51 protein-coding genes and 2 pseudogenes (1 of these 53 running past the window's edge) are annotated in these 57,671 nt (G+C 72.0%); 37 read left to right on the top strand and 16 right to left on the bottom strand.

All coding sequences use genetic code 11. The features are described 5' to 3' along the window. Window positions 1-2,205: the 3' portion of an MMPL family transporter gene (locus tag KBX34_RS01425; RefSeq protein ID WP_210922819.1), read on the top strand. The gene continues 15 nt to the left of window position 1, outside the view; the window shows 2,205 of its 2,220 coding nt (coding positions 16-2,220); its start codon lies off the left edge, out of view; it ends in the stop codon at window positions 2,203-2,205. Between the two features lie 269 nt (window positions 2,206-2,474). On the opposite strand, the gene KBX34_RS01420 is transcribed toward KBX34_RS01425, so the two are convergent. After that, window positions 2,475-3,317, bottom strand: coding sequence for an endo alpha-1,4 polygalactosaminidase (locus tag KBX34_RS01420; RefSeq protein ID WP_210922818.1), 843 nt, complete (start codon window positions 3,315-3,317; stop codon window positions 2,475-2,477). 117 nt (window positions 3,318-3,434) lie between these two features. After that, the gene (locus KBX34_RS01415) at window positions 3,435-4,583 is read right to left on the bottom strand and encodes a CAP domain-containing protein (RefSeq protein ID WP_307871301.1); all 1,149 of its coding nucleotides are present in this window, start codon (window positions 4,581-4,583) and stop codon (window positions 3,435-3,437) included. 373 nt (window positions 4,584-4,956) lie between these two features. Between KBX34_RS01415 and KBX34_RS01410 the strand changes: the two genes are divergently transcribed. The 3 genes from KBX34_RS01410 (at window position 4,957) to KBX34_RS01400 (ending at window position 9,744) form a co-directional block, all read left to right on the top strand. After that, window positions 4,957-5,151 (top strand): hypothetical protein, encoded by a 195-nt coding sequence (locus KBX34_RS01410; protein ID WP_007456482.1) that lies wholly within the window; start codon window positions 4,957-4,959, stop codon window positions 5,149-5,151. A gap of 358 nt (window positions 5,152-5,509) precedes the next feature. After that, complete coding sequence (gene smc / locus KBX34_RS01405) at window positions 5,510-9,124, top strand: chromosome segregation protein SMC (RefSeq protein ID WP_210922817.1); 3,615 nt, start codon at window positions 5,510-5,512, stop codon at window positions 9,122-9,124. Continuing rightward, a complete protein-coding gene (locus tag KBX34_RS01400; RefSeq protein ID WP_210792149.1) occupies window positions 9,124-9,744 on the top strand; it encodes an HAD-IA family hydrolase in 621 nt (206 codons plus the stop codon). Before smc ends, KBX34_RS01400 begins: the two co-directional genes overlap by 1 nt. Window positions 9,745-9,757: 13 nt before the next feature. Here KBX34_RS01400 and KBX34_RS01395 read toward each other — a convergent pair whose 3' ends face one another. Beyond that, window positions 9,758-10,708 (bottom strand): SMP-30/gluconolactonase/LRE family protein, encoded by a 951-nt coding sequence (locus KBX34_RS01395; RefSeq protein WP_247671328.1) that lies wholly within the window; start codon window positions 10,706-10,708, stop codon window positions 9,758-9,760. 77 nt (window positions 10,709-10,785) lie between these two features. On the opposite strand from KBX34_RS01395, the gene KBX34_RS01390 reads away from it, so the two are divergent. Beyond that, a complete protein-coding gene (locus tag KBX34_RS01390) occupies window positions 10,786-11,757 on the top strand; it encodes a helix-turn-helix transcriptional regulator (RefSeq protein ID WP_099851173.1) in 972 nt (323 codons plus the stop codon). Between the two features lie 13 nt (window positions 11,758-11,770). Here KBX34_RS01390 and KBX34_RS01385 read toward each other — a convergent pair whose 3' ends face one another. From KBX34_RS01385 to KBX34_RS01365, 5 genes are all read right to left on the bottom strand, one after another. Next, window positions 11,771-12,301 (bottom strand): DinB family protein, encoded by a 531-nt coding sequence (locus KBX34_RS01385; RefSeq protein WP_210922816.1) that lies wholly within the window; start codon window positions 12,299-12,301, stop codon window positions 11,771-11,773. A 42-nt stretch (window positions 12,302-12,343) separates the two neighbouring features. Then, window positions 12,344-12,838 (bottom strand): universal stress protein, encoded by a 495-nt coding sequence (locus tag KBX34_RS01380; protein WP_247667231.1) that lies wholly within the window; start codon window positions 12,836-12,838, stop codon window positions 12,344-12,346. 11 nt (window positions 12,839-12,849) lie between these two features. Next, window positions 12,850-14,469: an MDR family MFS transporter gene (locus KBX34_RS01375; protein WP_210922814.1), complete on the bottom strand. Its 1,620-nt coding sequence runs from the start codon at window positions 14,467-14,469 to the stop codon at window positions 12,850-12,852. Between the two features lie 144 nt (window positions 14,470-14,613). Continuing rightward, window positions 14,614-15,054, bottom strand: a complete 441-nt coding sequence (locus KBX34_RS01370) for a MarR family winged helix-turn-helix transcriptional regulator (protein ID WP_231927243.1) — start codon at window positions 15,052-15,054, stop codon at window positions 14,614-14,616. Window positions 15,055-15,063: 9 nt separating this feature from the next. Next, window positions 15,064-16,791, bottom strand: coding sequence for an alkaline phosphatase D family protein (locus KBX34_RS01365; RefSeq protein WP_210922811.1), 1,728 nt, complete (start codon window positions 16,789-16,791; stop codon window positions 15,064-15,066). A 182-nt stretch (window positions 16,792-16,973) separates the two neighbouring features. On the opposite strand from KBX34_RS01365, the gene ftsY reads away from it, so the two are divergent. From ftsY to KBX34_RS01320, 9 genes are all read left to right on the top strand, one after another. Next, window positions 16,974-18,161: a signal recognition particle-docking protein FtsY gene (gene ftsY / locus KBX34_RS01360; RefSeq protein WP_088946610.1), complete on the top strand. Its 1,188-nt coding sequence runs from the start codon at window positions 16,974-16,976 to the stop codon at window positions 18,159-18,161. Window positions 18,162-18,167: 6 nt separating this feature from the next. Further along, window positions 18,168-19,031, top strand: a complete 864-nt coding sequence (locus tag KBX34_RS01355) for an aminoglycoside phosphotransferase family protein (RefSeq protein WP_172861967.1) — start codon at window positions 18,168-18,170, stop codon at window positions 19,029-19,031. 276 nt (window positions 19,032-19,307) lie between these two features. Continuing rightward, the gene (locus KBX34_RS01350; protein WP_088946612.1) at window positions 19,308-20,717 is read left to right on the top strand and encodes an ammonium transporter; all 1,410 of its coding nucleotides are present in this window, start codon (window positions 19,308-19,310) and stop codon (window positions 20,715-20,717) included. Window positions 20,718-20,742: 25 nt separating this feature from the next. After that, window positions 20,743-21,081, top strand: coding sequence for a P-II family nitrogen regulator (locus KBX34_RS01345; RefSeq protein WP_172862163.1), 339 nt, complete (start codon window positions 20,743-20,745; stop codon window positions 21,079-21,081). Window positions 21,082-21,097: 16 nt separating this feature from the next. Next, window positions 21,098-23,374 carry a [protein-PII] uridylyltransferase gene (locus tag KBX34_RS01340; protein WP_210922809.1) on the top strand — a complete coding sequence of 759 codons (2,277 nt, stop codon included), beginning with the start codon at window positions 21,098-21,100 and terminating at the stop codon, window positions 23,372-23,374. Between the two features lie 389 nt (window positions 23,375-23,763). Continuing rightward, complete coding sequence (locus KBX34_RS01335) at window positions 23,764-24,927, top strand: sensor histidine kinase (protein WP_247671327.1); 1,164 nt, start codon at window positions 23,764-23,766, stop codon at window positions 24,925-24,927. After that, window positions 24,924-25,580 carry a response regulator transcription factor gene (locus KBX34_RS01330; protein ID WP_088946614.1) on the top strand — a complete coding sequence of 219 codons (657 nt, stop codon included), beginning with the start codon at window positions 24,924-24,926 and terminating at the stop codon, window positions 25,578-25,580. The genes KBX34_RS01335 and KBX34_RS01330 overlap by 4 nt, the downstream gene beginning before the upstream one ends. A 114-nt stretch (window positions 25,581-25,694) precedes the next feature. Then, window positions 25,695-27,257, top strand: a complete 1,563-nt coding sequence (gene ffh / locus KBX34_RS01325) for a signal recognition particle protein (RefSeq protein WP_088946615.1) — start codon at window positions 25,695-25,697, stop codon at window positions 27,255-27,257. A 65-nt stretch (window positions 27,258-27,322) separates the two neighbouring features. Then, a complete protein-coding gene (locus KBX34_RS01320) occupies window positions 27,323-28,402 on the top strand; it encodes an amidohydrolase family protein (RefSeq protein WP_210792155.1) in 1,080 nt (359 codons plus the stop codon). A gap of 161 nt (window positions 28,403-28,563) precedes the next feature. Here KBX34_RS01320 and KBX34_RS01315 read toward each other — a convergent pair whose 3' ends face one another. Next, on the bottom strand, window positions 28,564-29,166 hold the full coding sequence (locus tag KBX34_RS01315; RefSeq protein ID WP_210792156.1) for a TetR/AcrR family transcriptional regulator: 603 nt from the start codon (window positions 29,164-29,166) through the stop codon (window positions 28,564-28,566). A 241-nt stretch (window positions 29,167-29,407) separates the two neighbouring features. On the opposite strand from KBX34_RS01315, the gene proS reads away from it, so the two are divergent. From proS to KBX34_RS01255, 12 genes are all read left to right on the top strand, one after another. Beyond that, complete coding sequence (gene proS, locus KBX34_RS01310) at window positions 29,408-30,814, top strand: proline--tRNA ligase (protein WP_141908218.1); 1,407 nt, start codon at window positions 29,408-29,410, stop codon at window positions 30,812-30,814. 83 nt (window positions 30,815-30,897) lie between these two features. Beyond that, on the top strand, window positions 30,898-31,545 hold the full coding sequence (locus KBX34_RS01305; protein WP_210792158.1) for a DUF402 domain-containing protein: 648 nt from the start codon (window positions 30,898-30,900) through the stop codon (window positions 31,543-31,545). A 229-nt stretch (window positions 31,546-31,774) separates the two neighbouring features. After that, a complete protein-coding gene (gene rpsP, locus KBX34_RS01300) occupies window positions 31,775-32,305 on the top strand; it encodes a 30S ribosomal protein S16 (RefSeq protein WP_210922805.1) in 531 nt (176 codons plus the stop codon). Beyond that, a complete protein-coding gene (locus KBX34_RS01295) occupies window positions 32,280-32,540 on the top strand; it encodes an RNA-binding protein (protein ID WP_172862164.1) in 261 nt (86 codons plus the stop codon). The genes rpsP and KBX34_RS01295 overlap by 26 nt, the downstream gene beginning before the upstream one ends. Further along, window positions 32,540-33,154 (top strand): ribosome maturation factor RimM, encoded by a 615-nt coding sequence (gene rimM / locus KBX34_RS01290; protein ID WP_210922803.1) that lies wholly within the window; start codon window positions 32,540-32,542, stop codon window positions 33,152-33,154. The genes KBX34_RS01295 and rimM overlap by 1 nt, the downstream gene beginning before the upstream one ends. Window positions 33,155-33,166: 12 nt before the next feature. Next, window positions 33,167-33,940, top strand: a complete 774-nt coding sequence (gene trmD / locus KBX34_RS01285) for a tRNA (guanosine(37)-N1)-methyltransferase TrmD (protein ID WP_099851201.1) — start codon at window positions 33,167-33,169, stop codon at window positions 33,938-33,940. A 142-nt stretch (window positions 33,941-34,082) separates the two neighbouring features. Continuing rightward, window positions 34,083-34,439 (top strand): 50S ribosomal protein L19, encoded by a 357-nt coding sequence (rplS, locus tag KBX34_RS01280; RefSeq protein ID WP_088946622.1) that lies wholly within the window; start codon window positions 34,083-34,085, stop codon window positions 34,437-34,439. A gap of 181 nt (window positions 34,440-34,620) precedes the next feature. After that, the gene (lepB, locus tag KBX34_RS01275) at window positions 34,621-35,490 is read left to right on the top strand and encodes a signal peptidase I (RefSeq protein ID WP_210922801.1); all 870 of its coding nucleotides are present in this window, start codon (window positions 34,621-34,623) and stop codon (window positions 35,488-35,490) included. A 10-nt stretch (window positions 35,491-35,500) separates the two neighbouring features. Beyond that, entirely contained in the window at window positions 35,501-36,136 is a 636-nt protein-coding gene (gene lepB, locus KBX34_RS01270; RefSeq protein WP_088946624.1) for a signal peptidase I, read from the top strand. Between the two features lie 54 nt (window positions 36,137-36,190). After that, on the top strand, window positions 36,191-36,724 hold the full coding sequence (locus KBX34_RS01265; protein WP_307871307.1) for an NUDIX domain-containing protein: 534 nt from the start codon (window positions 36,191-36,193) through the stop codon (window positions 36,722-36,724). After that, on the top strand, window positions 36,718-37,530 hold the full coding sequence (locus KBX34_RS01260; protein WP_088946626.1) for a ribonuclease HII: 813 nt from the start codon (window positions 36,718-36,720) through the stop codon (window positions 37,528-37,530). Before KBX34_RS01265 ends, KBX34_RS01260 begins: the two co-directional genes overlap by 7 nt. Next, the gene (locus KBX34_RS01255) at window positions 37,527-37,850 is read left to right on the top strand and encodes a DUF2469 domain-containing protein (protein WP_007075222.1); all 324 of its coding nucleotides are present in this window, start codon (window positions 37,527-37,529) and stop codon (window positions 37,848-37,850) included. The genes KBX34_RS01260 and KBX34_RS01255 overlap by 4 nt, the downstream gene beginning before the upstream one ends. A gap of 84 nt (window positions 37,851-37,934) precedes the next feature. On the opposite strand, the gene KBX34_RS01250 is transcribed toward KBX34_RS01255, so the two are convergent. Continuing rightward, complete coding sequence (locus tag KBX34_RS01250) at window positions 37,935-39,062, bottom strand: sulfite oxidase (protein WP_210922799.1); 1,128 nt, start codon at window positions 39,060-39,062, stop codon at window positions 37,935-37,937. A gap of 161 nt (window positions 39,063-39,223) precedes the next feature. On the opposite strand from KBX34_RS01250, the gene KBX34_RS01245 reads away from it, so the two are divergent. Beyond that, window positions 39,224-39,676: a DUF4240 domain-containing protein gene (locus tag KBX34_RS01245; protein WP_210922797.1), complete on the top strand. Its 453-nt coding sequence runs from the start codon at window positions 39,224-39,226 to the stop codon at window positions 39,674-39,676. Between the two features lie 114 nt (window positions 39,677-39,790). Next, window positions 39,791-40,381 (top strand): annotated as a pseudogene (locus KBX34_RS01240) (M23 family metallopeptidase); the annotation flags it as partial. 39 nt (window positions 40,382-40,420) lie between these two features. Here the strand turns inward: KBX34_RS01240 and KBX34_RS01235 are convergent. The 5 genes from KBX34_RS01235 to KBX34_RS01215 form a co-directional block, all read right to left on the bottom strand. Continuing rightward, window positions 40,421-41,602 (bottom strand): aminotransferase class V-fold PLP-dependent enzyme, encoded by a 1,182-nt coding sequence (locus KBX34_RS01235; protein ID WP_210922795.1) that lies wholly within the window; start codon window positions 41,600-41,602, stop codon window positions 40,421-40,423. 43 nt (window positions 41,603-41,645) lie between these two features. After that, window positions 41,646-42,749, bottom strand: a complete 1,104-nt coding sequence (locus KBX34_RS01230; protein WP_210792167.1) for a tyrosine recombinase XerC — start codon at window positions 42,747-42,749, stop codon at window positions 41,646-41,648. 295 nt (window positions 42,750-43,044) lie between these two features. Next, on the bottom strand, window positions 43,045-44,259 hold the full coding sequence (gene dprA / locus KBX34_RS01225) for a DNA-processing protein DprA (protein WP_210922792.1): 1,215 nt from the start codon (window positions 44,257-44,259) through the stop codon (window positions 43,045-43,047). Next, a complete protein-coding gene (locus tag KBX34_RS01220) occupies window positions 44,256-45,776 on the bottom strand; it encodes a YifB family Mg chelatase-like AAA ATPase (protein WP_210792169.1) in 1,521 nt (506 codons plus the stop codon). Before KBX34_RS01220 ends, dprA begins: the two co-directional genes overlap by 4 nt. A gap of 32 nt (window positions 45,777-45,808) precedes the next feature. Beyond that, entirely contained in the window at window positions 45,809-46,168 is a 360-nt protein-coding gene (locus KBX34_RS01215) for a YraN family protein (protein ID WP_099851219.1), read from the bottom strand. Between the two features lie 159 nt (window positions 46,169-46,327). Between KBX34_RS01215 and KBX34_RS01210 the strand changes: the two are divergent. The 8 genes and pseudogenes from KBX34_RS01210 (at window position 46,328) to KBX34_RS01175 (ending at window position 55,419) form a co-directional block, all read left to right on the top strand. Continuing rightward, window positions 46,328-47,435, top strand: a pseudogene (locus KBX34_RS01210) (hypothetical protein). Between the two features lie 391 nt (window positions 47,436-47,826). After that, entirely contained in the window at window positions 47,827-48,741 is a 915-nt protein-coding gene (rpsB, locus tag KBX34_RS01205) for a 30S ribosomal protein S2 (protein WP_210922786.1), read from the top strand. A 133-nt stretch (window positions 48,742-48,874) separates the two neighbouring features. Further along, the gene (tsf, locus tag KBX34_RS01200) at window positions 48,875-49,702 is read left to right on the top strand and encodes a translation elongation factor Ts (protein WP_088946656.1); all 828 of its coding nucleotides are present in this window, start codon (window positions 48,875-48,877) and stop codon (window positions 49,700-49,702) included. A 161-nt stretch (window positions 49,703-49,863) separates the two neighbouring features. After that, the gene (gene pyrH, locus KBX34_RS01195; protein ID WP_088946657.1) at window positions 49,864-50,631 is read left to right on the top strand and encodes a UMP kinase; all 768 of its coding nucleotides are present in this window, start codon (window positions 49,864-49,866) and stop codon (window positions 50,629-50,631) included. Between the two features lie 83 nt (window positions 50,632-50,714). Next, window positions 50,715-51,272 (top strand): ribosome recycling factor, encoded by a 558-nt coding sequence (frr, locus tag KBX34_RS01190; protein WP_088946658.1) that lies wholly within the window; start codon window positions 50,715-50,717, stop codon window positions 51,270-51,272. A 392-nt stretch (window positions 51,273-51,664) separates the two neighbouring features. Continuing rightward, entirely contained in the window at window positions 51,665-52,945 is a 1,281-nt protein-coding gene (locus KBX34_RS01185; RefSeq protein ID WP_210922784.1) for a phosphatidate cytidylyltransferase, read from the top strand. Between the two features lie 103 nt (window positions 52,946-53,048). Beyond that, complete coding sequence (gene rlmN, locus KBX34_RS01180; protein ID WP_210922782.1) at window positions 53,049-54,206, top strand: 23S rRNA (adenine(2503)-C(2))-methyltransferase RlmN; 1,158 nt, start codon at window positions 53,049-53,051, stop codon at window positions 54,204-54,206. Window positions 54,207-54,237: 31 nt separating this feature from the next. Further along, a complete protein-coding gene (locus KBX34_RS01175) occupies window positions 54,238-55,419 on the top strand; it encodes a DivIVA domain-containing protein (RefSeq protein WP_210922780.1) in 1,182 nt (393 codons plus the stop codon). Window positions 55,420-55,504: 85 nt separating this feature from the next. Here KBX34_RS01175 and KBX34_RS01170 read toward each other — a convergent pair whose 3' ends face one another. Continuing rightward, complete coding sequence (locus tag KBX34_RS01170) at window positions 55,505-55,726, bottom strand: DUF2631 domain-containing protein (protein ID WP_088946662.1); 222 nt, start codon at window positions 55,724-55,726, stop codon at window positions 55,505-55,507. A gap of 199 nt (window positions 55,727-55,925) precedes the next feature. Between KBX34_RS01170 and KBX34_RS01165 the strand changes: the two genes are divergently transcribed. Then, window positions 55,926-57,506, top strand: a complete 1,581-nt coding sequence (locus KBX34_RS01165; RefSeq protein WP_088946663.1) for a Rieske 2Fe-2S domain-containing protein — start codon at window positions 55,926-55,928, stop codon at window positions 57,504-57,506. Window positions 57,507-57,671: the final 165 nt, after the last annotated feature.

Genomic DNA, 57,671 nt, shown 5'->3' with positions numbered 1-57,671 from the left:
GTGACGGTGCGGCTGGCGCGGTGGAGCGCCGAGCACCCGTGGCGGGCGCTCGCAATGTGGGCGGTGTTCGTGGCGGTGTGCTTCGTCGGCGGCAGCGCCGCCGGTCTCAACGAGGCCACCAGCGGCGACCAGGCGATCGGCGAGACAGGGCGGGCCGGCCTGATCGTGGACGCCGCTGACTTCGACGACCCGGCCGTGGACAACGTCCTCATCACCTCCCGGGGCGGTGCGCTGGACGAGGCGGCGGCCCGGGCGGCGGCCGACGACGCGGCGGCCCGGCTGCGCACTGTCGTCGGGGTCGCCTCGGTGGGCCAGCCGGTCACCGCCCGGGACGGCTCGGCGCTGCTGCTGCCGATCACGATGTCCGGTGACCCGGAGACGGCATCGGAACGGGTGCAGCCGTTGCGCGACGCCACCGCCGGCGTGCAGGCCGATCACCCGCAGTTGCGCGTCGAGCAGGTCGGCGGGCCGTCGATCGGCCAGGCCCTCGACGACACCCTGGGCAAGGACTTCAAGCGTGCCGAGCTGCTCAGCCTGCCGGTCACCCTGGCGATCCTGATCATCGCGTTCGGGGCGCTGATCGCGGCCAGCGTGCCGGTGCTGCTGGCGCTCTCCTCGGTCGCCGCCGCGATGGGTCTGTCCACTCTCGCCTCACACCTGGTGCCGGCCACCGACACCACCGCCCCGGTGATCCTGCTGATCGGCATGGCGGTCGGGGTCGACTACTCGCTGTTCTACATCCGTCGGGAGCGGGAGGAACGTGCCAAGGGCCGATCCGGCCTCGACGCCGTGGAGATCGCCGCGGAGACCTCCGGACACGCGGTGGTGGTCTCCGGCTTCGCGGTGATCATCTCGATGGCCGGGCTGCTGCTCGCCGGCGACGTGGTCTTCTCGTCCCTCGCCGTCGGCTCGATCCTCGTGGTCGCCGTCGCGGTGACCGGCTCGCTGACCGTGCTGCCCGCCCTGCTGGCCAAGCTCGGCCGCTGGGTCGACCGGCCCAGGGTGCCACTGCTCTGGCGGCTGACCGCGCCGCGCACCGGCCGGCACGGCGAGCCCCGCAAGCCCCGGCTCTGGCCCGCGGTGCTCCGGCCCGCGCTACGCGCTCCGGTGGTGACGCTGGTCATCTCGGTCGGATTGCTGCTCGCGCTGGCAGCGCCGGCGCTCGGCATGAAGCTGAAGTTCCCCGGCATGGAGGACCTGCCCCGCACCACGCCGGCCATGCAGGCGTACGACCGGCTCACCGCCGCCTTCCCGAGCACCGGCACCAATCACGTGGTGGCCGTGCGGGCGCCGGCCGAGCAGGCCGACCGGGTTCGCGCCGCCCTCACCGAACTGTCCACCCGTGCCGCCGGTGATCCGTTGTTCGCTCCGGTCGAGGCGGACGGTCCGAAGATCGAGGTGTCGGCCGACCGGCGGGTGTCGGTACTGGACGTGGCCACCCCGTACGCCAGTCGGGACGACCGGTCGGTGCAGTCACTGGAGAAGCTGCGCGCGGACCTGGTCCCGGCGGAGCTGCGGGGCATCCCCGGCATCGAGTACGCGGTCGGCGGCAGCGTGGCCGACAGCGAGGACTACGCCGCTCACGTCCGGCAGAAGTTGCCGCTGGTCATGGGCTTCGTGCTGGTGTTGACCTTCCTGGTCATGGTGTTCACCTTCCGGTCGGTGGTGATCGCGGCGAGTTCGATCGCGCTGAACCTGCTCTCCGCCGGCGCCGCGTACGGGCTGCTGGTGCTGATCTTCCAGGGTGAATGGGCCGAGGGTTTGCTCGGTTTCACCTCGATGGGCGCCATCGTGTCCTGGCTGCCGCTGTTCCTCTTCGTGGTGCTCTTCGGCCTCTCGATGGACTACCACGTCTTCGTGGTCAGTCGGATCCGCGAGGGGATCCGGGCGGGGATGCCCAACCGCGACGCGGTGTCCTACGGGATCACCTCCTCGGCCGGGGTGGTGACCAGCGCCGCGATCGTGATGGTCGGGGTCTTCTCGATCTTCGCCACGCTGAGCACGATCGACATGAAGCAGCTCGGCATCGGCCTCGCGGCGGCGATCCTGCTGGACGCCACGATCATCCGGGGCGTGGTGCTGCCGGCACTGATGACCATGCTGGGCGACGCCAACTGGTGGGCCCCGCGCTTCCTGCGCCCGCGTCCGGCGCCCGCGCCGGCCGACCCGCCGGCCCCCGCCCCGGAGCTGGTGCCGGTGCCCTGACCCCATCCGGAAACGGCCCGCGCCGTCCCCGCCCCACCGCTCGCCGTTCTTGCCCCTTGATCAACTCGGGTTCATTGATGTCGCGGTATCCCAGGCCGCCTGATACCGCGACATCATGAGAGACGAGTCGATCAAGGGGCGGAGGCCAGCGGGGCGGGGAGCGGTGGGGTGTGGCGGGGCTGGGCTGGGTGCAGCCGGGCTGGGTGCAGCCGGGCTGGGTGCAGCCGGGCCACGGCCACGGCCGGGCCACGGCCCGGCCCACAGCCGTGTCAGGGCAGGGGGCAGGCTTCCCGCCAGGCGTCCAACGGACGGTCCTTCCGGATCGACGCGAAGCCGTAGCCGACGGTGGTGACGCAGAACTCGTCGGTCGAGCTGGCGTACTCCACGTGGAAGACCGGTTTGCCGGCATCGACGAACGGCAGCAGCTTGGCGCACTGGCCCAGCCGGACGCACTCCTCGTTGACGACGAAGTCGAAGTCCGGGGCCAGTGCGGCGAGCTGGGGCACGTCGTTGACCAGCCCGGGGGAGAGGCTCAGCGAGCGGGCCAGCTCGGCCAGCCGGCGGTTGAACAGCAGTTGGTCGTCGAAGTCGAGCGGAAAGCCGGTGCGGGACGCGTACCCGTCGGCGTCGGCGAGCGCCACCGCGCCGAAGCCCTTGCCCCGGCAGAGTCGGAAACGGTCGGCCAGCACCGGCTTGAGCGCGTCCCAGCTCCGCACGTCCAGCCACCGGCTGCCGGGCCGACGCCCGGTCGAGCCCTGGACGATGTCCGGGAACCGGCTGGCGTCCGGGTCGGCGGTGCGGACCGACCCGACGTGCACCTGGCAGATCAACCGGCGGTCCCGGGAGCGCAGGTCGGTGGTCTGTTCGGTGGTGGTGACCACCGGGTCGAGCAGGAAGACGTCTGCTTCCACCGTCGGGTCGAGCGGGCCGCTGAGCTGCCACTGCCACTGCCAGGTGCGGGCAGACGCGGCCGGCCAAGCGGTGGGCGCGCCGGGCGGGGTCAGCTTGGCTCGGCACCCGTACGCCGGCACGACCAGGAGGAGCGCGACGCCGGCCGACAGGACGCGGCGCAGTGGGCGTACGGCGACGTGTCGCCGCGGCCGGATCCACATCGGCAGCTCCCGGGTCCCGGACGGCCCGTCGCCGCCCGCACCGGTACGCCGCCCCGCACCCTCGGCCCGACGTACCTCACCGGGTCAAACGAGCGCGGGGGCGCGGACGACGCGCGGTCAGCGCGGCGCGGCGAAGACCTGCGTCCAGTACGGCCCGTTGCTGTTGGCGATGCCGACGCCGATCTCGGTGAACGCGCAGTTCAGGATGTTGGCCCGGTGGCCGGAGCTGTTCATCCAGGCATCCATCACCGCGGCCGGGGTCTTCTGGTTCCAGGCCACGTTCTCGCCGTACGTGCGCCAGGTGTAGCCGACCCGGTTCAGGCGGGTGCCGGCGTTGCTGCCGTCGCTGCCGGTGTGCGACATCTTCCGGTGGTCGGCCTGGTCCTGACTGTGCTTCTGTGCGGCGGTCATCAGCTTGGCGTCGATGCTCAGCGCCTTGCAGCCGGCCTTGGCCCGCTCGGCGTTGACCAGGTTCACCACCTCGCGGGCCTGGGCGCTGACGGTGCCGCTGGAGCCGCTGGACCCGCTGTTCGTGTTCGGCGCGGTGCTGCGCTCGACGCTGCGGCGCGACGCGGCGGTGGTCCGTGATGCCGCCGGGGTCGGCTTGACGACCTTGCTCGGCGAGGGGCTCGGCTGCGCCGGGCTGGGCGTGGCGGATGGGGAGGGTGCGGCCAGGGTGTCGATGGCCGGCTGCTCGGCCGGGGCCTCCGTCGCGAAGGTGTCGTCGACGGCGGTTGGCTGACTGCCCCCGTTGTCACCGCCGGGCAGCGCGAGCGCGCCGACGCCGAAGCTCACCACGAGGGTGGCCGCTGCGGCGGCGCCTCCGATCATCAGTGGCTTGCGCCAGCGGCGGGGGGAGCGGTGCCGGCCCTCGCCGGGCCGGCCGGTAACGCCGACTGTCGTCTCCGGGTCGGCGTCGGTGTGCCAGCCGCCGGTGGTCTCCGCGTCGGTGTCCGGGTGCCAGCCGCCGGTGGGGTCCTCGGCCGGGCGGCTGTTGGCCCAGGCGCCGCTCCCGCCATCGGGGCGGTGGGCCGGCCAGGTGGCGGTGTGGGCGTCGGCCGAGGCGGCGGGTGTCGCCGGGCCCGACTGCCAGTCGGCGGAGGGCTGCTCCGGGTGCCACTCGTCGCCGGTCTGGTTGGAGTCGTCACCGAACAGGTAGGCCGAGCGGGGCTCCGGACGGTCGTGCAGCCAGGCCGGCTCGTCGGTCGGCCGTTCGACGCGCCGGGGTGCGCCGTTCGGGTCCATCGGGTCGGTCCAGCCGTACACGCCTATGCCTCCAGGGGTCGGTTGCGGGCCGGGGTGACGCTACGGCGCGCCCCCGAGCTGCGGCAACGTGGCTAAGGAAGAGTTAAGGGGAAGTCGGACGCGAGGGGGCGGACTTCCGGAAATCCGGGCGTACAGTAAAGGTGTCCGGACAGAGAGTGTCCGTGCCTTGAAGGCAGCCCCCCGACAAGTGGACAGGTCGACGTGGAGATGATCTACGGCCTGCGAGAACTTGACGAAGGAGGGGGTTTCGGCTCAATATATAGGTGTCGCCAGTCGCGCCCGGTCATGCCCAGATACAGCCTGGAATGACAGCCGCGTACTTAATGGGCGCGCGTTGGCCGGCCTTTCCGGCAGCGCATATCAAGGAGTCAGCATGGCGAAGGCCCTCTACGGCCACGTAGGTGCAGCGCCCGACCGGCGTCTGCTCGACGAGGTCACCCGACTGCGTGCCAGGGTGCAGGCACTGGAGTTCGAGATCACGCGTCTGCGTGCCGACAACGATCGGCTCGCGGCGGCTGCGGCGGAGGCGGACGATCTGCTCCGTCTGGCCGAGCCGGCGCTGACCTGATCTCCACCTCGACAAAACTGAATCGCACTATCGCAAAAAGCGCGCCGACACGTTCTGTGCCGGCGCGCAACACTGTCCGGTTCCTTTCGGGCCGACGATTTGTGATCTTGTGGTCGGTCGCACGGGAACCGTCCCGGCCGCATCCGAATAGCGCGCCCACGGATAAGCCGATCATGAACTGCTCTCGCCATTATCGGGGCCGTCGGAACAACAGCGCGGTGGTGCCTCGCGCCCTCGACGCACACGACCCGGGGCGGGTCGCGTGCTCCTCCGTTCCCACCACCGGGTTAGTCTGCGAGTTCACCCAGGTCCCCAGAGCCGGCGACGGTACGGCGGCCACCGGACGAGGATCGAGAAGGTGTATCTCAAGAGCCTGACGGTGAAGGGCTTCAAGTCCTTCGCCTCCGCCACGACGTTGAAGCTGGAGCCCGGGATCACCTGTGTGGTGGGCCCGAACGGCTCCGGCAAGTCCAACGTCGTCGACGCCATCGCCTGGGTCCTCGGCGAGCAGGGCGCCAAGGCCCTGCGCGGCGGCAAGATGGAGGACGTCATCTTCGCCGGCACCGCCGGCCGGGCGCCACTGGGCCGCGCCGAGGTCACCCTCACCATCGACAACACCGACGGCGCGCTGCCGATCGAGTACACCGAGGTCTCCATCACCCGCCGGATGTTCCGCTCCGGCGAGAGCGAGTACGAGATCAACGGCAACACCTGCCGGTTGCTCGACATCCAGGAGCTGCTGTCCGACTCCGGCATCGGCCGGGAGATGCACATCATCGTCGGGCAGGGCCGACTCGACGGCATGCTGCACGCCAAGCCGGAGGACCGGCGGGCGTTCATCGAGGAGGCGGCCGGCGTCCTCAAGCACCGCAAGCGCAAGGAAAAGGCGCTGCGCAAGCTCGACGCGATGCAGACCAACCTCAACCGCCTGACCGACCTCACCGCTGAGCTGCGCCGTCAGCTCAAGCCACTGGGCCGGCAGGCCGAGGTGGCCCGCCGTGCCGCCGCCATCCAGGCCAACCTGCGCGACGCGCGGCTGCGTCTGCTCGCCGACGACCTGGCCACCCTGCGCACCACTCTCGATCGGGAGATCGCCGACGAGACCGCGCTGCGCGAGCGGCGTGAGCAGATCGAGGGCGAGCACGTCGAGGTGCAGGGCCGGCTCGGCGAGTTGGAGGCCGCCCTCGCGGAGGACGCGCCGCTGCTCGCCGCCGCCCAGGACACCTGGTACAAGCTGTCCGCCCTCCAGGAGCGCTTCCGCTCGATCGAGCAGTTGGCCCGGGAACGGCTGCGGCACCTCAGCGCCAGCGGCGACGACGAGCGGCCCGGCCGCGACCCGGACCAGCTGGAGGCCGAGGCGGAGCGCGTCCGCGAGCAGGAGGAGGAGCTGCGCGGGGCACTGACCGACGACCAGATCCGGCTGGCCGAGGCGGTCGAGCACCGCCAGGAGCTGGAACGGCAGCTCGCCGCCGCCGAACGGGAGCTGGTCGCCGCCGCCAAGGCCATCGCCGACCGCCGGGAGGGGATGGCCCGGCTCACCGGGCAGGTCAACTCGGCCCGCGCCCGGACGACCAGCGCCGGCGAGGAGATCGAACGACTCGCCGTCGCGCACGCCGACGCGCTGGGCCGCGCCGAGCAGGCGCAGGCCGACCTGGACGCGGTGGCCGCCCAGTCCACCGAGGCCGACCGGGACAACGCGGACCTGGACGCCCGGCACGCCGAGGCGGTCGCCGTGCAGGAGCGGGCGCAGGCCACCGTGCGCTCGCTGTCCGACGCCGAGCGCGCGGCGGAGAAGGACGCCGCCACCTGGAAGGCCCGGGAGGAGGCGCTGGCGCTCGGGCTGCGCCGCAAGGACGGCGCGGGAGCGCTGCTCGCCCGGGCCGGCGACGTGCCCGGCCTGCTCGGCAGCCTCGCCGGGCTGCTCACCGTCGCGCCCGGCCACGAGGCCGCGCTGGCCGCCGCGCTCGGCGGTCTCGCCGACGCGGTCGCCGTCAGCGGGGTGGACGAGGCCGTCGAGGCGATGCGCCTGCTGAAGATCTCCGACGCCGGCCGGGCCGGCCTGCTCGTCGGCAGCCCGGCGGGGCCCGGCATGACCGGTTCCGCCGACGCGCTGCGCCCGAAGCTGCCCGACGACGCCCGGTGGGCCCCCGACCTGGTGGAGTGCAGCGCCGAGCTGCGTCCGGCCGTGCACCGGGCACTGCGCGACGTGGCGCTCGTCGACGATCTCGCCGCAGCCGCCGACCTGGTCGCCAGCAACCCCGAGCTGCGGGCGGTCACCGCCGACGGTGACGTGGTCGGGGCGTACGCGGCGGCTGGCGGGTCGGCCAAGGCCCCCAGCTACATCGAGGTGCAGGCCGCCGTCGAGGAGGCCCGCGCCAACCGGCTCACCGCCGAGCGCGCCGGTGTGGAGCTGCGCGACCAGCTCGTCGAGGCGCGCGCCGAGGTCGCCGCCGCCAAGGAGACCGTGCAGCACGCCGCCGCCGAGAAGCGTGAGGCGGAGAGCCACCGCAACGCCGCCGCCCGCCGGCTGGCCGAGCTGGGTGCGGCGGCCCGCTCGGCGAAGGCGGAGACCGACCGGCTCGGTGAGTCCCGCTCCCGCGCCGAGGCGGCTCGACAGCGGGACCTCATCGCACTCGCCGAGCTGGAGGAACGGCTGCGGCTGGCCGAGGAGACCCCGGTCGACGCCGAGCCGTCCAGCGAGGAACGGGACCAACTCGCCGCGATGGTGCCGCAGGCCCGGCAGAACGAGATGGAGGTCCGGCTCGCCGTGCGTACCGCCGAGGAGCGGGTCTCCTCGATCGCCGGTCGGGCCGACTCGCTGGCCCGGCAGGCCACCGCGGAGCGGGCCGCCCGGGAGCGCGCCGCAGCCCGGCGGGCCGCGCGCACCAGGGGTGCGGGCATCGCCCGGGCCGTCGCCGGCGGCGCCCGGGAGGCCCTCACCCGGCTCACCACCTCGATCGCGACGGCCGAGGAGCACCGCGACGCCGTCGCCCTGGAACGCGCCGCCCGCGAGGCGGAGCTTCAGGAGGTACGCGGGGCAGCCAAGCGTCTCGGCGCGGAGCTGGAGCGGCTGACCAGCCAGGTGCACCGTGACGAGGTGGCCCGCGCCGAGCAACGACTGCGCATCGAGCAGTTGGAGGCGAAGGCCGCCGAGGACTTCGGGCTGGACGTGGAGACGTTGGTCGCCGAGTACGGCCCCGCGCAGCCTGTTCCGCCGACCCAGGTCGACGTCGCGACGGCCGAACGGGACGGCCTGCCGGTGCCCGAGCCGGTGCGCTACGAGCGGCCGGTGCAGGAGAAGCGCGCCGCCAAGGCGGAACGCGAACTGGCCCTGCTCGGCAAGGTCAACCCGCTCGCGCTGGAGGAGTTCGCCGCGCTGGAGGAGCGCTTCAAGTTCCTCTCCGAGCAGTTGGAAGACCTCAAGGCCACCCGTCGGGACCTGCTCACCGTGGTCAAGGACGTGGACGAGCGGATCCTGGAGGTCTTCGCCAGCGCCTTCGAGGACACCGCTCGGGAGTTCGAGCAGGTGTTCACGGTGCTCTTCCCCGGCGGCGAGGGCCGGCTGATCCTCACCGAGCCGGACGACCTGCTCACCACCGGCGTCGAGGTGGAGGCCCGCCCGCCGGGCAAGAAGATCAAGCGGCTGTCGCTGCTCTCCGGCGGCGAGCGGTCTCTGACCGCGGTGGCCATGCTTGTGGCGATCTTCCGCGCCCGGCCCAGCCCGTTCTACATCATGGACGAGGTGGAGGCGGCCCTCGACGACGTCAACCTGGGCCGGCTGATCCTGTTGCTGGCACAGTTGCGGGAGAAGAGCCAGCTGATCGTCATCACGCACCAGAAGCGGACGATGGAGATCGCGGACGCGCTCTACGGGGTCACCATGCGCAGCGGGGTCACCCAGGTGATCAGCCAACGGCTCAACCGGGCCGACGAGGACGACCAGCGGCACGGCCGCGGCGAGGAGAACGGGTAGTGGCTCGGGAACGCGCGACGGCGCTCCTGCTGGACTTCGACGGCGTACTGCGCCGGTGGGATCCGGCGGTGGCTGCCGGTGTCGAGCGGGAGTACGGCCTGTCCGAGGGGGTGCTCGGCGAGATCGCCATGCAGTGGGGCCGGCTTCAGCCGGTGCTCACCGGCCAGGTCAGCCACGCCGAGTGGGTGAGCAGCGTGGCCGACGCTCTCGCCGAGCCGGCCGGTGGCCCGGACCGGGCCCGGGCAGCGGTGGAGCAGTGGCAGCGCTACCGGGGTGAGGTGGACACCGAGGTGCTCGACTTCGTCCGCGAGGTACGCGCGGCCGGGATCACTGTCGGGCTGGGCACCAACGCCACCGACCTGCTCGACGCCGACCTGGCCGCCCTCGGTCTGGTCGGCGAGCTGGACGTGGTGGTCAACTCCTCCACCCTCGGAGTGCACAAGCCCGCCCCGGAATACTTCCAGGCCGCCTGCCAGGCCCTGGCCACCCCGCCGGCCCGGGTGCTCTTCGTCGACGACGAGGACTGGGCCGTACGGGGTGCCCGCTCCGCCGGGCTGTCGGCGCACCGCTGGGGCGGCCACGCCGATCTGCGTTACCTGCGGGCGGCTCTGGACCACTGAGCCGCGCCGCCTCTCAGCGCAGGCCGGGGACCTCGGTCACCGTGAACGGTGGTGCCGGCGCGGTCGCGTTGAGCTGGCTGTTGACCCACAGCAGCCGGTCGTGGTCGCGGGCCAGGGTGGTCGGGGACTGCTCCAGGCCGGCGGTGTGGGACTGCCGGACCACCCGGGCGGCCCGAAGGTCGCCGTCCAGCACCGCCAGGTTGACCGCGAAGCGGTACCCGCCAGCGGGATCGGGGAAGTTGACCACGCCGTAGAGGCGGTCGCCCTCCAGCAGCAGCCCGTCGGCGCCGAGTTGTCCACCCGACACGGCGACCTCGCTGGCCGTGGCGTCGGCGAGGTCGATGCGCCACAGACGTTCGCTGCCCGGCTCACCGGTGCCCTGGTCGGCGACGAGCGCGAGCCGACCGTCGGCGGTGGCGACGATGCCGTTGAGGAAGCCGGGGGCGGCCGGGAAGCCGGACGGCAGCAGCCACGGTACGAGCGGGCCGACGCGTCCACCGTCCAGCGTGGCCCGCCAGATCGTGCCGCTGGCCGAGTCGGTCACGTACACGGCGTGGTCGGTGATCACCAGGTCGTTGAGAGCCGCACCGGTCACCGCGCTCCGCTTCGCCAGCAGGCGGCCGTCCGGGTCGTACACGAAGAGGGTCGCGGTGTCGTAACCGGCCACGAAGAGCCGGCCGGCGCGATCGACGTGGACCCCGGCGGCGCGGGTCCGCCCGTCCGAGCCGGCCGGGAGGAACGGGCGCAGCCACCGGTGTCGGACGTCGCCGCGGTAGACGGCGCCGGTGGCGACGCTGGTGACGTACATGGTGCCGGTGCGGGTGACGGCGATGCCCTCGGGCAGCACCCCCGGCTCGCCGGAGACGACGTACGTGTCGGGACGCGCGACGGCGGCGTGCGCTGGCGCTCCCGAGGTGCCGGTGAGCACGACCAGGCTGGTGGCCAGGACAAGGAAGATGTTCATGGGCCGAGGATTCCGGTCCGGTCGCAGCCTGCTCCATGCCCTTTCAGGCAGGGCCGAAGGGTGGCTAGCGTCGGCTCATGCTGACGTTGCAGCTCACCGCGACGGATCTGAGCCGCACCGTCCTGCGCTCCGAACCCGCGGTGCTGCTGGAGCTCGGGGCGGCCGGCCAGCGGCTGTTCGAGGCCGCACCGGAACACCTCACGGTCTGGCGGGCACGCACCCGGGCGGCGCTGCGCCCGGAGATGCGCCCGTACCTCGACCTGTGCCGGCTGCCCTGGTGGTTTCCGGACTTCCTGACCCCGCCGAGCCTCGGCAGCGACCTGCCGGCCGCCCTGGACGAGGTGCTGGCCACCCCGACGGCGACGCTGGCGGCGGAACTGCGCCCCCGGATCGCCGCCGGCGACCTGCCGGCCCGGGTCGGTGCCCTCGCCTCCGGCGAGACGGCCGCCCGGCAGCGACTGAGCGCGGCGATGCGGGCGTTCCACCAGGTCGCGGTCGCGCCGTACCAGGACACGATCACGGCAGCGGTCCACGGCGACCGGGCCGTGCGGGCACACACCATGGTGGACGCCGGGATCGACCGGGTCCTGCGTGACCTGAGCCCGTACCTGTTCTGGAAGCCGTACGGCGAGCGGTATGAGTTGTCGTACGAGTGCGGATTCGCCAACGGAGTCACCCTGGCCCCGGCCGGCCGAGGCGTCACGCTGGTGCCGTCGTACCTGCTGCCCCGACCCTGCGTCCTGGACGACCCGGCCGGCCCGATGGTGCTGGCCTACCCGATCCGGCCCACCCGACGGGCGCTGGTGAGCAGCAGACCCCTGGCCGACCTGCTGGGGCGCACCCGAGCGGCAGTGCTGGGTGCGATCGCCGACGGTCCGAGCACCTCACAGGTGGCTCGGACGGTCGGCATCTCCCTCGCCTCGGCCAGCCAGCACGCCACCATCCTCCGGTCGGCCGGGTTGGTCACCACCCGCCGGGCGGGCCCGGCGGTGCGACACACGCTCACCCCGCTGGGCGAGCACCTGCTCCGGGCCGGGCGCCCCGGCTGACGAGGGCAGCGGGTCAATCGCCGGTGACGCCGTCGATGCGTTCCCGGATCAGGTCGGCGTGGCCGTTGTGCCGGGCGTACTCCTCGATCATGTGCAGGTACGCCCAGCGCAGGCTGAAGGTGCGTGTCCCGTCGCTGCGGGTCAGCATGAACGTCTCGTCCAGCGACCGTCCCTCGGTGGCCGCCCGTGCCGCTTCGACCTCGGCTCGGAAGGCGGCGAAGGCGGCCTCCGCGTCGGCGCCCGCCGCAGCGTGGAAGTCGGCGTCGTTGTCGGTGGAGTAGTCGAAGAGGTCGGGCAGGGCCTGGCTGGCGAAGCGCTGGCGGAACCAGGAGCGCTCGACGTCGGTCATGTGCAGGACCAACCCGAGAAGGCTCAGGCCGGAGGGCTCGACGCTTGCCGTGCGCAACTGCTCGGCGGTCAGGCCGGCGCACTTGTGCAGCAGGGTGTCGCGGTGGTAGTCGAGCCAGCCCTCCAGCATGGTGCGCTCATCTGCGACCAGAGGCTCGTGACTGCGGTCGATCTCCGGTGCTCTCCATGTCGTCATCGGGTCATCCTGCGGCTCGGGTACGACAGCCGCGACCGGTTATCAGGGCACCACGACGACGGGCCACCGGCCGGTGCGGACCAGCCGGGTGGCGACCGAGCCGACCAGCCGGTGACCGGCCTGCTCGGACGCGCCCACCACCACCATGTCGGCCTGGAACTCGTCCGCCGCCGCGCACAACTCCCCGTACGCGTCACCGCGCCGGGACAGGAAAGTCAGCGGTACGCCCAGTTCCTCGGCCCCGCGGCGGCACTCCCGGCGCAGATCGGCGGCCAGCTCGTCGTGGGTCCGCTGCACCGCGCCGGCGTCCATCCCCGGCATCAGGGCGGTCAGCCCGCTCGTCGAGCTGACGTAGACCACCACCAACGCGGCACCCTGCCGGCGGGCCAGGCCGGCGGCGTACCAGCCGGCCCGCTCGGAGGTGCGGGTGCCGTCGACGCCGACCAGGACCACCCGGGGCCCGTCCGTGCCGCGTTCGAACGGCAGCGGGCGGGTCCGGGGGCCGTACTCCTCGCGGTCCGGTGCTCCCACGCTCATGGCTGGCTACCTCACCTCTGCTCGCCGGTGCGGACCACGGCGGCACCAGCGCCGGCCGCGATGGTTGATTCCTGCTCGACCTCGGTGCCGACCGGAGAGCTGCTGTGCTGCCGCAGCGGCACCTCCTTGATGAAGCTCACAGCGATCAGTGCGATCAGCGCGAAGGGGGCGGCGGCCAGGAAGATGTCGCCGGCGCCGTGGCCGTACGCGCTCTCCACCACGGCCCGGATCGGCCCGGGCAGGGTGTGCACGTCGGGCAGGACACCACCGCTGCCCGAGCCGGACGCGGCGATCCCGAGCCGACCGAGGCCCTCAGCGGTGTAGCCCGTGACCTTGTGGGCGAGCACCGCGCCGAGCACGGAAACGCCGATCGCGCCGCCCAGGCTGCGGAAGAACGCAACCGTCGAGCTGGCCACGCCGAGTTCGTGCGTGCCGACGGTGTTCTGCACGGCGAGGACCAGGTTCTGCATGGTCATGCCCAGGCCGATGCCGACCAGCGCCATGTAGATGCTGAGCAGGGTGAAGCTGGTGTCGGCCCGGAGCGTGCCCATCAGCGCGAAGCCGGCGGTGAGCAGCGCCGTACCGATGACCAGGAACCTCTTCCAGCGGCCGGTACGGGTGATGATCCGTCCGCTCAGCGTGGAGGAGACCAGCAGACCGAGGATCATCGGCAGCGTCATCAGGCCGGACATGGTCGGGCTCTGGCCGCGGCTGATCTGGAAGTACTGGCCGAGGAAGACCGAGGCGCCGAACATGCCTACGCCGACCGCGATGCTGGCGACGACGGCCAGGGTGATGGTGCGGTTGCGGAACAGCCGCGGCGGGATCATCGGCTCGGCGGCCCGGGTCTCGACCCGGATCGCCAGCGCGCCGAGCACCAGGGCACCGACGACCATGACGGCGCTCTGCCAGGAGGCCCAGGCGAACTGGCCGCCAGCGAGCGAGACCCAGATCAGCAGCAGCGAGACGGCTGCGGTGATCAGCGTGGCGCCCCACCAGTCGATCTGTGCCTTCCGCTTGATCACGGGCAGGTGCAGGGTCTTCTGGAGCACGACCAGCGCGGCGATGGCGAACGGCACGCCGACGTAGAAGCACCAGCGCCAGCCGAGCCAGGAGGTGTCCACGATCACACCGCCGATCAGCGGGCCGCCGATGGTGCCGACGGCCATCACAGCGCCGAGGTAGCCGCTGTAGCGGCCCCGCTCGCGTGGCGCGATCATGGTCGCCATGATCACCTGGGCCAGCGCGGTGAGGCCGCCGGCGCCGATTCCCTGGAGCACCCGGCAGGCGATCAGCTCACTGGTGCCCTGTGCGGCCCCGGCCAGCACCGAGCCCAGCACGTAGATCCCCAGGGAGATCTGGACCAGGAGCTTCTTGCTGGTCAGGTCTGCGAGTTTGCCCCAGATGGGGGTGGTCGCGGTGGTCGCGAGCAGGGCTGAGGTGACCACCCAGGTGTACGCGGACTGGCTGCCGTGCAGTTCGGTGATGATCCTCGGCAGCGCGTTCGAGACGACCGTGGAGGAGAGGATCGCGACGAACATGCCCAGCAGCAGGCCGGAGAGGGCCTGCAGGATCTGCCGGTGCGTCATGTCGACGCCGGTCGCCCGTGGGGGCGCTGTCGCCTGGGTCATCGTTGCTGCCTCCGGAGGGAGTCGAGGTGAAGCGACGGGGGCGGTTTCGCGAGGGTCGCCTGAGAGTTGCCTGAGGCAACCGTATATTTGGTTGCCTGAAGCAACAACCTGACGGAGCGGTGCGCTATTCCCCGTCTCGGAGCGCTACTGCCAGGAGTCGTTGAACCGGCCCAACAGCCGGGCGAACTCCTCGACGTCCCGGGCCGGCCAGTCGTTCAGCGTGCGGAGCAACTCTCCCACCCGCGCAGACCGGGCTGCGTCGAACCGGCGCTGGCCCTCCTCGGTGAACGTGATCTGCGCGGCCCGTCGGTCGCTCGGGTCGGGGTCGCGGTAGACCAGGCCGAGGACCTCCAGGGCGTTGATCTGCCGGCTCAGCGTTCCCTTGCCCACACCGAGCCGCGCCGCCAACTCGGTCAACCGGATCGACCCACTGCGCCGCAACCAGAGCAGCAGCCCGTAGGTGTTCGGCTCCAGGTTCGGGTGCACCTCGCGGGCGATCTCCCAGGAAACCGCCCGCCCACGGCGCAGCAGGGCGGTCAACTCGTGCTCGACCGCCCGGATCGGTTCTGGCAGGTGCTCGTCCACGCGTAGAGACTACGGCGAGGTCGGCCGTGCGGCGGCCGAGAGTCGGCGCCGCATCACGGGGCGTAGGTGGCCGTCCTTCGTGGTGCCCTCGATCACCACGTCAGCCCTGCGCCCCTCATGCGTCAGGGTCGCGACCGCGTTGCCGAAGTAGGGACCGGCCAACTTGCGCCACCGCACCCCCGGCCGCCGGACACCCGCGGAGCGAGCCAGCGCCCGGGTGGCACCGGCCGGACCGGCCGACCAACCGAGCCGCATCAGCGGACGGATGCCGGCCGGCACCTGGTTGTGGATCGGTGAGCAGGTGAGCTGGTGCACGGGTGTGACCACCGCCGGGTCGCCGAACCGGGCCCGGGCCACGTACGAGTGGTGCACGTCCCCGGAGAGCACGCTGATCGACGCAGGCGGGGCGTACGCCGGACCGGCGCCGACCCGCGCGCCGGACTGCCGGGGGGTGCCGGTGCCGATGCGGGTGAAGGTCTCCGCCAGCGCCTCGAAGGAACGCCGGAACGCCGCCCAGTGCTCCAGGTCCAGTGCGCGGCGCAGCTTCTCCGCCCCGCGTGCCACCCAGGGGCGACGCGAGTCCGCCAGCTTCTCGTTCCACGCCTCGATGTGGTGGATGCCCTGCGGCAGCAGCCAGGGCAGCGAGGCGCCGACCACCAGGTGGTCGTAGACCCCGTGCGCCTGGTCGAGGAACCAGGACCACTCGCCCGGCGGCAGCATCGCCCGGCTGCCCGGGTCGAGCACCCGGCTGCACCTGTTGTCGAGCATGACCAGCCGGGTCCGGCCCAGGTCCAGTGCGTAACTCCACTGGTACTGCACCGCGCGCCAGCGCTCGGTGTCGTGCGCCACATCCGACTCCTGGTCGACCCGGTGCCCGAAATCGCGCAGCACCCCGGTGGCGTCCTCGGCGGCGGCGACCTTCGCGAAGACCGGGTCGGCGGCGATCTCGTCCGGGGAGAGGTTGCCGAGGTGCTGGTAGACCCAGTACGAGGCGAGCCCGCTGCCGATCCGCTCCTGCCACCACGGCTGCTCGCGCATCTCGGCACGCCACGCCGCCGAGGTGTTCCAGTCGTCGATGATCTCGTGATCGTCGAAGATCATCACGCTCGGCACGGTGGAGAGCAGCCAACGGATCTCCGGGTCACGCCAGGACTCCAGATAGAGCTTCGTGTACTCGTCGAAGCTCACCACCTGGTCGGCCGGGGCGCCCTTCGGACGCCGCCGGCGCCGACGCAGCAGCCGGCGCACCGTGGGCGAGGTGACGTCGGCGTAGACCTGGTCACCGAGCAGCACCAGCAGGTCCGGCGGCGGGTTCGCCTCCGGGTCGGCCATCAACCGTCGGGCGTACGCGTCCAGCGCGTCCGGTGGCAGCTTGCGGGTCGTGGAGTGCTGGGTGGTCTCGCGGCACGAGCCGAAGATCAGGTTGACCGGCTGGTCCCGGTCGTCGGCGGCCCGGGTGCGGATCACGCTCGGCGGGAAGCCGCTGCTCGGCACCGGCCAGACCACCTCGTCGTCGACGACCACCTCGTAGGTGGTCGCGCTGTCCGGGGTCAGCCCCTCCACCACCACGAGGGCGTAGTGGTGGTCGTACGCCGAGAAGGTGGGCGCGGTGCCGGTGGCGCCGTCGGCGGTGCGGACGGTGACCACGGCGGGCGCGGCCGTCTCCACCCAGACGGTCGCTCGGGTGTCCACCACTCGCCGCAGGAGTGGGCCGATGAGGAGGTGTGCGGCGGGCATGCGGCCGAGCCTACCGCCGGTTCCCGGCACCGGCCTGGTGCGGTGGTTGAGACTCCGGGCACCGCTCGGGGTGCGGTGGTTGAGACTCCGGGCACCGCTCGGGGTGCGGCGGCTGAGACTCCGGGCACCGCCCCGGGTGCGGTGGCTGAGACGCCGCCGCCCGCATCTGACAGGATTCCGGCATGGCCGAATATCTCGTCCTCGCTCTGGTCCTGCTCGGTGTGCTGATCGCCGGCACAGTAGGGCTGGTCGTGCCGCGCCTGCGGCGTCGGCCCGAGCCCCCGCTGCCGCACACCGAGGTCGACACCAGGGCCGAGGAAGATCTCGCCGGCCCGCCGGTCGAGGCACCGGAGTCCGAACTGTCCACCGGCGTCCTGGTCGAGCCGCCGCCGGTCATCGAGGCGCCCGCACCGGTGGAGGTGCCCGAGCCGACCGCCGGGCGGCTGGTCCGGCTCCGCTCGCGACTGTCCCGCTCGCAGAACGTCTTCGGCAAGGGCCTGCTCGGCCTGCTCGCCCGAGACCACCTCGACGAGGACGTCTGGGAGGAGATCGAGGACAGCCTGATCACCGCCGACGTCGGCGTCGACGCCACCCGCGACATCGTCGACCGGCTTCGTGAGCGCACCCGGGTGCTCGGCACCCGTTCGGCGTCCGAGCTGCGGGCACTGCTCGCCGCCGAGCTGGTCAACGCGCTCGACCCGAGCCTGGACCGCTCGTTGCGGACCGCCCCGAAGGACGGCGTGCCGGCGGTGGTCCTCGTCGTCGGCGTCAACGGCGCCGGCAAGACCACCACCTGCGGCAAGATCGCCCGGGTGCTGGTCGCCGACGGCCGTACCGTCCTGCTCGGCGCCGCGGACACCTTCCGGGCCGCCGCCGCCGACCAGCTGGAGACCTGGGGCTCCCGCGTCGGCGCGGAGACCGTCCGGGGGCCCGAGGCCGCCGACCCGGCCAGTGTCGCCTTCGACGCGGTCAAGCGCGGCATCGACACCGGCGTGGACACCGTGCTCATCGACACCGCCGGCCGCCTGCAGAACAAGGTCGGCCTGATGGACGAGCTGGGCAAGGTCAAGCGCGTGGTGGAGAAGCAGGGCCCGATCGACGAGACACTGCTCATCCTGGACGCCACCACCGGCCAGAACGGCCTGGAGCAGGCCCGGGTCTTCACCGAGGTGGTCAACGTGACCGGCGTGGTGCTGACCAAGCTCGACGGCACCGCCAAGGGCGGCATCGTGATCGCCGTGCAGCGCAAGCTTGGCATCCCCGTGAAGCTGGTCGGCCTCGGTGAGGGCAAGGACGACCTGGCCCCGTTCGACCCGGCGCAGTTCGTCGACGCGTTGCTGGGGACCGAGGCCACCGGACGGGACGCGTAGTCTCGGGTGTCCAGTGACAACCGCGCATACGCGGGCTGGCGTGACCCCGGCCACCCCTCGCAGCGCCTCGGGAGACCGTACGTGACTTCGCAGGAGATCCCGCTGCACGGCGGCAACGTGAGCACCGTCGTCCGCGTCGGTGACACGGTCCGCCGCAACGCCGGGCCGTGGACACCGTCCGTGCACGCCCTGCTGCGGCACCTGGAGTACGTGGGCTTCACCGGCGCACCACGGGCGCTCGGCATGGACGAGCGCAACCGTGAGGTGCTGTCGTACCTGGAGGGGGAGTGCGGGGAATACCCGCTCGCCCCGCACTGGGTGACCGACGAGGCGCTGGTCACCGTCGCCACCATGCTGCGGATGTTCCACGACGCGCAGTACGGCTTCACCCCGCAGCCGGGGGCGGTCTGGCGCTCGTTCGGGCCCCCGCCACCGGACACCGAGGTGATCTGCCACCACGACGCAGCGCCGCACAACGTGATCTGGCGGCCGGACGGCACCCTCGGGCTGATCGACTTCGACCTCGCCTCACCCGGTGCGCGGATCTACGACGTGGCGTACGCGGCCTGGACCTGGGTGCCGATCTTCGCGGACCGTGACTCGATCACGCTCGGCTGGAAGCACCCGGACCGGCCGCGCCGGCTCCGGCTCTTCGCCGACGCGTACGGGCTGATCCCTCGGGACCGGCACCGGCTGATCCGGACCATCCGCAAGCGGATCGTGGACCACGTCGAGGGCATCCGCCGGATGGCCGCCGCCGGTGAGCCGGCGTTCGTCCGGATCGTGCACAAGGGCCACCTGCGCCGACCGATGCGCGATCTGCGGCTGCTCGACTACGAGCGGCACGCACTGGAGAACGCCCTCCGCTGACCGTCGACCGCTCGATGCTCGGCCGGTCCCGTCAAGCGGACCGGTCGATGGGCCTGGCCGGTCAGCCATCGACGTCCACCGTCCGAACGATCCACCATTGTCCATGCCGCCGACTGTGCGGACTTCGTGACACGTACGAAACAACCCGTCACGAAACGGAAACCCGCCCGGGACCCTGTGTGAAACAGCCGGCCGCGAAGCTTCCGCGCAACCGGCCTACGGGCGACGCTGCCCCGGAAAGCCGCGAAGGAGGAATTCACCCTTTAGGAGGCCAGCGTGCCTGAAGCACCGACGATCGACGGCGCCAACACCACGTGGCTGCTGGTTTCGACCGCGCTCGTGCTGCTCATGACCCCGGGACTGGCGCTGTTCTATGGCGGCCTCAACCGGGCCAAGGGCGTACTCAACATGATGATGATGAGCTTCTCCGCTATCGGGCTCATCTCTATTCTGTGGTGGTTCTACGGATTCAGCGTCGCCTTCGGGACCGACGTGAACGGCTTCTGGGGCGACCCGGGCGCGTACCTCGGCACCAAGACGTTCCTCGCCGAGACCGACCTGTGGGGTGCCACGGCGGAGAACCCCAGCGGCATCGGGGTCCCGCTCTACGTGTTCATGGCCTTCCAGATGGTCTTCGCGGTGATCACCGTCGCGTTGATCAGCGGTGCCATCGCCGACCGGGCAAAGTTCGCCGGCTGGCTGCTGTTCGCCTTCGGCTGGGCCACCCTGGTCTACTTCCCGGTCGCCCACTGGGTGTGGGGCGGCGGCATCATCGGCGCCGACATCCATGCCCTCGACTTCGCCGGTGGCACCGCGGTGCACATCAACGCCGGTGCGGCGGCCCTGGCCGTGGCTCTGGTGCTCGGCAAGCGGCTCGGTTGGCCGCGTGAGGGCATGAAGCCGCACAACATCCCGCTGGTCGCGCTCGGTGCGGGTCTGCTGTGGTTCGGCTGGTTCGGGTTCAACGCCGGCTCCGAGCTGACCGTCGACTCGGTCGCCGGCCTCGCCTTCATCAACACCCAGCTCGCCACGGCGGCGGCGGTGCTCGGCTGGATCGCTGTCGAGTGGGTCAAGACCCGTAAGCCGACGATGGTGGGCGCCTCGTCCGGTGCCGTCGCCGGCCTGGTCGCCATCACCCCGGCCTGTGGTTTCATCGCCCCGTGGGCGGCCGTCCTGCTCGGCATCGTCGCCGGTGCGGTGTGCGCGCTCGCCGTCAGCCTCAAGTACAAGCTCGGCTACGACGACTCGCTCGACGTGGTCGGCGTGCACTTCGTCGGTGGTTGGATCGGCTCGCTCTGGCTCGGTCTCTTCGCCACCAACTCGGTCAACGCCGCGATCAGCGACGTGGTGGGCGCCTCCGACGGTCTCTTCTACGGTGGCGGCGCGACCCAGCTCGGACGGCAGGCCCTCGCCGGCCTGATCGTCACCGTCTGGTCCTTCGGCATCGCCTGGGTGCTGGCCTTCGTCATCGAGAAGACGATCGGCTTCCGGGTCAAGGGTGAGGACGAGGTCGAGGGCATCGACATCGCCGAGCACGCCGAGAGCAGCTACGACCTGTCCCCGGCCGGTGGTGGCACGGGCAGCGCGTTCGCGATGGCCGGTATCGGCACCCCCGGTGGCGGCACGAGTGGTGCCAAGCCGCCGGCGGAGCCCGCCGAGACGGTCAGCGAAAAGGTCGCCGGTTAACGTTCCTGGGATGGAGGGGTTGGACATGAAGCTGGTGACCGCAGTCATCAAGCCGTACCAACTGGACGCGGTGAAGGAGGCCCTGCACGCCCTCGGGGTGGCCGGGCTGACCGTCAGCGAGGTTCAGGGGTACGGGCGCCAGAAGGGGCACACCGAGGTCTACCGGGGTGCTGAATACACGGTCGAGTTCCTGCCCAAGATCCGGGTGGAGGTGCTCACCGACGAGATCGACGTGGACAAGGTGGTGGACGCCATCGTCGGGGCGGCCCGCACGGGCAAGATCGGTGACGGCAAGGTCTGGGTCACCGGTGTCGAAGAGGTCGTCCGGGTGCGTACCGGCGAACGCGGCCTAGACGCCCTCTGATCGCGCAACGACCGACATGACCTCGTTGATCAAGAAGAACGCGTCAGGACACGCCGGTGACGGTGACGCGAACCTCTTGATCAACGAGGTCGTCGGCGTTCCCGGGGGGATCGGGGAGTCCGCCCGGCTGGGGCGGGCGGGCGCTTACGACACCTTTCTGCGAGGGCTGCTGCCTTCGCGGGAGGGGGTCGCGCTGATCGCCGTCGGGGGGTTGGGGAGGCGGCAGTGCGCCCCGTACGGCGACCTCGACCTGGTCCTGCTGCACGCCGGGGTGCCCGGCACCGACGAGTTGGCCGCCTCGGTCTGGTACCCGATCTGGGACGCCGGCCTACGGCTCGACCACTCGGTACGCACCGTCTCCGAAGCACTCTCGGTGGCCCAGGACGACGTCAAGGTCGCCCTCGGGCTGCTCGACGCCCGGCTGGTGGCGGGCGACCAGACCTTGGCCGACGCGCTGATCCGCACCGCCGCCGACCACTGGCGGCGCACCGCGGTCCGGCACCTGCCCGGCCTGCGGGCGGTCACCGAAGCACGCTGGCAGGCCCACGGCGAGCTGGCCTTCCTGCTGGAGGGCGACCTGAAGGAGGCCGCCGGCGGTCTGCGCGACGTCGGGCTGCTGCGAGCGATCTCCGCCGCCGGCATCACCGACGCGCTGCGCCCCGCCGTACGCGCCGCCCACCTGCGCCTGCTGGACATCCGGGACGCCCTGCACCAGCAGGTCGGCCGCCGGGTCGACCGGCTGGTCGCCCAGGAACGAGACGGTGTGGCCGCGCTTCTCGCGCTGGAGGACGGCGACGCCCTCCTGCGACGGGTCGCCGGTGACGCCCGCACGGTCAGCCACGCCCTGGACGACGCGTTCCGTGCCGCCGACCGGCTGCGATCCGGCCGGTCCCGAGGGGGCGGCGCTCCCCCCGCGCGCCGCCCGGTGGCCCGCGACGTGGTCGAGCACGACGGCGAGCTCGTGCTGGCCCGTACGGCGATCGGGGCTCGCCCCGACCCGAGCCTCTCGCTGCGGGTGGCCGCCGCGGCGGCCACGACCCGACTCCCGATCGCCCGGGCCACCTGCGAATGGCTGGCGGCGTACTGCCCGCCACTGCCCGCACCCTGGCCGGCTGATGCCCGGGCCGCGCTGACCACCCTGCTCGGCGCCGGTCCCGGCCTGGTGCCCGCCTGGGAAACCTGCGACCGGTACGGACTGGTCGACAACTGGCTGCCCGAATGGACCCGGCTGCGCAGTCTGCCGCAGCACAACCCGGTGCACCGCTACACCCTCGACCGGCACCTGGTGCAGACCGCTCACGAGGCCAGCCGGCACGCCCGTGAGGTGGAACGGCCCGACCTGCTGCTCCTCGGCGCTCTCCTGCACGACATCGGCAAGGGACTTCCCGGTGATCACAGCACCGTCGGGGTGCCCGTCGCCCAGGCGGCGGCGACCCGGATCGGTCTGCCCCCCACCGAGGTCGAGCTGATCGGCACGCTGGTCCGGTTGCACCTGCTGCTGCCCGACGTGGCCACCCGCCGTGACCTGGCCGACCCGGTCACCATCGCCTCGGTGGCCGAGTCGGTGGGGGACACCGGCACCCTCGACCTGTTGCACGCGCTGGTCCGCGCCGACGCGGCGGCGACCGGGCCGGCGGCCTGGTCGGACTGGAAGGGCCGACTCGTCGCCGAACTGGTCGGTCGGGTCCGCACCGCACTGGACACCGGCGTACTGCCCGAACCGCCCACCCCGGACCCGGCGCTGCTGGCCGGGCCCCTGCCGGTCGTCCACCTGACCGGCGACCGGGTGTCGGTCGCCGCGGCCGACCGGCGGGGCCTGCTCGCCACGGTCGCCGGCTGCCTGGCGCTGCACCGGCTGGAAGTGATCTCCGCGGATGCCTCCGTGGTCGACGGCCGTGCCCTGGTCGAGTGCCGGGTCCAACCCCGCTACGGTCTCCCGCCCGACCCGGTCCCGCTCCGCGCCGACCTCCGTCGTGCGGTCGGCGGCGACGTGTCGGTCACCCAGCGGCTGCGGGGTCGGGCGCTCGCCGCCCGGGGCGGTGGGGCTGCTCCCCGTGTCGTCTGGCACCGCGAGGCGGCCACCAACGCCGTGCTGCTGGAGTTGCGCGCCGCCGACGCCGCCGGGTTGCTCTACCGGGTCGCCTGCGCGCTCGACGAGGCGGGCGCCCTGGTCCGCGCGGCCCGCATCTCCACTCTCGGTGCCGACGTGGTGGACGCCTTCTACCTGGTCGGCGGCTGGCCGGACGACGCCACCCGGGCCCGCCTGGAGGCGGCCGTCCTCGCCGCCGTCTGACCTACGGCGACACCGCTGGCGGTTGCTGTCCGGCTGCGGCGCGTTGCACGGCCTGGCCGCCTCGTCGACCTGCTGCCTTGCCGCCTTGCTGCCTGGCCGACGAGTGCGGCCCGGTGCTGCTCGGCCGTTTGGCCGCCCGTGCCAGCCGGTCACCCCCGCGAGCGTGATGCCCCAGAGTCATCTTGATGCCTCACAGTCATCAGGCTCATGAGGGTGTCCGCTGCCGCTGCCGCTGCGGGGTGCGGTCGGGCGTGTCATCAGGATCGTGAGGTGTCCGCCGCCAACGCGGCGCGATCGAAGGCCCGGTGCGCGGGTACGTCCGGGGGCGTAGGTGCGGTGCCGCTCGTGGACGCACGTCAGGTGGCCTCGGCGCGGGCAGAATGACGGCCATGCGAGGCAGCGGGCGGTGGCGGTGGCCGGAGGTGGCGGCAGACGCCGCGCTGGCTCTGGTGCTGCTCGGCTTCGGGCTGCTCGCCACCGGTCTGGCCGGGGACAACCAGCCGGGGTCGACGCCGGTGGACGCCGCCAGCCGGGTGCTGATCGCGGTCGCCGCGCTCGCTCTGCTGTTCCGCAGGCGCGCCCCGATCGCCACCCTCGCCGTGGTCACCGTGGCCACGTCGACGTACCTGGTGTTCGGCTACCCGTACGGGCCGATCCTGGTCGCGTTCCTCATCGCGGTGTACACCGTGGCGGTGCGACTGCCGGTGCGCCCGGCGGCGCTCGCCCTTGGCGGCGCGTTCGTCCTGTTGTTGGCGCACGTCTTCTGGTCCGAGGGTCCGGCGCCCGGCTGGGCCGGAGTGCTGCCCGCGTCGGCGTGGGTGGTCGTACCGTTCGCGGTGGGGGTCGTGGTGCGGGTCAACCGCGAGACGGCCGCGCGCAGCCGGGCCGAGGCGGCCCGCGATCGCGCCGAACAGGCCCGGCGGCAGGCCGACGAGGAGCGACTGCGCATCGCGCAGGAGGTGCATGACGTGGTGGGGCACGGGCTTGCCGCGATCAGCATGCAGGCGGAGATCGCCCTGCACCTCCTGCCGAAACGGCCCGAGCAGGCGGAGACCGCGCTGACCGCGATCAGCCGGACCAGCCGGGAGGCACTGGACGAGCTTCGGGTCACCCTCGGCGCGGTGCGGCAGGGCGCCGAGCGAGGCCCGGTGCCCGGTCTGGCCCGGCTCCCCGCGCTGCGCGACCGGCTCGCCGGGGCCGGACTCGCCGTCGACCTGCGTGTGACCGGCGACGCTCGTGACCTGCCGGCGGCGCTGGACCTGACCGCGTACCGGGTGGTGCAGGAGGCGTTGACCAACGTGCTGCGTCACGCGGGGGTGGCCAACGCGGAGGTGCGCGTCGACTACCGCGCCGACGAGGTGACCGTCGAGGTCACCGACGAGGGCACCGGCGTGCGGCGAGGCCGGACGGATCCGGTCGACGACGAGAGTGGGCACGGTCTGGCCGGGATGCGGGAGCGGGTCGCGGCGTTGGGCGGGCGGTTGGCCGCCGGGCCGCGCCCCGACGGCGGATTCCGGGTGTACGCCCGGCTGCCCGTTGGGCCCACCCCGTGATCCGGGTGCTGGTCGCCGACGACCAGGACCTGGTCCGGCTCGGTCTGCGCGCGCTGGTGGAGAGCGAGGACGACCTGGCCCTCGCCGGCGAGGCGGCCGACGGTTTGCAGGCGGTCGAGCTGGCGCGCCGGGAACGGCCGGACGTGGTGCTGATGGACATCCGGATGCCCGGCATCGACGGCATCGAGGCGACCCGGCGGATCGTCGCGGACCCCGACCTGACCGGTACGCGGGTGGTGGTGCTGACCACCTTCGAGCTGGACGAGTACGTCTTCGACGCGCTGCGGCACGGCGCGAGCGGGTTCCTCACCAAGGACACCCGACCGGCCGAGCTGCTGCGCGCCATCCGGTTGGTCGCCGAGGGGGAGGCGCTGCTGTCGCCGTCGGTGACCCGTCGGGTGGTGCGGGAGTTCGCCACCCGACCGTCGCGGGTGCTTCGTCCGCACCCCCGGCTGGGCGCGCTGACCGATCGGGAGCGCCAGGTCGTCGGTCTGGTCGGGGAGGGCCTGAACAACGAGGAGATCGCCGCCCGGTTGGTGGTCAGCCCGGCGACCGCGCGGACCCACGTCAGCCGGGCGATGGGCAAGCTGGGAGCCCGGGACCGGGCCCAGCTCGTCGTGTTCGCGTACCAGTCGGGGTTGGTGTCGGGGTGAGGCCCGGGCCGGGCGACAGCGGCCTTGCGGCGGGGCGGTTACCCTAGCGGTGGCCGGACTCCGCAGTGCCGGCCGCGTTGTGCCCGCCGGAACACTGACAAACGGGATGTTCGCGTGTTTGACACCTTGAGTGACCGCCTGTCCGGGATCTTCACCAAGCTCCGCGGCAAGGGGCGGCTCACCGACGCCGACATCGACGCCACCGCGCGCGAGATCCGCCTCGCGCTGCTGGAGGCGGACGTCGCGCTGCCGGTGGTCAAGGGCTTCATCGCGGCCGTCAAGGAGCGGGCCCGCAGCTCCGAGGTCTCCCAGGCGCTGAACCCGGCCCAGCAGATCATCAAGATCGTCAACGAAGAGCTGATCACCGTGCTCGGCGGCGAGGGCCGGCGGCTCCAGTTCGCCAAGCAGCCGCCGACCGTGATCATGCTGGCCGGTCTCCAGGGTTCCGGTAAGACGACCCTGGCCGGCAAGCTGGCCCGCTGGCTCAAGGGCCAGGGGCACCAGCCGCTGCTCGTCGCCGCCGACCTCCAGCGCCCCAACGCCGTCGGGCAGCTCCAGGTGCTCGGTGGCCGGGCCGGTGTCGAGGTGTACGCCCCGGAGCCCGGCAACGGCACCGGTGACCCGGTGCAGGTGGCGCGCGCCTCGATCGAGCACGCGAAGCGGGCTGCCCGCGACATCGTCATCGTCGACACCGCCGGCCGCCTCGGCATCGACGCCGAGATGATGCAGCAGGCCGCCGACATCCGCGACGCGGTCCAGCCGGACGAGGTCATCTTCGTCATCGACGCGATGGTCGGCCAGGACGCCGTCCGCACCGCCGAGGCGTTCCGCGACGGCGTCGGCATCACCGGCGTGGTGCTCTCCAAGCTCGACGGCGACGCTCGCGGTGGTGCCGCGCTGTCGGTGCGCGAGGTCACCGGGCAGCCGATCCTCTTCGCGTCCACCGGTGAAAAGTTGGAGGACTTCGACGTCTTCCACCCCGACCGGATGGCCAGCCGGATCCTCGGCATGGGCGACGTCCTCACTCTGATCGAGCAGGCCGAGCAGGCCTTCGACTCCGATCAGAAGGAGAAGATGACCGCCAAGCTGATGGGCGGCGAGCAGTTCACCCTGGAGGACTTCCTCGACCAGCTCATCGCGGTCCGACGGATGGGCCCGATCGCCAACGTGCTGGCCATGATGCCGGGCATGGGGCAGATGAAGGACCAGCTCGCCGAGCTGGACGACACCCACTTCGACCGGGTCACCGCGATCATCCGGTCGATGACCCCGGGCGAGCGGACCAACCCGAAGATCATCAACGGCTCCCGCCGGGCGCGTATCGCCAACGGCTCCGGGGTCACCGTGATGGACGTCAACCAGCTGCTCAACCGCTTCACCGACGCGCAGAAGATGATGAAGCAGATGGGCGGCATGATGGGCCTGCCCGGCGGTGGCCGGCGCAAGGCGACCAAGTCTCCGAAGAACAAGCGCAAGGGCACCAAGGGTGGCGGTCGGCCGCGTACGGGAGCGGGTGCCGGAGCCGGGATGCCGGGCGGCTTCCCGGGTGGCATGCCGCAGCTCCCGCCGGGGATGGACCCGAACGATCTCGCCGGTGGCCAGGGCCTTCCGCCCGGCTTCAAGCTCCCGAAGATCGACTTCAACAAGCTCGGCAAGGGCGACAACCGCCCCCGCTGACCTCGGTGCCGGTCGAGGGTGACCTGCTCGCCCCCGACCGGGCGTGATCGGGTAGGACTGTGCGCATGGCTCTTCACGTGCGCGGTGTGCTGCTCCCCGACGACGAGGTCCGGGATCTCTGGCTGGTCGGGGACCGGGTGACCTTCACTCCGGTGTCCGGTGCGGAGACGGTCGTCGACGGCGGCTTCGTCCTGCCGGGGTTGGTCGACGCGCACTGCCACATCGGCATCGCCCGAGGCGGCGCTCCGATCACGTCACTCGACCAGGCCCGCGAGTTGGCCCACATCGACCGGGACGCCGGCGTGCTGGCGATCCGCGACGCCGGGTCGCCGTACCCGTACCCCGAACTCGACGACGAGCCGGATCTGCCGCGACTGGCCCGCGCCGGCCGGCACGTCGCGCCGCCGAAGCGCTACCTGCGGGACATCGGCGTGGAGGTCGACGCCACCGACGTGGCCGCGACGGTGGCCGCCCAGGCGCGGGCCGGCAACGGCTGGGTCAAGCTGGTCGGCGACTGGATCGACCGGGGCGTGGGTGACCTCGCGCCGGCCTGGGACGCGGACACCCTCACCGCGGCCGTCCAGGCCGCCCACGACGCCGGGGTACGCGCCGCGGTGCACACCTTCTCCGAGTCGGCGGTCGAGATCATGGTGCGGGCCGGGGTGGACTCGGTGGAGCACGGCACCGGGCTCAGCCTGGACCTGATCGACGAGATGGCCCGGCGGGGCACCGCGCTGATCCCCACAATGATCAACATCGCCACCTTCGGCGGCATCGCCGAGCAGGCGAGGGGCAAGTTCCCCGGGTACGCGGAGCACATGCTCGCGCTGCGCGACGGCTTCCCCGAGGTGGTGCGTGCCGCGTACGAGGCGGGGGTGCCGATCTACGTGGGCACCGACGCCGGAGGCGGCATCGACCACGGCCTCGCCGCCGAGGAGATGCTTCTGCTGCACGAGCAGGCTGGCATGGCGCCCATCGACGTACTCGCCGCCGCCTCCTGGGGCGCCCGACAGTGGCTGGGCTTCCCCGGCCTGGTCGAGGGTGGCCTCGCCGACCTGACCGTCTACCCCGAAGACCCCCGCCGCGACTTGCGCGTCGTCCGCGCCCCCTCCCGCACGATCCTGCGCGGCCAGGTAGTGCGCTGACCCCTGGCCGTGCCCCGGCGCGCCGTGCCCCGGCCAGGGGAGGCAGCAACATCGGGGATGCTGCTGCCTCCCGCGCGCCGGAGGCAGCAACATCCGGGAAGTTGCGGGCGCGGCGCCGCTCGGCGGTGCGGGTGCGGGGGAGTGCGGCGCGGCGGGCGGGGTCAGCGGATTGGGCGGATGGCGGCGCTGAAGAGGTGTACGGCCAGGTCGGCGAGGGCCGTGGCGGTCTGGTCGATCGGCGCGCGGGGGAGCACGATGTGGCTCACCACCAACCGGACGATCGTGTCGGCGGCGAAGGCCAACGCGGCCTGGTCCGCTCCGGGAAGGTGATCGCCGGCCCACTCGATGAGCGCCCCGGACGCCTCGGTGAGCACCACCTCGGCCCGCGTGGTGAGGTACGGAAGCAGCTCGTCCGAGCCGCCTCGGGCACTGGTCAGGATGGCCTTGACCAGCGGGTTGTCGGCTGCCGTGGCGAGGGTGTGCGCGATCGCGGCGTACGCGCCGGTCCGTACGTCGGTCCCGTGCGCGAGCAGGGCGGCACGGACGTCGCCGACGAAGCGGTCCACCTCGCGGCGGGCGAGTGCCTCGGCCAGCCCGGCCTTGTTGCCGAACTCGTTGTAGACGGTCTGCCGGCTCACTCCCGCCGTGGTGGCCACGCCGCCCATCCGGACCGCGTCCCAGCCGGCGGCGATGGTCTGCGCGCGGGCGGCGTCCACGATCGTGTCGCGCAGCCGCTGACGCGGCGAGTCCGTCGTTGCAGTCATGATGGTCGAATTCTAGGGGCCGCGCGGCCCGCCCGCCCAGAGCGCATGGCCCGCCCGCCCGACGTGCGCCACCGGCCGGCCAGCGAACGCCGTCGAGCCGCCCACCGGCCGCCGTCGAGTTGTCCAGCGCCGTCACCACCGACGCCGCGAGCGTGCGCAACAGCCACCAGAAGGGGCTGCGACACGGCGCTGCGGCTCCCGGGCGCGGTGTCGCCCCGCGTGACGCATAGGATGTGCGGTCATGGCACGCGTGCTCACTCCCCGTGCGGAGGATTTCCCCCGCTGGTACCAAGACCTGATCGCCAAGGCAAAGCTGGCCGACAACGGCCCGGTTCGCGGCACCATGGTCATCCGACCGGCCGGCTACGCCATCTGGGAGCGTATGCAGGCCGAGATGGACGCCCGGATCAAGGCGGCGGGTGCGGAGAACGCGTACTTCCCGCTCTTCATCCCGGAGAGCTACCTCAAGCGTGAGGCCCAGCACGTCGAGGGCTTCTCGCCGGAGCTCGCCGTGGTCACCCACGGTGGCGGCAAGCCGCTCGCCGAGCCGATCGTGGTGCGCCCGACCAGCGAGACGGTCATCGGCGAGTTCATGGCCAAGTGGATCGACTCGTACCGGGACCTGCCGCTGCTGCTCAACCAGTGGGCGAACGTGGTCCGGTGGGAGCTGCGCCCGCGGCTCTTCCTGCGTACCAGCGAGTTCCTCTGGCAGGAGGGGCACACCGCGCACGCCACCCGTGAGGACGCCCGGGCGTACGCGCGGAAGATCCTGCACGAGGCGTACGAGGACCTGATGGTCAACGTCATCGGCATTCCGGTGGTGGTGGGCCTGAAGACGACGCGCGAGCGGTTCGCCGGGGCGACGGCCACGTACACCTGCGAAGGCATGATGGGTGACGGCAAGGCGCTGCAGTTGGGCACCAGCCACGAGCTGGGCCAGAACTTCGCCAAGGCGTTCGACATCAGCTATTCGTCCAAGGAGGGCGGCCGGGAGCACGCCTGGACCACCTCCTGGGGCACGTCCACCCGGATGCTGGGTGGCCTGATCATGGCGCACGGCGACGACAACGGTCTGCGCGTGCCGCCGAGGCTGGCCCCGATCCAGGCGTACGTCATGATCGTCAAGGACGGCGAGGGCGTCGCCGAGGCGGCGGCCAAGCTGCGCGACGGCCTGCGTGACGCCGGTGTCCGGGTCGCGCTCGACGACCGGACCGACACCGCCTTCGGCCGCCGGGCCGTCGACGCCGAGCTGCGTGGCTATCCGGTACGCGTCGAGGTCGGCCCCCGGGACCTGGCCGTCGGCAACGCGACGGTGGTGCGCCGCACCGACGGCTCGAAGTCCCCGACGCCGGTGGCCGACGTGGTCGCCGCTGTGCTGGCCGCATTGGAGACGGACCAGCAGGTGCTGCACGACCAGGCGTTGGCCAACCGCGAGTCGCGCACGGTGGAGGTCGCCACGCTGGCCGAGGCGATCGAGGCCGCCGCGAACGGCTGGGCACGGGTGCCGTGGTCGGCGGTCGGCGTGGCCGGCGAGGCCGAGGCGAACGGTCAGGGCGTCACGGTGCGCTGCCTGCTGCGCGCCGACGGCTCGGTACCGGACTCCGAGGACGAGCCCGACCTGATCGCCATCCTCGCCCGCGCCTACTGAGGTGTAGGGACGCCTGGGCCGGCGCGCCTGGGCATCCTTCTCCACGCCGGCGGCAGAGGAAGAACAACCCGAAGGTGGGTGCGGTGCGCTTCGAGCCGGGTCGGTTGATCATGCATCGGAACGTGCGGCACGGTCGGATCGGGTGGGTCCGGCCGGGCCGGGTGGTCAGCGACGACGACCGGGGTCTGCTGGTGTGGATCGCCCGCGACTCCCCGGTGGCCCACGAGGTGACCGAGGCCGGGCTGGGGATGCGGGCGATGCCGTTCGCCCAGTGGATCTCGTCGTCGTACCGCTTGGCGCACGGGCGCTGGAACGGGCCGCCGCTGCTGAAGTTCCTGCCCACCGGGGCGGCGCACTCCGTCTGGTGGTTCCGCGACGCGCAGGGCCGGTTCGCCAACTGGTACGTCAACCTGGAGGAGCCCGGTGTCCGCTGGGACGACGGTCCGGTGGCCGGCGTCGACGTGGTGGACCAGGACCTGGACGTGGTGGTGCGACCGGACCTCAGCTGGGACTGGAAGGACGAGGACGAGTTCGTCGAGCGGCTCGCCTTCGGCGACGACTACTGGGTGACCGACGAGAAGGCGGTCCGCGCCGAGGGGGAGCGGGTGATCGCGCTCGCCGAGGCCGGCGAGTTCCCGTTCGACGGCACCTGGTGCGACTTCACACCCCCGCCAGACTGGGACGTACCGGATGAACTTCCACCTGGATGGGACCGTCCGCCGGTGCGCTGAGAGGTGTCCCGCGTCACCGGTGACGCGGTGTCCGGGTCCGATGCGTGCGATCGGCATCGGATCTGGCAGAATGGGTCGCTGGTATCCGGCGCGCGTCCGGCGCCCTCTAACCCGGGCACGTCGCTAGTCCACCGAGTAGTCTCCGGCCCAACCCCACGGGTCCGGTCGGCGCTCACCCATGCACACCGCCCGCACGGGCCGGTGAGATCGCAACAGGAGCGAAACAACTGTGGCCGTAAAGATCCGGCTCCTGCGGATGGGCAAGATCCGCAACCCGCAGTACCGCATCGTCATCGCCGACTCGCGCACCAAGCGTGACGGTCGGGCGATTGAGTTCGTCGGGATTTACCAGCCGAAGGAAGACCCTTCGATCATCGAGGTCAAGTCGGAGCGGGTCCAGTACTGGCTGTCCGTCGGCGCTCAGCCGAGCGAGGCGGTGCAGCGGCTGCTGGAGCTGACCGGTGACTGGCAGAAGTACAAGGGCCTGCCGGCCCCGCCGCCGCTCCTGGTCGCCCCCGAGCGGGCCGACCGCAAGGCTGTGTACGAGGCTGAGTCGAAGGCCGCCGCCGGGCTCGCCCCGGAGACGCCGGCCAAGCCGGCCAAGAAGGCCGCCAAGACCGCTGAGGCTCCGGCCGAGGCGCCCAAGGCTGAGGCTCCGAAGGCTGAGGCTCCGGCTGAGGCTGCGAAGACCGAGGCTCCGGCCGAGGCTCCGAAGGCTGAGGCTCCGGCCGCCGCTGCCGACGCCGGTGAGCAGGCCTGACATGCCTCTGCGTCCGGCGTTGGAGCACCTGGTCAAGGGCATCGTCGACCACCCGGACGACGTCCGGGTGCGGATGGTCGATTCCCGTCGGGGCAAGCGGCTCGAAGTCCGCGTGCACCCCGAGGACCTCGGCACGGTGATCGGGCGGTCCGGCCGGACCGCCAAGGCGCTGCGCCAGGTGATCGGCTCCATCGGCGGGCGCGGGGTACGCGTCGACATCGTCGACTCGTACTGATGCAGCTCGTCGTTGGCAGGATCGGCAAGCCGCACGGCGTCCGCGGTGAGGTCACCGTGGAAGTGCGGACCGACGAGCCCGAAGCACGGTTCGCCCCCGGCACAGTGCTGCGCACTGAGCCGGGGGCGATGCCCCCGACCACAGCCCCGCGCAGCACCGTGCTGCGCACTGAGCCGGGGGCGATGCCCCCGCCCACAGCCTCGGAAGACGAGCCCGGCGTTCCGTTCCGGGTTCCGGCGGAGCTGACCATCGAGGAAGCCCGCTTCCACCAGGGCCGGGTGCTGATCGCGTTCGCTGGGATCCCGGACCGCAACACCGCAGAGGCGCTGCGCGGCACCCTGCTCGTGGTGGACAGCGCCGATGTGACCCCGCCGGACGACCCGGAGGAGTTCCACGACCACCAGCTCGTCGGGCTGGCCGTGGTCACCCCGACCGGTGAGCGGCTGGGCGAGGTGGCCCGGATCGACCACGCGCCCTCCTCGGACCTGCTGGTGCTGCGGCGCCCCGAGGGACGTACCGCGTTGATCCCGTTCGTCCGGGCGATCGTCCCGGAGGTCGACCTGGCCGGTGGACGTGTGATCGTCGACCCGCCAGCCGGACTGCTCGATCTCTAGGATCACCCCGCTATGCGCGTCGACGTCGTGTCGATCTTTCCGGAATACTTCGCCCCGCTCGACCTGTCGCTGATCGGGCGGGCGCGGGCCAACGGCGTACTCCAGCTTGCCGTGCACGACCTGCGGACCTGGACCCACGACGTGCACCGCACCGTCGACGACACTCCCTACGGCGGCGGGCCGGGGATGGTGATGCGTCCGGAGCCGTGGGGTGAGGCGCTGGACGCGCTCGCGCCGGCCGAGGCTCCGCCACCCCGGTTGCTGGTGCCGTCGCCGGCCGGTGCCCCGTTCACCCAGGCCATGGCTCACGAGCTGGCCGCCGAGTCGCATCTGCTCTTCGCCTGCGGCCGGTACGAGGGCATCGACCAACGCGTTCTGGCGCACGCCGCCACCCGGATGCCGGTCACCGAGGTCTCGCTCGGTGACTACGTCCTCTTCGGTGGCGAGGTCGCGGTGCTGGTGATCCTGGAGGCGGTCACCCGGCTGCTGCCGGGGGTGCTGGGCAACGCGGGCTCGCTGGACGAGGAGTCGCACGCGCACGGGCTGCTGGAGGCACCGATCTACACCAAGCCGCCGAGCTGGCGCGGGCACGACGTGCCCGAGGTGCTCCGCTCCGGTGACCACGGCAGGATCGCCCGTTGGCGGCGCGAAGAGGGTCTGCTGCGCACCGCCGCCCGCCGCCCTGACCTGCTCGCCGCGCTGCCCGCCGATCGGCTCGACAAACGGGACATCGCGGCCCTGGACCAGGCCGGATTTCAGCTGCCGGCGGGGGATGTGGCAAAGTAGGGGGGTTGCCGCATCCGTCCGCGCCCGCGGGCGGCTGCGAGGATCCCCGACCGGGGTCGGCCCGCCGACACCACCCGGGGATCAGAATCACCCACCCGCGCACCGAGTGACGGTGCGCCGTGAGCCTTACGAGGACGCAGCGATGAACATCCTGGACGCCCTTGACGCCCAGTCGAAGCGGACCGACCTTCCCGACTTCCGGGCCGGTGACACCGTCAAGGTGCACGCCCGCGTCGTCGAGGGCAACCGGTCCCGTGTCCAGATCTTCCAGGGCGTCGTGATCCGCCGCCAGGGTGACGGTCTGCGCGAGACCTTCTCGGTCCGCAAGGTCAGCTTCGGCGTCGGCGTCGAGCGGACCTACCCGATCAACGGCCCGGGCATCGACCGGATCGAGATCGTGACCCGCGGTGCCGTGCGCCGCGCCAAGCTCTACTACCTGCGCGAGCTGCGCGGCAAGAAGGCCAAGATCAAGGAGAAGCGGGAGAAGCAGCCCAGCTGACTTCCCGCTCACCACGCCGCCTGAGCTGTGCGTATGCCGTACCGACCAGACCGCACTACCCTGGTCGTACGGGCGCAGCGAGGCGGCGGCCCCGCCCACGTGGCGGGCAGCCGTCCACTACCGCCCGTGGAGCCTCGACGAGGCTCCCGGGCGGTAGTGCTTCTGTGGACCGGGGAGTGGCGTGGTGCAGACGCTTGACGAGGACGGCACCGTCGATCCGTGGCGCCGGCGGGCTCGCCGTGCCCGCCGCCAGATGCCCCTCTGGCAGGAGCTCCCGCTGCTGCTGGTGGTCGCGTTCTGCCTCGCGGTGCTGATCCGCACCTTCCTGCTCCAGGCGTTCTTCATCCCGTCCAGCTCGATGGAGGACACGCTCCTCATCGGGGACCGGGTGCTGGTCAACAAGGTCGTCTACGACGTACGCGACCCGCAACGCGGCGAGGTGGTGGTCTTCCGGGGCACCGACCGCTGGGCGCCGCAGGTCGACGAGCAGCCGGCGCCCGGCGTCGCCGGCAAGCTCACCCGCACCGTCGGTGACCTGGTCGGGGTGAGTCGTCCCGGCGAGAAGGACTTCATCAAGCGCGTGATCGGTCTCCCCGGCGATCGGGTCAAGTGCTGCGACAGCCAGGGTCGGGTGACCGTCAACGGCACGCCGCTCAACGAGCCGTACGTGCTACGGGACTCCCCGCTGGACCTGCCGCCCAACCCGGCGGAGTGCCGCTCCCGGCGCTTCGACGAGGTCGTCGTACCGCCCGGTCAGATCTTCGTGATGGGTGACCACCGCGAGGTCTCGCAGGATGCGCGCTGCCAGGGTCCGGTGCCGATCGACAACGTGGTCGGCCGGGCCTTCATCGTGGTCTGGCCCCAGTCGCGGTGGACTTCGCTGTCGGTGCCGTCGACCTTCGACGACGTGTCCGCGCCGGCGACGGCTTCCCCCGGCGCACCCCCGGTGCAACCGACCCCGCAGGGCGGTGTGCTGCTGATACTCCCGTTGGTAGCCGCACTGCGTGGTTCCCGCGCGTTCCGGTCGGTGGCGTCCAGTGCGGCAACGTAGGCTCCTTGGCGTGATTGACGAGCAGACCGACAAGCCGCGCAGCTCCTTCTGGAAGGAGCTGCCGATCCTGCTGGGTGTGGCGATCCTGGTCGCGGTGCTGGTCCGCGCCTTCGTGCTGCAGACCTTCTTCATCCCCTCCCCGTCCATGGAGAACACTCTCAAGATCGACGATCGGGTGCTGGTCAACAAGCTGGTCTACGACTTCCGATCGCCGCACCGCGGCGAGGTGATCGTGTTCAAGGCTCCGACCGCCTGGAGCGGCAACCCCGACGGTGAGGACTTCATCAAGCGGGTGATCGGCGTCCCCGGTGACCACGTGGTCTGCTGCGACCCGGAGGAACGGCTGATGATCAACGGCAAGTCGTTGGACGAGCCGTACATCTTCTCGATGGACGGCATCCGCGACAAGCCCGCCGATCAGGAGTTCGACATCACCGTGCCGAAGGGCCGGCTGTGGGTGATGGGCGACCACCGCTCGGCTTCCGGCGACTCCCTGGAGCACTGGCAGCAGTCCGGGCAGAACATCACCGAGGCCACGATCCCCGAGGACGACGTCGTCGGTCGGGCGTTCACCGTCTTCTGGCCGGTGAGTCGGGCCACCTGGCTGACCGTGCCGGACCAGTTCGACGGCATTCCCAAGCCGTAGGCCGCCCGGGGCGTGGGCGATCCGCCGCCGGTCTGGCAGGCTGGGGCGGTGACCGTGAGCGCGAGGAGTGAGCCTGCGAGCCCCGCAGCCGCGAGCAGTGCCGACCGTGCCTACACCCCTCGACGCGCCGCCCGCGTGCTGCTCGTCGACGCGGCCGGCCGGGTCCTGCTGTTCGAGGGCTTCGACCCGGCCCGACCAGGGCACCGCTACTGGTTCACCCCCGGCGGTGGGCTCGACCCGGCGGAGTCCCCGGCAGCCGGCGCGGCACGGGAACTGGCCGAGGAGACCGGGTTGCGGCTCGACCCGGCCGAGTTGGGCGAGCCGGTCTGGTGCGACACGACCGAGTTCACGTTCGACGGCACCTGGTACCGCCAGGAACAGGACTTCTTCCTTGTCCGGGTGCAGTCCTGGCAGGTGGACACCACGGGCTTCAACGACGTCGAGCAGCGCAGCATCGCCGATCACCGCTGGTGGCTTCCCGCCGAGTTGGCGGTCAGCGGTGAGCGGTTCTATCCCCCCGAGCTGCCCGTCCTGCTGACCCGGCTGGGGCAGTCGACCGGCGCGGGCCAGGGCGAGGCGTCGTGCTGACCCCGCCGCGCACCGTCGTGCGCCGCGAGGCCGGCCTGTACGCCCTGGAGCGAGCGCTCCAGCGGCGCGGCTTCCGGCACGTCGCCGGCGCGGACGAGGCGGGCCGGGGCGCGTGTGCCGGTCCGCTGGTCGCCGCCGCGGCGGTGCTGCCCGAGGGGCGGCGCGGCGAGATCGAGGGGCTGGCCGACTCGAAGCTGCTCACCCCGGCGAGCCGGGAACGGGTGTACGCGGAGGTGGTGGACCGGGCACTCGCGTACGCCGTGGTGGTCATCCCCGCGGACGAGGTCGACGCCCGGGGGCTGCACGTGTGCAACCTGGCGGCGATGCGTCGGGCGCTCGCCTCCCTCACCACCCGCCCGGAGTACGTGCTGACCGACGGCTTCGGCGTGGACGGCCTGGGCGTGCCCGGCCTGGCGGTGTGGAAGGGTGACCGGGTCGCGGCGTGTGTGGCGGCGGCCAGCGTGCTCGCCAAGGTCACCCGGGACCGGATCATGGTGGAGCTGGACGGGGTGTTCCCGGCGTACGGCTTCGCCGAGCACAAGGGTTACATCACCCCGGAGCACTCCGCTGCGCTGCGGGAGCACGGGCCGTGCCGGGAGCACCGGTTCTCGTACGTCAATGTCGCCGCGGTCTCCGGCCGCGACGGCCGGCCGCCGCGGGCCCGACGGCCCGGCGGCCACGCGCTGGAAGAGCCGATGGAGCGCTCCTGGGCGTCAGGGGGTACCGTCGGCGTGGCGTTGGGCGAGCAGCCTCGGCCTCCGGCGCCGGTGGGGGAAGATGTGGCCATGGAAGGCGGAGTGCGATGAGCGCGGAAGATCTCGAGAAGTACGAGACCGAGATGGAGCTGCAGCTCTACCGGGAGTACCGCGACATTGTCCGCCAATTCTCGTACGTGGTGGAGACGGAACGTCGGTTCTACCTGGCCAACCAGGTCGACCTGCACGTGCGCAACTCCGACGGCGAGGTCTACTTCGAGGTCGAGATGCACGACGCCTGGGTGTGGGACATGTACCGTCCTGCCCGCTTCGTGAAGAACGTCCGGGTGATGACCTTCAAGGACGTCAACGTCGAAGAGCTGGAGAAGCCCGACATCTCGCTGCCCGCCGACTCCGGCTTCGGCGGCTGACCGCACCCACGCCGGTCGGCCGCACCACGGGCCCCCACCCGCGGTGTGACCCCCGCTGCCGCCGATCACTCGGCCGGCACCTCTTCACTCGGCCGGCACCACGACCTCGACCCGCTGCACCAGGTTGTTGGCGAAGCCGCCACGGTTCCACGGCTGCTCGACCGGCTGGGTGCGACCCGACGCGTCGGTCGCCCGGGCACCGAGTACGTGCCGGCCCGGCGTGGCGGACCACTCGTAGCGCCACCGCCGCCAGGCGAAGTCGCCGCCGTCCGCCGGGTCCAACTCGGCCGGCACCCAGCTCTGCCCACCGTCGGTGGTGACCTCCACGGAGACCACCGGCGCGTGCCCCGACCAGGCCCGACCGTCCACCGTGCACGGCCCGGGCCGCAGCACCCGGCGGCGGGACATGAAATCGGGGAAGCCGGGCGGGCGGACCAGCGCGCGGGGTTCGATCCGGGTGACCGGAACGCCCGGGTCGTCGGCGTCGGTGCGCACCCGGTACGCGACGGCGTTCTGGTAGCCCTCGAACGGCTCGGTGCGGATCTCGACCGACTGGAGCCACTTCACGTGCGCCATGCCGTACCAGCCCGGCACGATCAGCCGAAGCGGGGCGCCGTGCTGCGGCAGCAGGGGAGCGCCGTTCATCTCGTACGCCAGCAGCACCTCCTCGCGCAGCGCGTCGGCGACCGGAAGGGCCCGCTGGTAGTCCTGCTCGACCCCACGCTCGACGCCGTGGTCGGCGCCGGTGAAGACCACGTCCACCGCGTCCGGCCCGAGGCCTGCCTCCCGCAGCAGCGGAGCGAGGGGGGTGCCGGTCCACTCGGCGTTGCCGACCGCCTCGACCAGCCAGGGCTGGCTGACCGGCCGGGGGTGCAGCAGGGCTCGCCCGTTGCCGGCGCACTCCAGGGTCACCTGCTGGGTGACCCGTGGCCGTTCACGCAGGTCGGCGAGGGTGACCGTCAGCGGACGGTCCACCGCGCCGCCGATGGTCAGCGTGTGCGCCGCCGGGTCGACGTCCGGGATGTCGTAGTGGATCAGCAGGTAGTGCAGCCCGGCCGGTGTGACGTCGTAGCGCAGCGCTTCCAACGGGATGCCGTGGTTGCGGGCGGCGAGCTGCAACTCCTCGGCGCTGATCGCCTCGTCCGGCTCCGCGAGCCGGGACGGGCCGCTCACGTCGGCCACCGTCGGCGTCCGGTCATCGACAGTGGTCATGCCTGGGCCTCCCCGGTCCACACGGCGGCACCCGCCGTACGCGGACCAGCCTAGGCCCTCCCTGGCAGCACGAACATGGCCCGGGGGACGGTGGGGTGAGGTCAGCGGGGGAGGAGGAGACTGGCGCCGGTTCGGCCGAACAGTCCCGGTGGAGGCTCCCAGTGCTCGCAGATGAGGAATTCTGGCGGCTCGTCGACATGTTGGGCGGTCAGCCGGAGGTCCAGGACGACCGTCCGTACGAGCGGTTGACCTCGGTGCTGTCGGAGCAGCCGGTGGAGCGGATCATCGACTTCGCCGAGGCGCTGGCGTTCAAGCTCCACCAACTGGACCGTCGGGTGCTGGCCCAGGCTGTCCTGCCCGGCGCCGACCGACTGTCCGATGACGACTTCCTGTATGCGCGGTGCGCGGTGGTGGTGGCGGGACCAGCGGCCATGGCAGCCGTGCTGGCGGATCCCGCAGCGTTCGAGCGCTTCACCGCCGTCGGGGCCGCTCATGCGGAATCGATCCTCGACGTCCCCTCCGACGCCTACCAGAAGGCGACCGGGGAAGGAGTGGGACCACGTCGAGGAGTACGACTACGAGACCGGCTCGAACGAGCAGTGGTGGTGACCTGACCGGTCGTAGCAGATCCTCGGCATCACTGGGTGGTCGTCCACAGGACCTCTGGTTGTCCACAGGTCCGCAGGCCGGGCTGGCGGACGACCCGGCTTCGGTCGGAGGCTGCCGTCATGCGACCCCCACCCGTCCCGCGCACCGGCCCGGTCCGCCATGCCGGGCTGCTCCGCGCCGCGCTTGCCCTCGCGCTGATCGTCCAGCTCTGCGGGTTGGTCGAGGCGACACCCCGCGAACCACCGACGCCGACCGTGCCGGTCGCGGCGGCCCTGCCGTCCTCCCCGGAGCCTGCGGGCCGGTTCCGCTGGCCGCTCGACGGGCCGTCTCGCCCGGTACGCCGATTCGACCCGCCGCCCCGGCCGTGGCTGCCCGGTCACCGGGGCGTCGACCTGGCCGCGCCGGCCGGAACGGTGATCCGAAGCGCCGGTCCGGGCACCGTGCTCTTCGCCGGTCTGGTGGCCGGGCGACCGGTGATCACCGTGGGGCACGCCGACGGGCTGCGAACCACCCACGAGCCGGTCCGACCGGCCGTACGTCCCGGCCAGCAGGTCACCGCCGGCACGCCGCTGGGCGAGCTGCTCCCCGGACACCCGGGTTGCCCGGCCGCGGCGTGCCTGCACTGGGGCCTGCGCCGTGGCACGGACTATCTGGACCCGCTGGCACTGCTCGGCCTCGGCCCGGTGCGACTGCTGCCGGTTAATCAGGCCGGCCCTCCGCTGCCGGTCAATGAGGCAGGCCTCGGCGAGTCAGCGCTGGGCGAGCAGGGCCGGCAGCCGCACGGCCAGCCGCTCGTACTCGTCGGCGGTGTTGTAGACCTGACCGGTGAGGCGCAACCACCCCCGGCCGTTCCAGCTCATCACCGCCACCTCGGCGGCGAGCCGTTCGCCGATCCGCGCCTGCAACGCCCGCGCCGCGTCGATGGTGGCGGCCAAGCCGGCCGGCAACGGAATGAGGCGCAGAGACACCTCCGGCCCGCCGGGGTCGGGCAGTTGGGCGGGAGGCACCCCCAGCGCGTCCGCGACCACCCCTTGGCCGTACGCGGCGAGCGCGGTGTTGTGCGCCCGCACCCGGTCGACGCCGAGACTGCGCAGCGTGAACAGACCCGCCGGAGCGGCCAGCCAGGACGTGTAGTCGAGGGTCGCCTGCCACTCGACCCGGGCCGGGAAACCAGACTCCTGCTCCCAGGACACCACCAGCGGCTCGATCCGGTCCCGCCACTGCGGTGCCACCGCCAGCAGGGCGGTCCCGCGCGGGGCGTACGCCCACTTGTGCAGGTTGCCCACCCAGAAGTCCGCGCCGATGCTGGCCACCGTCGTGGACAGCATCCCCGGGGCGTGTGCGGCGTCGACCAGGACCGGTACGCCGTGTTCGCGGGCCACCCCGACGATCGCGGCGGTCGGGAAGAGCTTGGCCGTGGCAGAGGTGAGCTGGTCGACGACGAGCACCCGGGTCCGCCCGGGGCGCAGGCCTTCGCGGATGATCTGCACGAGCTGCTCGTCGCTCGCGGCCAGCGGGATCGGCAGCACCCGGCTGACCGCTCCGGTGCGACGGCACTCGCGCTGGATGGCCAGGCTCACCGCCCCGTACCCGTGGTCGGTGCTGAGCACCTCGTCGCCGGGTTGCAGACCCAGCGACTGGAGCACGACGGCGACGCCGGTCGTGGTGTTGCCCACCAGGGCGCTGCCGTCGGGGTCGGCACCCAGGAACCCGGCGAGGTGCCGGCGGGTGTGCGCGATCCGGTCGACCAGGCCCTGGGTGAAGAAGCGCAGCGGGTTGGCCTCCATCTCGTCACGCAGCCGCTGCTGGGCCCGCTGCACCCCGATCGGGACCGCGCCGAACGAGCCGTGGTTGAGGTGGCTGACCGCCGGGTCCAGGGAGAAGAGCAGGCGGGCGCCCGGAATGGGTTCAGGGGGCTGCGGGACGCTCACGTGATGATCGTAACCGCCAGGGCCCCCGCCCTCCGGCCCTTGATCAGGCGCGCGGGTGGGCCTGACGGTAGGCGGCACGCAGCCGCTCCACAGAAACGTGCGTGTAGATCTGCGTGCTGGCCAACGACGCGTGGCCGAGCAGCTCCTGCACGGCCCGCAGGTCCGCGCCGCCCTCCAGGAGGTGGGTGGCCGCCGAGTGGCGCAGACCGTGCGGGCTCGTCCGGGGCAGGCCGGCGGCCTCGGCGTACGCACCGACGATCTGACGGGCCGTCGTCGGGTTGAGCCGGCCACCCCTGGCACCCAACAGCAGCGCGTCCCCGGAACGCGCACCCACCAACGCCGGACGGCCCCGGCGCAGCCATTCGTCCAACGCCCGCTGTGCGGGCACCCCGTACGGCACCGCGCGCTCCCGTCCGCCCTTGCCGAACACGCGGATCACCCGTCGACCGTGGTCGACGTCCCCGACGTCCAACCCGCACGCCTCGCTGACCCGTACACCGGTGGCGTAGAGCAACTCCAGCAGCACCCGGTCGCGCAGCGGCACGGCCTCGGCCTCGGCCGTCTGCGCCGCGCCCGGTGTCGGCCCGGGAGATGGGTCGGTGGGAGCTGGGCTTACGGACGGCGCCGGCCGCACCGGAGGGTTGGTGGGAGCTGGGTCCACGGGCGGTGCCTGCCGTGCCGGCGGGTTGGTGGGAGCTGAACCCACGGGTGGTGCCTGCCGCGCCGGCGCCTCGACCAGGGCGGCGGCCTGATCGGCGCGTAGGACGCTGGGCAGCTCGCGGTGCGCACGCGGACTGGCCAGCGCCGCACCGACGTCGGCGGAGAGCAGCCCGGCCCGGTGCGCCCATGCGCTGAACGCCCGTGCCGACGCGGCCCGGCGGGCCAGCGAGGTGCGGGCCGCACCGGTGGTGCGTTGCTTCGCCAGCCAGCTGCGCAGCACCGACAGGTCCAGCTCGGCCAGGTCGACGCAGCCCATCCGGACGGCGTGGTCGAGCAGCGAGACGAGATCGGTGACGTACGCGCGGACGGTGTGCGCCGACCGGTTACGCACCCGGGACAGGTGCTCGGCGAAGTCGTCCACGGCGTCACGCAGCTCGGGCGGTAGTGCCTGGTGCATGGCCCGGGTGCCCCGGTCCGGCCGGCTCATCGTGGCTGCACCAACTTGCGGACCGGGCCATCGGCCCCGGCACCTTCACTGGCAGCTGGCACGGCACCAGCCTACGGCCGAGCGACGAGGATCACCGGCCCCCACGGTGCCGGTGTTCGTCGGGCCTCGACTATCGCCTGTTGGACCTCCTGATCAGCACCACCACCAGGCCGGCAATGAGCACGGCGGACGTGAAGAGACAGCACAGCACCGTGATGTGCCACGGCTTGACAGCACCCATGACCGGGCACCGTACCGGTAGGAGCGACATCTCAGTGCCCCCGCGCTGGCGCCCTCAGGCCGACCCGGACGTCGTCGCCGCCGTCGTGCGCTTCGGTCGGGAGCGCGGGATGAGGGCGTAACCGCCGTCGCGACGAACCACCATGGACAACTCCTCCAGGAGAGACAACTTGCGCAACGCGGTCCGCACGTCGACACCCGCGCGGGCGGCGAGGCGGTCCACGCCCATCACGCCTCGCCGCGGCAGCGCCTCCAGGAGTGACCGCGCGTCGTCGTCGAGCGCGTCGGCCGGCTGCTGCGGGCCTCGCGCCGGCGGGGCCAGGTCCGCGCCGATCCGGCCCACCTCCTCCAGCACGTGCGCCACCCCGGTGACCAGCCGGGCCTTGTCGGGGAACTCGCGCAGCAGCTCGTGCGCACCGACGGACATCGCCGAGGTCACCGGCCCAGGCACCACCATGGCCACCCGGTTGGTGTGGATGGCTCGCCGCGCGGTCTGCGTCGCGCCACTGCGTGCCGACGCCTCCACCATGACGGTGCCCCGGGTGCCTCCGGCGATCACCCGGTTGCGGATCAGAAACCGGGGTCGCAGCGGTTCGGCACCGGGCGGCCACTCGCTGACCAGCAACCCGGTGTCGGCGATCCGGTCGAAGAGTGCGGCGTTGCCCATCGGGTACGGCCGGTCCAGCCCACAGGCGAGCACCGCGACGGTCAGGCCGCCGGCGTTGAGGGCACCCCGGTGGGCGGCGGCGTCGATGCCGAACGCGCCACCGGACACGACCGTCCAGTCCCGCTCGGCGAGCCCGTAACCCAACTCGGTCGCGACGTGCTGCCCGTAGCCGGTGGCCGCCCGCGCCCCGACCACGGCCACCGAACGATCCAGGGCCTCGCCCAACGGCCAGCTTCCGCGTACCCAGAAGCAGAGCGGCGGGGCGGTCTCCACGTCCACCCGCCGGGTGACATCCGGCAGGCGCAGGTTGGCCAGGACCGCGACCTGGGCTGGCCACTCCTCGTCGTCCGGCGTGACCAGGCGTGCTCCGAGCCGGTCCGCGCGCTCCAGCGCCTCGGCCGCCACCGCCCGGGCGTCGCCGGCCGCCGTCCGGGCGGCCACCGTGCTGTGCAGCCAACCGTCCGGGCTGCCGCCGTCGAGCAGCAGGTCCAGGGTCGCCACCGGGCCGTGCCGTTCGACCAGTCGGTGCACCGCGCGGGTGCCCGGCTCGGCCAGCCAGGTCAGGGCGACCCGGGCCAGCCGCCGTTCGTCGTCGGCGCTCATGTCGCTTCTCCCGTCCGGAGTTGGATCGCTTCCCGCACGTCGTCCAGGTCCGGCCGATCCCGGCCGTCCAGGTCAGCGATGGTCCAGGCCATCCGAATGACCCGATCGAAGCCGCGCGCCGACAGCGAGCCGGAGTCGAGCCGGCCCCGTAGTTCGGCGGTGACCCGGGCGGGCAGCCGCCACGGCGGTCGGCGCAGGTGCGGGCCGTCCACCTCGGCGTTCACCCGCCGGCCGAGACCGGCCCAGCGGGTGGCCGCAGCCTGCCGGGCCGTTGCCACCCGGGCGGCGACCGTCGCCGACGGCTCGGTGTCGCCCTCGGGTGCCAGCAACTCCGCCGCCCGCACCGGCATCAGCCGAACCTGTACGTCGATCCGGTCGAGCAGCGGCCCGGAGAGCCGGCCCAGGTAGCGGCGGCGGACCAGCGCTGTGCACTCGCAGTGCGCGTCGCCGGACGGCTTCGCACACGGGCATGGATTTGCGGCAAGCACCAGTTGGGTCCGGGCCGGGTACACGGTGCCGCCCCCGCTGCGACTCAGCTGGATGCGACCGTTTTCCAGTGGTTGGCGCAGGGCCTCCAACGCGCCCTTGCTGAACTCGGGGGCCTCGTCCAGGAACAACACCCCGCGGTGTGCCAGCGACACCGCGCCAGGCCGGGCCAGCCCCGAGCCTCCACCGACCAGCGACGGCACGGTCGCGGTGTGGTGCGGCGCCTGGAACGGCGGGCGACGCAGCAACCGGCCGCCCGGCGGCAGCAGCCCGGCAATCGAGTGCAGCGCCGTGACCTCCAGCGCCGCGTCGTCGTCCAGCTCGGGCAGGATCGACGGCAGCCGTTCGGCCAGCATCGTCTTGCCGGCACCCGGAGGGCCGAGCAGGGCCACGTGGTGCCCGCCGGCGGCGGCGACCTCCAAGGCGCGTCGACCCAGCTGTTGCCCGGCGACATCGGCGAGATCCGGTCCGTCGTCCAGCGGTGCCGGGACGGCCGTCGGAGGCTCGATCAGCGGAGTGCCGTCGCGAACGAAGGCGACCAGCCGGTGCAGGTTGTCCACCGCTCGCACCCGTACCCCCGGGATGACCGCGGCCTCGGCGGCGTTGCCGACCGGCACGATCACCCGCCGGACGCCGGCCTGGGCCGCGGCGGCGACCATCGGGAGCACGCCGCGCACCGGTCGGACCGTCCCGTCGAGCCCCAACTCGCCGAGGACCACGACCCCCTCCAGGGGGAGCAGCGGCAGTTCACCGGAGCCGCCGAGTAGCGCCGCGGCGATGGCGAGATCGAAGGCCGAGCCGAACTTCGGCAGCGTGGCGGGCAGCAGGTTGAGGGTGATCCGCCGGTTGGGCCAGCGCTGGCCGGAGTTGACCACGGCGGCACGGACGCGGTCGCGGGCCTCGTGCAGGGCGGTGTCCGGTAACCCGGAGATCGCCACCGCCGGCAGGCCGGCGGCCAGGTCGGCCTCCACCTCGACCAGGTGACCGGTCACCCCGACCAGGCCCACAGAGAGCACCTTGGCGTAGCTCATGGCGCCGTCACCGATCCTTGGGAGCGCGCATGTCAGAACGCGCCCTTGAGGTGGTCGACCTGCGCCGGGCCGGCGTCGGGCAGCCGCACCGACAGCACGTCGAAACGCACCTCCTCGGCGGTCGTGCCGGTCTCGGTCAGCCAACGGGCGGCGAGCCCTCGCAGCCGGCGGGCCTTGGCCGGAACGACCGCCTCGGCCGGGGTGCCGAAGTTGTCGCCCCGGCGGGTCTTCACCTCGCAGAAGGCGAGCACCGGCCCGTCCCAGGCGATGATGTCGATCTCCCCGGCCGCGCAGCGCCAGTTGCGGGCGATCGGGCGCAGCCCTGCCTCGGTCAGGTGCCGGGCGGCACACCGCTCGCCGTACGCGCCGACCGCCTGGTTCCGATTCGTCATGGCCGGCACGGTGCCCGCCAGAGAGCGCGTTTCGCGACCCCGGTGACGGCCCAGCTGTGGACGACGGGCGTCCTGTGGACAACCGGACGATCATGCCCGGATGTGCTACGACGACATCCTGGACAGGTTGTGCCTGCAGTGTCGCTGAGCTGGGGCCGGATGGCGCGCGGGCTGCCGGTCGCATACGGTGCCTGACGTGGACGGACGACGGAGCTTTCCGGAAGATCAGGAGTCGCGCTGGTACCCCGATGAGCGGGGTCGCGGTTACGGCGAGTCGGAGTGGCGCGGCACGGGCGAATCGCGGTACCGGGACACTGAGGTTCCCGAGCAGCGCGGCCCCGACGAGAGCCGCTCCGTCGAGGACACCGGCGTCGGTCGCCGCCGGGAGCCGGACTCCGGTCGCTTCGGCGCCGTCGATGCGAGCGGCCGCTTCGGTACGCCTGAGTCGGACTCGGGTCGGCTGAGCGCGGTGGACGCGGGCCGGTTCGGCGCCCCCGAACCGGACTCGGGCCGCTTCGGTGCCGTGGAAGCCCCGCCTGGTCGGTTCGGCGCCAGTGAGCCTGAATCGGGGCGATTCGGCGCGGTCGACCCGTTGAGCGATGCGCGATCGGAAGCGGACGGTTATCGGGCGACCCGCTCGCGGAGGGCTGACCGGGACCCGTCGGAGGTCTCCGGTGAGCTGCCCGGTCGACGGGCCGCCCGCGAGTCGACCGGGCTTGGTTCACCGCTGACCACCGGCCTGCCGGAGGCCACCAGGGACGCCCTGCCGGCGTCCGAGACGTCCGCTGCCGTGCTCGCCGACCAGGTGCGTCCCGCCCCGCTGGCTGGCTACCCGATCATCGAGCCGAGCCGGGGTGGTGACACGCCACACCCGCTGGAGATGCCGACCGGCCCGATGCCGGGGATCGGTCCCCGCCCGGACCTGCCCGCGACGGAGCCGTCGACGTACCCCCCGGTGGCTGACGGCGTCTACCGGACCCGCCGGCCGGTGCTGGCCGTACTCTTCGCTCTGCTGGTGTTGATCTTCGAAGTCCCCGCGCTGCGGGTGCTGCTGGCGGGCGTGACCGGCGACCCGGTGGACGCCGGGAACGTGGTGGTGGGTATCGCCCTGGTCGCCGGGCTGCCGATCTTCGCGACTGGGCTCTACGGGCTCCGGACCGGCGGTCTGGCGCTCTCCGACGGTGGTCGGGGGTGGCTCCGCCCGCCCACGGCCTACCTGACGGTCGGGCTGGTGCTCTTCCTTGCGGCCGCGCTCGCTGTCGGCTGACCCGTCGAGCGCCACCAGCTGTGCGTGGCGCTGCCTGCCGCGTCTTGATCGACTCGGCTTTCAGGAAGTCGCGGTGTCCGGATGGGCGCGAAGCCGCGGTTTCCAGGAAACCGAGTCGATCATCGCCGAACGCGCCGCCCCGCCGTGCGCCCGCCGCGCATCCCGCGCACTTCGCACCCCGGGGCGGCTGAACGGGCGAGGGGCGTACACTGGCCAACTGGCGACCGCCTCGTGCGGTCGACCTCGCGCGCCCTCTTCACGAATCGTCGTGGAGCGACGGCCTCCCTGGTCCCGATCTTGATCGGGTCCACCATGGGTCGGCGACCAGGCGCCAGGACGCCCGGCCACCGGCCGGGCGTGACAACCAGGGATCTTGAGGAGTACCCCAACCATGGCCGTCGTGACCATGCGCCAGCTGCTGGAGAGCGGTGTCCACTTCGGGCACCAGACCCGGCGCTGGAACCCGAAGATGAAGCGCTTCATCATGACCGAGCGCAACGGCATCTACATCATCGACCTGCGCCAGACCCTCGAGTACATCGAGAAGGCGTACGAGTTCGTGCGTGGGACCGTCGCCGAGGGTGGCAGCATCCTGTTCGTCGGCACCAAGAAGCAGGCCCAGGAGGCGATTGCCGAGCAGGCGACCCGGGTCGGCCAGCCGTACGTCAACCACCGCTGGCTCGGTGGCATGCTGACCAACTTCCAGACGGTGTACAAGCGGCTCCAGCGGATGAAGGAGCTGGAGGGTCTGGGTGACCTCAGCGGCACCGCCGCCGGTTACACCAAGAAGGAGACCCTGCAGCTCTCCCGCGAGAAGATCAAGCTGACCCGCACCCTCGGTGGTCTGCGGGACATGCAGAAGCTTCCCGCCGCGGTCTGGATCGTCGACACCAAGAAGGAGCACATCGCCGTCGACGAGGCCCGCAAGCTGGGCATCCCGGTGATCGCGGTGCTGGACACCAACTGTGACCCGGACGAGGTCGACTTCCCGATCCCGGGCAACGACGACGCGATCCGCTCGGCGGAGCTGCTGACCAAGGTCGTCGCCGCCGCCGTCGCGGATGGTCTGATCGCGCGTTCCGGCCGTCGCCGGGGCAACGACGAGAAGCCCGAGGGTGTCGCGAGCGACGAGCCGCTGACCGAGTGGGAGCGCGAGTTGCTGGAGCCGAAGAAGGCCGACGAGTCGGCCGCCCCGGCCGCCCCGGCCGAGCAGCCCGCCGCTGCCGCCACCGAGCAGCCCGCCGCCACCCCGGAGCAGCCGGCGCAGGCCGCCACCGAGCAGCCGGCGGCCGCCACCGCGGAGTGATCGCACCGTCGCTGCCCGCCGTCCGTTTTCGCGACCGGGGGGCAGCGACGGTACGCCGGGCACGATCCGCCCGGATCCGGGTAACCGTCACCTCTGACCATCCACACGCCGTCTCAACACCGAAGAGAGAGCCATGTCCCAAATCACCGCCGCGGACGTCAAGAAGCTCCGCGACCTCACCGGCGCCGGCATGATGGACAGCAAGAAGGCGCTGACCGAGGCCGAGGGCGACTTCGACAAGGCCATCGAGATCCTGCGCGTCAAGGGCGCCAAGGACGTCGGCAAGCGGGCCGGTCGTACGGCCGCCAACGGCCTGGTCGCCCACTCCGGCAAGGCGCTGCTCGAGCTCAACTGCGAGACCGACTTCGTCGCCAAGACCGAGTCGTTCATCGCGCTGGCCCAGCAGCTGGTCGAGCACGGCGAGCGCGCCGGCGTGAACACCGCCGAGGAGCTGCTCGCCACCGAGCTCGACGGCAAGGTCGTCGCGGACCTGATCCAGGAGCAGTCGGCCAAGATCGGCGAGAAGCTGGTGCTCAACCGGTTCGCCCGGGTCGAGGGCACCACCGCCGTCTACCTGCACCGTAAGGCCCAGGACCTGCCGCCGGCCGTTGGTGTGCTGGTGTCGTACACCGGTAAGACCGACGAGGCTGGCGACGCCGACGCCCGTGGTGTGGCCATGCAGATCGCCGCGATGCGGCCGAAGTACCTGACCCGGGACGAGGTTCCGGCTGAGGTCGTCGAGTCCGAGCGGCGCATCGCCGAGCAGACCGCCCGCGAGGAGAACAAGCCCGAGGCGGCCCTGCCGAAGATCATCGAGGGTCGGGTGAACTCGTTCTTCAAGGACTACGTCCTGATCGAGCAGTCGTCCGTCGCTGACAACAAGAAGTCGGTGAAGCAGCTGCTGGCCGAGGCTGGCATCGAGGTCACCCGCTTCGTGCGGTTCGAGGTCGGCCAGGCCTGAGCCGTCACCGGGCGCCGTGGGCGCCCGTGGGCAGAAGACGTCGACGAGGAGGCCGCCGGTGTACGTGACAGGCACCGCGGCCTCCTTGTCACATAGGGTCGGCAGCGGCAGGTTCGCGGTACGCGCCGCACGGGGCGTGCGCGTGGGGAAGGGCGGGGCGGATGACGCAGGTTGTGAGTGACCGGACGCTGGCGGTGGACGATCCGACGGCACCGCCGCCGGGACGCGCCCGCCGGGTGGTGCTGAAGCTCTCCGGTGAGGTGTTCGGCGGCGGCGCGATCGGCGTCGACCCGGACGTCGTCCAGGCCATCGCCCGGCAGATCGCCACCGTGGTCCGTCGCGGCGTGCAGGTCTCCGTGGTGGTCGGCGGCGGCAACTTCTTCCGCGGCGCGGAGCTGCAGAAGCGCGGGATGGACCGGGCCCGCGCCGACTACATGGGCATGCTCGGCACCGTGATGAACTGCCTCGCGTTGCAGGACTTCCTGGAGAAGGAAGGCATCGAGACGCGGGTGCAGAGCGCCATCACGATGGCTCAGGTCGCCGAGCCGTACATCCCCCTGCGGGCGATCCGGCACCTGGAGAAGGGCCGTGTGGTCATCTTCGGCGCCGGCGCCGGGATGCCGTACTTCTCCACCGACACGGTGGCCGCCCAGCGGGCTCTGGAGATCCGGGCCGACGTGGTGCTGATGAGCAAGAACGGCGTGGACGGCGTCTACACCGCCGACCCGCGGATCGACCCCACCGCCAGCAAGCTCGACTCGATCACCTTCTCCGAGGCGCTGCGCCGCAACCTGCGGGTGGCCGACGCGGCGGCGTTCAGCCTCTGCATGGAGAACGGCCTGCCGATGCTGGTCTTCGGCGCGCAGGGTGACGACACCATCATCCGCGCTGTGGGTGGCGACAAGATCGGCACCCTGATCACCGCCTGAGCCCCGCCGACGGCGACGGCAGCGGCGGTCCTGACGACTTTCAGCAGAGCCCACCACGAGCACAGAAGGAGGCGAGGAGACCGGTGATCGACGACACCCTCCTCGAGGCCGAGGAAAAGATGGAGCGTGCGGTTGAGCACGCCAAGGAGGAGTTCGGCGCCATCCGTACCGGTCGCGCCAACGCCGCCATGTTCTCCAAGGTCATCATCGACTACTACGGCACGCCCACGCCACTGACCCAGATGGCGTCCATCGCGGTGCCCGAGCCGCGGATGGCCATCATCAAGCCGTACGACAACTCGCAGATCAATGCGATGGAGAAGGCGATCCGCGACTCGGACCTCGGGGTGAACCCGAACAACGAGGGCAACCAGTTGCGCATCCTGCTCCCGCAGATGACCGAGGAGCGCCGCCGCGACATGATCAAGGTGGCCCGGCACAAGGGCGAGGAGGCCAAGGTGGCGATCCGCAACGTCCGCCGCCGTGGCAAGGAAGAGCTGGACCGGATCGTCAAGGACGGTGAGGCCGGCGAGGACGACGGTCGCCGCGCCGAGAAGGAACTCGACGACCTGACCCAGCGCTACGTCGCCAGCATCGACGACCTGGTCAAGCACAAGGAAACCGAACTGCTCGAGGTGTGACCGTCCGCCCGTCGCTCGGGTGAGATGCGCCGAGGCCCGACCCCCACCGGGGCCGGGCCTCGTGTCGTACGTGAGCGGGGAAGCCGGACGGTCCTGAGGCTCTTCCCGGATCGTGCGGGAGACGAGTCGGATCATGACTGCGGTCTGCGTACCGGATGGGTGGGTATCGCTCGGCGACGGGCCGCCGGCCAGGGGCGATGTCGATCGCCGTGCCTCGTCCGCCGTGCCGATCCGGCGGGTGCAGTAGGCTCGGCAGGATTCCCGGCCACCGGGCGGTGAACACCGGGAATCGACCGACCGTCGGGGCGGTCAATCGGAGGAACATCGCGCGTGTAGGGGATGCTTGTGGTCTTGCGTCATGTGGTGGTTCTCGCGCCTCGTCGCGGTGCGTGATGTCCCACCCCGACCCCTACGGCAGCGAGCCTCGCGGCTGGGACCGCGCCGAGCGCCCGGTGGCACTGCCGTGGCCCGAGCAGGACCTGGAGGCCGGCCAGTGGAGCCGCCGTCCCACGGCTGGCCCTGAGCTGTACGCCGACCCGCACACCCGGCCGTACGCGGACCCGAACCCGTACGACGAGCGCGGCCGGGCCGTCCGCCCGGACGACCGGGACCGTTTCGACGACCGCGACCCTCGCGAGGACGACGAGCCCGTCCGTTACGACGGCCCGCCACCGTTCGACGGACCGGTCCGCTACGACGACGACGCCGGTTACCCGACCGCGCAGCTCGCGCCCATCGGGGCCGAGATCGCACCGGACCCGGAGCCGGTGATCGAGCCGGAGCCGCCGTCCGGTCGGCGGACGAAGGGCCGACGCCGGGCCAGTGTCGATCGACCGGCCACCCAGCAGTTGGGCACCGGGCGTGCCGGCCGCAACCTGCCGGCGGCGATCGGCGTGGGGCTCGGCCTCGGCGCGTTGATCGTGGTGCCGCTGGTGGTCTACCCGTTGGCGTTCCTGCTGGTGCTCGCCGGTGCCGTCGCCGTCGGCATGTGGGAGATGGCCCGGGCGGTCCGACGCAGCGGCGCGCACCCGCCGTTGGTGCCGCTGATCGCCGGTGGCGTGCTGACCGTGGGCCTGGCCTGGTTCGCCGGCCCGGACGCGCTCAGTCTGGGGCTGCTGGTCACCGTGCTGGGCACCATGATCTGGCGGCTGGGTGACGGGCCGGCCGGCTTCCAACGGGATCTCACCGCCGCCACCCTGATCGCGGTCTACGTGCCGTTCCTCGCCGGGTTCGCGGCGTTGCTCGCAGCGGCCCCCGACGACGGCCCACTGCGCATCCTGGCCACGCTGATCGCGGTGGTCCTCTCCGACACCGGTGGGTACGCGGCCGGCGTCTCCTTCGGGCGACACCCGATGGCCCCGTCGATCAGCCCGAAGAAGTCCTGGGAGGGCTTCGCCGGCTCGGTCACGGCGGCGGCCCTGGGCAGTGCGCTGCTGTTGTGGCTGATGTTCGAGGTGGCCCCCTGGTGGGGTGCGGTGTTCGGGGTGGCCGTCTCCTGCGCGGCGGTCCTCGGCGACCTGGCCGAGTCGATGATCAAGCGGGATCTCGGCGTGAAGGACATGAGCAACCTGCTGCCCGGCCATGGCGGTCTGATGGACCGGCTGGACTCGATCCTGTTCGCGGTGCCGACGGCCTACCTGCTGCTGGCCGTCTTCGTGCCGGTGGTGAACTGAGGCATGATCACGGCGTTCCGGTCATCTGGCTGCGGCGGTCGCCGCCCGTTCGACACCTCCGGACCGGCACCTGCCGCCGACGGCGTGACACACTAGACCAGCCATGACGAGCCTGCCGTTGATCCCCGCCATCTCGGGCGCCACCGCCGCGCGCCGAGCCTCCATGCCGCCGAAGCACCTCGCCGACCTGGACCTGGCCGGCCGCCAGGCGCTGGTCACCGAGTTGGGTGAGCCCGCGTTCCGTGCCAAGCAGGTCTCGAATCACTACTTCGGGCGGCTGGTCCGCGACCCGCAGGCCATGACCGATCTGCCCGCGGCGACCCGGGAGCGGCTGTCCGAGCAGCTCATGCCCACCCTGCTCACCCCGGTGCGCGAGCTGGCGTGTGACGACGGCGCGACCCGTAAGGCGCTCTGGCGGCTGCACGACGGCGCTCTGGTGGAGAGCGTGCTGATGGGCTACCCGGACCGGGTGACCGTCTGCATCTCCAGCCAGGCGGGCTGCGGGATGGCCTGCCCGTTCTGCGCGACCGGCCAGGCCGGGCTGACCCGCAACCTGTCCACCGCCGAGATCGTCGACCAGGCCGTGTACATGGCCGGCGTGGCGGCCTCCGGCGCGGTGGTCGGCTCCCCGCCGCGGCTGTCGCGTGTCGTGTTCATGGGCATGGGCGAGCCGTTGGCCAACTACAACCGTGTGATCGGTGCGATCCGTCGCCTGGTCAGCCCTGCTCCGGAGGGGCTCGGCCTGTCCCAGCGGCACATCACCGTTTCCACGGTCGGCCTGGTTCCGGCCATCCGCCGACTGGCCAGCGAAGACCTCTCAGTGACCCTTGCGCTGTCGTTGCACGCGCCCGATGATGATCTGCGCGACGAACTCGTGCCGGTGAACCAGCGCTGGAAGGTAGCCGAGGTGCTGGACGCAGCGTGGGACTACGCCGCCCGGACGGGCCGTCGCGTGTCGATCGAGTACGCGATGATCAAGGACGTGAACGACCAGCCGTGGCGAGCCGACCTCCTCGGGCGGCTGCTGGCCGGCAAGTTGACCCACGTGAACCTCATTCCACTCAATCCGACGCCGGGCAGCCGCTGGGACGCGAGCCCGAAGCCGGTGGAGCGGGAGTTCGTCCGGCGGTTGCGCGATGCCGGGGTGTCCACCACCGTACGGGACACCCGAGGTCGCGAGATCGACGGCGCGTGTGGTCAGCTCGCCGCCGCCGAGGACAACGACACCAACACCGACCGCGCCGGAGAGGCACCGGCGTGACCGGGCGTGGCGAACGAGACCAGGAGACATAGTGGCGAGTCAGGGTCAGCGTTTCCGGCGCAAGGCGCTCCGCCGGGGATACAAGGTCGACGAGGTGGATGCCTTCCTCGACCGGGTCGAGGCGACACTCGACGGCCGACAGGTCGGCGCGCCGGTGGCCTCCCAGGAGGTCCACGACGTCGTCTTCCGGGTCCGGTTCAACGGCTACGACGAGTGGCAGGTCGACCTGCACCTGGACCGGGTGGAGCGGCAGCTGGCCGAGCTGGAGGAGCGCAACAGCGCCGGGCGCGGTGGCGACCCCCGGATGGGTGACCGGATGGGCCCACCGGACCGGATGGGGCCGCCGATGCGCGATGAGCGGGGCATGGTTCCGCAGCCGATGCCGCCCCGTCCGATGCCCGCGCAGGCCGGCCCGCCCGACCGCTACGGCCGCTACGACGAGCCGACCGGTGCCTTCGCCGGTGGGTACGACGCCCCCCGCGGCGGTTACGACGCGCCGCGCGGCCCGGCCGGCCCTGGCCCGATGGGTCCCGGCGGCCCGATGGGCCCCGGCCCGATGGGTGGCCACGGCGTTCCGCCGCGCGGCCTCCCCGCCGGCCCCTCGGGTTACGGCCAGGACGACCAGCGCTCGCCCGGTGGTTACGGCCAGGACGACCAGCGCTCACCGGGTGGGTACGGCCCGGACGACCAGCGCTCGCCCGGCGGCTATCCGCCGGAGGAGCCGCGCTTCGACGGCTTCGAGGCCGGGCGACACGGTCGGGCCGACATGACCGCCGAGATCCGGATGCCGGAGCGGGACCTGCGCGACATGCGCCGGGGCCCGGCCGGTCCGCCGCAGCTGCCTCAGCAGGGCATCGGTGGCCCGCCGATGGCCGGCCCGCCCGCCGTGGCCGGCCCCCCGATGGGCGGCCCGCCGATGGGTGGTCCGCCGATGGGTGGTCCGCCGATGGCCGGCCCCCCCGGCAGCGATCTGTACCGGGTCGACCAGATCCGCCGCAGCTTCCAGGTGCGCCGGTTCGGCAGCGGTTACGACCCGGACCAGGTGGACCGGTTCTTCGAGACCCTGCTCGGCGGCATGCAGCGCCGCAACCCGATGCCGGTCGACCCGAAGGACCTGGACACGCTCCGGTTCGGGCTGGTGCCCGGCGGCTACTTCGAGGCTGAGGTCGACGCCGCGCTCAAGGACGTGCAGGACATTCTCTTCGGGCGCTGACCCCGACTCGTACGGACGAGGGCCCGTCCCCCGGGTGGGGGCGGGCCCTCGGCGTCGTCGGCCGGTCGTCCGGCGGTCGGTCGGGTCAGGAGCGCAGACCGTTGCGCCGAAGCACGATGTCGCCGATCACGATGATCAGCAGCAGCGCGGCCAGGCCGATCAGCCAGAGGTCCTCGACCCTGCCCTCGTGGTTGCCGCAGATCATCGCCAGCAGCGCCAGTGCGGACAGCACGGCGCCGATCTGCCCGGCCTTGCGGTGCCCGGGCTTGTGCTGGTCTGGCGACGTTACCGGCTCGCTTCCTGCCACTGTCGGTCCTTCCCTCGCGATCGGATCTTTGGTTAGTCTGGCACGCCTCCTGCTCGGCGCGGCGGGGTGGGGGTTTCCCGGCCGTCAGGCCCTGCCCACCCGGGGCCGAACGGCACTACCGGCGTCGCGGGGCGGCGGTCAGACTCCCTCCGGTAGCGTTTGGCGTACACCTGATTGTCTGTTTGAGGGGGACTGTGCGGTGCGAGTGACCGGAACCGGGCACGCCAGCATGCGGATCGACACGGCCGCGGGCAGCATTCTGTGCGACCCGTGGGTCAATCCGGCCTATTTCGCCTCGTGGTTCCCGTTCCCGGACAATTCCCTGCTCGACTGGGAGACTCTGGGCCAGGTCGACTACCTGTACGTGTCCCACCTGCACCGGGACCACTTCGACGCCAAGCACCTGCGGGACTTCATCTCCAAGGACGCCACGGTCCTGCTCCCCGAGTTCCCCACCTCGGAGATGGAGGACGAGTTCCGGGCGCTTGGTTTCACCAAGTTCCTGAGGGCGCCCAACGAGCAGGTCGTGGAGCTGCCCGGCGGCCTCAAGATCATGATCCAGGCGCTGACCAGCCCGACCGATGGACCGATCGGCGACTCTTCGCTCTGGGTCGAGCACGACGGGGTGCGGTTGCTCAACCAGAACGACGCCCGCCCCACCGACCTGAGCGTCTTCGCCGAGTTGGGGCACGTGCACGCGCATCTGCTCCAGTTCTCCGGCGCGATCTGGTACCCGATGGTCTACGAGCTGCCGCAGGCGGCGAAGACCGCGTTCGGCAAGCAGAAGCGTGACCGGCAGTTCGACCGGACGTGGCGCTACATCGACGACCTGAAGGCCGACCACGTCTTCCCGATCGCCGGCCCGCCGTGCTTCCTCGACGACGAGCTGTGGCAGTTCAACGACATCCACGGCGACGAGGGCAACATCTTCCCCGACCAGTCCGTCTTCCTGGCGGAGTACGCCAAGGTCGGCGGCACCAACGGCATCGTGCTGCTGCCGGGCAGCGTCGCCGAGGTCACCACCGAGGGCGCGAGCACCACCCACCCGGTGCCGGTGGAGGAGTTCTTCGCGAACAAGGTCGCCCACCTGGAGGAGATGCGGGAGCGTAAGCGCCCGGTCATCGAGGCTGAGAAGGCATCCTGGCGGCACCCCGAGGTGGACGTCCTCGGCGAGATGAAGCGCCGCATCGAGCCGCTGCTGGACGAGTCGATCTACCTCGCCAAGGGCGTGGGTGGCCCGGTCCGCTTCGACCTGGTCGGCTACGACGGCGAGAGCGTCGAGTCGATCGTGGTGGACTTCCCGGGCAAGGAGGTCCGGCCGTACGCCGACGAGAAGGTCCGCTACCGGTTCCGTACCGAGCGGTCGCTGATCGAGCACCTGCTCTTCATCGACGAGGTGGACTGGGTCAACTCGCTCTTCCTGTCCTGCCGCTTCTCGGCGGCCCGGATCGGCCAGTACAACGAGTTCGTCTACGCGTTCTTCAAGTGCCTCTCCGAGGAGCGTCTCCAGTACGCCGAGGGCTGGTACGACGAGCACGAGCGCAGCACCGACGCCGAGGACATCACCCTGGGCGACTGGGTTGTGCAGCGGCGCTGCCCGCACCTCAAGGCGGACCTGACCCGGTTCGGCATCGTCGACGGTGACCAGCTCACCTGCCAGCTGCACGGCTGGCGCTTCGACCTGCCCAGCGGCCGTTGCCTCACGAGCGTCGGCCACAAGGTGAGAGCCCACCGGGTGGACGCGGAAACCCCGGCCCCCGCAGGCGAAGCGGTGATCTGACCGCCTGGTTGATCATGAAGTTATTGCCCCGACACGCCGCTTGGGGTCAAGGGGTGAGTGCAATCGTCAGGTGGCGATGAGGTGGTCCAGGCGCTCGGCTGGGGTTGCCCAGCCGAGTGTCTGGCGGGGGCGGGTGTTCATCTCGTGGGCGACTTCGTCGAGGCC

This window comes from Micromonospora sp. M61 (assembly GCF_018070245.1).
Classification (GTDB): domain Bacteria; phylum Actinomycetota; class Actinomycetes; order Mycobacteriales; family Micromonosporaceae; genus Micromonospora; species Micromonospora zamorensis.
The sequence above is the reverse complement of the archived record's forward strand: the minus strand, read 5'-3'. Positions and strand labels throughout refer to the sequence as shown.

What these genes read in the sequence shown, in the direction of transcription:
- KBX34_RS01420 (WP_210922818.1), bottom strand. Translation starts at nt 3,317, where the DNA reads ATGTGGATCCGGCCGCGGCGACACGTCGCCGTACGCCCACTGCGCCGC.
- KBX34_RS01410 (WP_007456482.1), top strand. Translation starts at nt 4,957, where the DNA reads ATGGCGAAGGCCCTCTACGGCCACGTAGGTGCAGCGCCCGACCGGCGT.
- KBX34_RS01395 (WP_247671328.1), bottom strand. Translation starts at nt 10,708, where the DNA reads ATGAACATCTTCCTTGTCCTGGCCACCAGCCTGGTCGTGCTCACCGGC.
- KBX34_RS01390 (WP_099851173.1), top strand. Translation starts at nt 10,786, where the DNA reads ATGCTGACGTTGCAGCTCACCGCGACGGATCTGAGCCGCACCGTCCTG.
- KBX34_RS01385 (WP_210922816.1), bottom strand. Translation starts at nt 12,301, where the DNA reads ATGACGACATGGAGAGCACCGGAGATCGACCGCAGTCACGAGCCTCTG.
- KBX34_RS01380 (WP_247667231.1), bottom strand. Translation starts at nt 12,838, where the DNA reads ATGAGCGTGGGAGCACCGGACCGCGAGGAGTACGGCCCCCGGACCCGC.
- KBX34_RS01375 (WP_210922814.1), bottom strand. Translation starts at nt 14,469, where the DNA reads ATGACCCAGGCGACAGCGCCCCCACGGGCGACCGGCGTCGACATGACG.
- KBX34_RS01365 (WP_210922811.1), bottom strand. Translation starts at nt 16,791, where the DNA reads ATGCCCGCCGCACACCTCCTCATCGGCCCACTCCTGCGGCGAGTGGTG.
- ftsY (WP_088946610.1), top strand. Translation starts at nt 16,974, where the DNA reads ATGGCCGAATATCTCGTCCTCGCTCTGGTCCTGCTCGGTGTGCTGATC.
- KBX34_RS01345 (WP_172862163.1), top strand. Translation starts at nt 20,743, where the DNA reads ATGAAGCTGGTGACCGCAGTCATCAAGCCGTACCAACTGGACGCGGTG.
- KBX34_RS01340 (WP_210922809.1), top strand. Translation starts at nt 21,098, where the DNA reads ATGACCTCGTTGATCAAGAAGAACGCGTCAGGACACGCCGGTGACGGT.
- KBX34_RS01335 (WP_247671327.1), top strand. Translation starts at nt 23,764, where the DNA reads ATGCGAGGCAGCGGGCGGTGGCGGTGGCCGGAGGTGGCGGCAGACGCC.
- KBX34_RS01320 (WP_210792155.1), top strand. Translation starts at nt 27,323, where the DNA reads ATGGCTCTTCACGTGCGCGGTGTGCTGCTCCCCGACGACGAGGTCCGG.
- KBX34_RS01315 (WP_210792156.1), bottom strand. Translation starts at nt 29,166, where the DNA reads ATGACTGCAACGACGGACTCGCCGCGTCAGCGGCTGCGCGACACGATC.
- proS (WP_141908218.1), top strand. Translation starts at nt 29,408, where the DNA reads ATGGCACGCGTGCTCACTCCCCGTGCGGAGGATTTCCCCCGCTGGTAC.
- rimM (WP_210922803.1), top strand. Translation starts at nt 32,540, where the DNA reads ATGCAGCTCGTCGTTGGCAGGATCGGCAAGCCGCACGGCGTCCGCGGT.
- trmD (WP_099851201.1), top strand. Translation starts at nt 33,167, where the DNA reads ATGCGCGTCGACGTCGTGTCGATCTTTCCGGAATACTTCGCCCCGCTC.
- rplS (WP_088946622.1), top strand. Translation starts at nt 34,083, where the DNA reads ATGAACATCCTGGACGCCCTTGACGCCCAGTCGAAGCGGACCGACCTT.
- KBX34_RS01255 (WP_007075222.1), top strand. Translation starts at nt 37,527, where the DNA reads ATGAGCGCGGAAGATCTCGAGAAGTACGAGACCGAGATGGAGCTGCAG.
- KBX34_RS01250 (WP_210922799.1), bottom strand. Translation starts at nt 39,062, where the DNA reads ATGACCACTGTCGATGACCGGACGCCGACGGTGGCCGACGTGAGCGGC.
- KBX34_RS01230 (WP_210792167.1), bottom strand. Translation starts at nt 42,749, where the DNA reads ATGAGCCGGCCGGACCGGGGCACCCGGGCCATGCACCAGGCACTACCG.
- dprA (WP_210922792.1), bottom strand. Translation starts at nt 44,259, where the DNA reads ATGAGCGCCGACGACGAACGGCGGCTGGCCCGGGTCGCCCTGACCTGG.
- KBX34_RS01220 (WP_210792169.1), bottom strand. Translation starts at nt 45,776, where the DNA reads ATGAGCTACGCCAAGGTGCTCTCTGTGGGCCTGGTCGGGGTGACCGGT.
- KBX34_RS01215 (WP_099851219.1), bottom strand. Translation starts at nt 46,168, where the DNA reads ATGACGAATCGGAACCAGGCGGTCGGCGCGTACGGCGAGCGGTGTGCC.
- rpsB (WP_210922786.1), top strand. Translation starts at nt 47,827, where the DNA reads ATGGCCGTCGTGACCATGCGCCAGCTGCTGGAGAGCGGTGTCCACTTC.
- tsf (WP_088946656.1), top strand. Translation starts at nt 48,875, where the DNA reads ATGTCCCAAATCACCGCCGCGGACGTCAAGAAGCTCCGCGACCTCACC.
- pyrH (WP_088946657.1), top strand. Translation starts at nt 49,864, where the DNA reads ATGACGCAGGTTGTGAGTGACCGGACGCTGGCGGTGGACGATCCGACG.
- KBX34_RS01185 (WP_210922784.1), top strand. Translation starts at nt 51,665, where the DNA reads ATGTCCCACCCCGACCCCTACGGCAGCGAGCCTCGCGGCTGGGACCGC.
- rlmN (WP_210922782.1), top strand. Translation starts at nt 53,049, where the DNA reads ATGACGAGCCTGCCGTTGATCCCCGCCATCTCGGGCGCCACCGCCGCG.